The sequence below is a fragment of the uncultured Tateyamaria sp. genome (assembly GCF_947497045.1).
Classification (GTDB): Bacteria; Pseudomonadota; Alphaproteobacteria; order Rhodobacterales; family Rhodobacteraceae; genus Tateyamaria.
The window spans coordinates 449,600-507,270 of record NZ_CANMEU010000003.1 but is presented as its reverse complement, the minus strand read 5'-3'; the positions used below and the strand labels follow the sequence as shown (position 1 = coordinate 507,270).

Annotated in this window: 52 protein-coding genes and 1 tRNA gene (2 of these 53 running past the window's edge); 26 read left to right on the top strand and 27 right to left on the bottom strand. The window is 61.3% G+C overall.

Annotated elements, in window-relative coordinates; genetic code table 11:
• The 3 genes in view from Q0859_RS09275 to Q0859_RS09265 are tightly spaced (at most 32 nt apart) and all read left to right on the top strand, a layout consistent with a single transcriptional unit that may run on beyond the window.
• Positions 1 to 367, top strand: the 3' portion of a protein-coding gene (locus Q0859_RS09275; RefSeq protein ID WP_299150101.1) for a GrpB family protein. The gene continues 143 nt to the left of window position 1, outside the view; the window shows 367 of its 510 coding nt (coding positions 144-510); the start codon falls outside the window, past its left edge; the stop codon is at positions 365 to 367.
• Positions 364 to 813 (top strand): GNAT family N-acetyltransferase, encoded by a 450-nt coding sequence (locus Q0859_RS09270; RefSeq protein WP_299150099.1) that lies wholly within the window; start codon positions 364 to 366, stop codon positions 811 to 813. The genes Q0859_RS09275 and Q0859_RS09270 overlap by 4 nt, the downstream gene beginning before the upstream one ends.
• Before the next feature lie 32 nt (positions 814 to 845).
• A complete protein-coding gene (locus Q0859_RS09265) occupies positions 846 to 2,249 on the top strand; it encodes a protein adenylyltransferase SelO (protein WP_299150096.1) in 1,404 nt (467 codons plus the stop codon).
• Here the strand turns inward: Q0859_RS09265 and Q0859_RS09260 are convergent.
• A complete protein-coding gene (locus Q0859_RS09260) occupies positions 2,246 to 3,121 on the bottom strand; it encodes a DMT family transporter (protein ID WP_299150093.1) in 876 nt (291 codons plus the stop codon). The two genes, Q0859_RS09265 and Q0859_RS09260, sit on opposite strands and share 4 nt — an antisense overlap.
• 141 nt (positions 3,122 to 3,262) lie before the next feature.
• On the opposite strand from Q0859_RS09260, the gene Q0859_RS09255 reads away from it, so the two are divergent.
• On the top strand, positions 3,263 to 4,072 hold the full coding sequence (locus Q0859_RS09255; RefSeq protein WP_299150091.1) for a tellurite resistance TerB family protein: 810 nt from the start codon (positions 3,263 to 3,265) through the stop codon (positions 4,070 to 4,072).
• 21 nt (positions 4,073 to 4,093) lie between these two features.
• Here Q0859_RS09255 and Q0859_RS09250 read toward each other — a convergent pair whose 3' ends face one another.
• The gene (locus Q0859_RS09250) at positions 4,094 to 5,383 is read right to left on the bottom strand and encodes a DEAD/DEAH box helicase (RefSeq protein ID WP_299150089.1); all 1,290 of its coding nucleotides are present in this window, start codon (positions 5,381 to 5,383) and stop codon (positions 4,094 to 4,096) included.
• A gap of 76 nt (positions 5,384 to 5,459) precedes the next feature.
• Between Q0859_RS09250 and Q0859_RS09245 the strand changes: the two genes are divergently transcribed.
• The 5 genes from Q0859_RS09245 (at position 5,460) to Q0859_RS09225 (ending at position 9,125) form a co-directional block, all read left to right on the top strand.
• Positions 5,460 to 5,879 (top strand): Fur family transcriptional regulator, encoded by a 420-nt coding sequence (locus tag Q0859_RS09245; RefSeq protein ID WP_299150086.1) that lies wholly within the window; start codon positions 5,460 to 5,462, stop codon positions 5,877 to 5,879.
• Between the two features lie 198 nt (positions 5,880 to 6,077).
• Positions 6,078 to 6,965, top strand: a complete 888-nt coding sequence (locus tag Q0859_RS09240; RefSeq protein ID WP_299150058.1) for a DMT family transporter — start codon at positions 6,078 to 6,080, stop codon at positions 6,963 to 6,965.
• Positions 6,966 to 7,033: 68 nt separating this feature from the next.
• The gene (gene eno / locus Q0859_RS09235) at positions 7,034 to 8,308 is read left to right on the top strand and encodes a phosphopyruvate hydratase (protein ID WP_299150056.1); all 1,275 of its coding nucleotides are present in this window, start codon (positions 7,034 to 7,036) and stop codon (positions 8,306 to 8,308) included.
• Positions 8,305 to 8,619 (top strand): hypothetical protein, encoded by a 315-nt coding sequence (locus Q0859_RS09230; RefSeq protein ID WP_299150053.1) that lies wholly within the window; start codon positions 8,305 to 8,307, stop codon positions 8,617 to 8,619. Before eno ends, Q0859_RS09230 begins: the two co-directional genes overlap by 4 nt.
• On the top strand, positions 8,616 to 9,125 hold the full coding sequence (locus tag Q0859_RS09225) for a GNAT family N-acetyltransferase (protein WP_299150052.1): 510 nt from the start codon (positions 8,616 to 8,618) through the stop codon (positions 9,123 to 9,125). Before Q0859_RS09230 ends, Q0859_RS09225 begins: the two co-directional genes overlap by 4 nt.
• Here Q0859_RS09225 and Q0859_RS09220 read toward each other — a convergent pair.
• Entirely contained in the window at positions 9,113 to 10,159 is a 1,047-nt protein-coding gene (locus Q0859_RS09220) for an FAD-dependent oxidoreductase (protein ID WP_299150049.1), read from the bottom strand. The genes Q0859_RS09225 and Q0859_RS09220 overlap by 13 nt on opposite strands.
• Positions 10,160 to 10,199: 40 nt before the next feature.
• Between Q0859_RS09220 and Q0859_RS09215 the strand changes: the two genes are divergently transcribed.
• Complete coding sequence (locus tag Q0859_RS09215; RefSeq protein ID WP_299150046.1) at positions 10,200 to 10,616, top strand: cupin domain-containing protein; 417 nt, start codon at positions 10,200 to 10,202, stop codon at positions 10,614 to 10,616.
• On the opposite strand, the gene Q0859_RS09210 is transcribed toward Q0859_RS09215, so the two are convergent.
• Positions 10,613 to 11,728, bottom strand: coding sequence for an anhydro-N-acetylmuramic acid kinase (locus tag Q0859_RS09210; protein WP_299150044.1), 1,116 nt, complete (start codon positions 11,726 to 11,728; stop codon positions 10,613 to 10,615). The two genes, Q0859_RS09215 and Q0859_RS09210, sit on opposite strands and share 4 nt — an antisense overlap.
• A 64-nt stretch (positions 11,729 to 11,792) precedes the next feature.
• Here Q0859_RS09210 and tyrS point away from each other — a divergent pair, with 64 nt between their 5' ends.
• Positions 11,793 to 13,034 carry a tyrosine--tRNA ligase gene (tyrS, locus tag Q0859_RS09205; protein ID WP_299150041.1) on the top strand — a complete coding sequence of 414 codons (1,242 nt, stop codon included), beginning with the start codon at positions 11,793 to 11,795 and terminating at the stop codon, positions 13,032 to 13,034.
• Here tyrS and lpxB read toward each other — a convergent pair.
• The 13 genes from lpxB to pyrH form a co-directional block, all read right to left on the bottom strand.
• Positions 13,031 to 14,185, bottom strand: a complete 1,155-nt coding sequence (gene lpxB, locus Q0859_RS09200; protein ID WP_299150217.1) for a lipid-A-disaccharide synthase — start codon at positions 14,183 to 14,185, stop codon at positions 13,031 to 13,033. The genes tyrS and lpxB overlap by 4 nt on opposite strands.
• A complete protein-coding gene (lpxI, locus tag Q0859_RS09195; RefSeq protein ID WP_299150039.1) occupies positions 14,182 to 15,063 on the bottom strand; it encodes a UDP-2,3-diacylglucosamine diphosphatase LpxI in 882 nt (293 codons plus the stop codon). The genes lpxB and lpxI overlap by 4 nt, the downstream gene beginning before the upstream one ends.
• On the bottom strand, positions 15,063 to 15,851 hold the full coding sequence (gene lpxA, locus Q0859_RS09190) for an acyl-ACP--UDP-N-acetylglucosamine O-acyltransferase (RefSeq protein ID WP_299150037.1): 789 nt from the start codon (positions 15,849 to 15,851) through the stop codon (positions 15,063 to 15,065). The genes lpxI and lpxA overlap by 1 nt, the downstream gene beginning before the upstream one ends.
• Entirely contained in the window at positions 15,848 to 16,312 is a 465-nt protein-coding gene (gene fabZ / locus Q0859_RS09185) for a 3-hydroxyacyl-ACP dehydratase FabZ (RefSeq protein ID WP_299150035.1), read from the bottom strand. The genes lpxA and fabZ overlap by 4 nt, the downstream gene beginning before the upstream one ends.
• 74 nt (positions 16,313 to 16,386) lie before the next feature.
• Entirely contained in the window at positions 16,387 to 16,926 is a 540-nt protein-coding gene (locus Q0859_RS09180) for an OmpH family outer membrane protein (protein WP_299150033.1), read from the bottom strand.
• 4 nt (positions 16,927 to 16,930) lie between these two features.
• Positions 16,931 to 19,252 (bottom strand): outer membrane protein assembly factor BamA, encoded by a 2,322-nt coding sequence (gene bamA, locus Q0859_RS09175; protein ID WP_299150031.1) that lies wholly within the window; start codon positions 19,250 to 19,252, stop codon positions 16,931 to 16,933.
• A 161-nt stretch (positions 19,253 to 19,413) separates the two neighbouring features.
• Complete coding sequence (locus tag Q0859_RS09170; protein ID WP_299150029.1) at positions 19,414 to 19,539, bottom strand: hypothetical protein; 126 nt, start codon at positions 19,537 to 19,539, stop codon at positions 19,414 to 19,416.
• 97 nt (positions 19,540 to 19,636) lie between these two features.
• Positions 19,637 to 20,986: an RIP metalloprotease RseP gene (rseP, locus tag Q0859_RS09165; RefSeq protein ID WP_299150028.1), complete on the bottom strand. Its 1,350-nt coding sequence runs from the start codon at positions 20,984 to 20,986 to the stop codon at positions 19,637 to 19,639.
• Between the two features lie 4 nt (positions 20,987 to 20,990).
• Complete coding sequence (gene dxr / locus Q0859_RS09160) at positions 20,991 to 22,160, bottom strand: 1-deoxy-D-xylulose-5-phosphate reductoisomerase (RefSeq protein ID WP_299150027.1); 1,170 nt, start codon at positions 22,158 to 22,160, stop codon at positions 20,991 to 20,993.
• Entirely contained in the window at positions 22,157 to 22,942 is a 786-nt protein-coding gene (locus Q0859_RS09155; protein ID WP_299150025.1) for a phosphatidate cytidylyltransferase, read from the bottom strand. Before Q0859_RS09155 ends, dxr begins: the two co-directional genes overlap by 4 nt.
• The gene (uppS, locus tag Q0859_RS09150; RefSeq protein ID WP_299150216.1) at positions 22,939 to 23,658 is read right to left on the bottom strand and encodes a polyprenyl diphosphate synthase; all 720 of its coding nucleotides are present in this window, start codon (positions 23,656 to 23,658) and stop codon (positions 22,939 to 22,941) included. The genes Q0859_RS09155 and uppS overlap by 4 nt, the downstream gene beginning before the upstream one ends.
• Before the next feature lie 126 nt (positions 23,659 to 23,784).
• A complete protein-coding gene (gene frr, locus Q0859_RS09145) occupies positions 23,785 to 24,348 on the bottom strand; it encodes a ribosome recycling factor (protein WP_299150022.1) in 564 nt (187 codons plus the stop codon).
• Between the two features lie 89 nt (positions 24,349 to 24,437).
• Positions 24,438 to 25,169, bottom strand: coding sequence for a UMP kinase (gene pyrH / locus Q0859_RS09140; RefSeq protein WP_299150020.1), 732 nt, complete (start codon positions 25,167 to 25,169; stop codon positions 24,438 to 24,440).
• Positions 25,170 to 25,241: 72 nt separating this feature from the next.
• On the opposite strand from pyrH, the gene miaA reads away from it, so the two are divergent.
• The 5 genes from miaA (at position 25,242) to Q0859_RS09115 (ending at position 32,071) form a co-directional block, all read left to right on the top strand.
• Entirely contained in the window at positions 25,242 to 26,123 is an 882-nt protein-coding gene (miaA, locus tag Q0859_RS09135; RefSeq protein ID WP_299150018.1) for a tRNA (adenosine(37)-N6)-dimethylallyltransferase MiaA, read from the top strand.
• Between the two features lie 78 nt (positions 26,124 to 26,201).
• Positions 26,202 to 26,993, top strand: a complete 792-nt coding sequence (locus Q0859_RS09130; RefSeq protein ID WP_299150016.1) for an AraC family transcriptional regulator — start codon at positions 26,202 to 26,204, stop codon at positions 26,991 to 26,993.
• A 353-nt stretch (positions 26,994 to 27,346) separates the two neighbouring features.
• Positions 27,347 to 28,393 (top strand): ABC transporter permease, encoded by a 1,047-nt coding sequence (locus Q0859_RS09125; RefSeq protein ID WP_299150014.1) that lies wholly within the window; start codon positions 27,347 to 27,349, stop codon positions 28,391 to 28,393.
• 15 nt (positions 28,394 to 28,408) lie between these two features.
• Positions 28,409 to 29,881: an ABC transporter permease gene (locus Q0859_RS09120; RefSeq protein WP_299150012.1), complete on the top strand. Its 1,473-nt coding sequence runs from the start codon at positions 28,409 to 28,411 to the stop codon at positions 29,879 to 29,881.
• 102 nt (positions 29,882 to 29,983) lie between these two features.
• On the top strand, positions 29,984 to 32,071 hold the full coding sequence (locus tag Q0859_RS09115) for an ABC transporter ATP-binding protein (RefSeq protein ID WP_299150010.1): 2,088 nt from the start codon (positions 29,984 to 29,986) through the stop codon (positions 32,069 to 32,071).
• Between the two features lie 33 nt (positions 32,072 to 32,104).
• Here the strand turns inward: Q0859_RS09115 and Q0859_RS09110 are convergent, their stop codons facing one another.
• Positions 32,105 to 32,539 (bottom strand): hypothetical protein, encoded by a 435-nt coding sequence (locus Q0859_RS09110; protein ID WP_299150008.1) that lies wholly within the window; start codon positions 32,537 to 32,539, stop codon positions 32,105 to 32,107.
• Positions 32,540 to 32,880: 341 nt separating this feature from the next.
• On the bottom strand, positions 32,881 to 33,480 hold the full coding sequence (locus Q0859_RS09105) for a lytic transglycosylase domain-containing protein (protein ID WP_299150213.1): 600 nt from the start codon (positions 33,478 to 33,480) through the stop codon (positions 32,881 to 32,883).
• Positions 33,481 to 33,663: 183 nt separating this feature from the next.
• On the opposite strand from Q0859_RS09105, the gene ssb reads away from it, so the two are divergent.
• Positions 33,664 to 34,167, top strand: a complete 504-nt coding sequence (ssb, locus tag Q0859_RS09100; RefSeq protein WP_299150006.1) for a single-stranded DNA-binding protein — start codon at positions 33,664 to 33,666, stop codon at positions 34,165 to 34,167.
• Between the two features lie 9 nt (positions 34,168 to 34,176).
• Positions 34,177 to 34,488 (top strand): hypothetical protein, encoded by a 312-nt coding sequence (locus Q0859_RS09095; protein ID WP_299150005.1) that lies wholly within the window; start codon positions 34,177 to 34,179, stop codon positions 34,486 to 34,488.
• On the opposite strand, the gene aroB is transcribed toward Q0859_RS09095, so the two are convergent.
• Together aroB and Q0859_RS09085 are read right to left on the bottom strand one after the other, a co-directional pair.
• Positions 34,485 to 35,591, bottom strand: coding sequence for a 3-dehydroquinate synthase (gene aroB / locus Q0859_RS09090; RefSeq protein WP_299150003.1), 1,107 nt, complete (start codon positions 35,589 to 35,591; stop codon positions 34,485 to 34,487). The genes Q0859_RS09095 and aroB overlap by 4 nt on opposite strands.
• Positions 35,584 to 36,171, bottom strand: coding sequence for a shikimate kinase (locus tag Q0859_RS09085; RefSeq protein WP_299150000.1), 588 nt, complete (start codon positions 36,169 to 36,171; stop codon positions 35,584 to 35,586). The genes aroB and Q0859_RS09085 overlap by 8 nt, the downstream gene beginning before the upstream one ends.
• Before the next feature lie 92 nt (positions 36,172 to 36,263).
• Between Q0859_RS09085 and Q0859_RS09080 the strand changes: the two genes are divergently transcribed.
• From Q0859_RS09080 to Q0859_RS09070, 3 genes are read left to right on the top strand one after another with little or no spacing between them, the layout of a single operon-like run.
• Positions 36,264 to 36,413 carry a hypothetical protein gene (locus Q0859_RS09080; RefSeq protein WP_299149998.1) on the top strand — a complete coding sequence of 50 codons (150 nt, stop codon included), beginning with the start codon at positions 36,264 to 36,266 and terminating at the stop codon, positions 36,411 to 36,413.
• Positions 36,403 to 37,941 (top strand): hypothetical protein, encoded by a 1,539-nt coding sequence (locus tag Q0859_RS09075; RefSeq protein WP_299149996.1) that lies wholly within the window; start codon positions 36,403 to 36,405, stop codon positions 37,939 to 37,941. Before Q0859_RS09080 ends, Q0859_RS09075 begins: the two co-directional genes overlap by 11 nt.
• Positions 37,938 to 38,900, top strand: coding sequence for a site-specific tyrosine recombinase XerD (locus Q0859_RS09070; RefSeq protein ID WP_299149994.1), 963 nt, complete (start codon positions 37,938 to 37,940; stop codon positions 38,898 to 38,900). The genes Q0859_RS09075 and Q0859_RS09070 overlap by 4 nt, the downstream gene beginning before the upstream one ends.
• Here Q0859_RS09070 and Q0859_RS09065 read toward each other — a convergent pair.
• On the bottom strand, positions 38,840 to 39,646 hold the full coding sequence (locus Q0859_RS09065; protein WP_299149991.1) for a metallophosphoesterase: 807 nt from the start codon (positions 39,644 to 39,646) through the stop codon (positions 38,840 to 38,842). The genes Q0859_RS09070 and Q0859_RS09065 overlap by 61 nt on opposite strands.
• Positions 39,647 to 39,716: 70 nt before the next feature.
• On the opposite strand from Q0859_RS09065, the gene Q0859_RS09060 reads away from it, so the two are divergent.
• Positions 39,717 to 41,027: an HlyC/CorC family transporter gene (locus Q0859_RS09060; protein ID WP_299149988.1), complete on the top strand. Its 1,311-nt coding sequence runs from the start codon at positions 39,717 to 39,719 to the stop codon at positions 41,025 to 41,027.
• Between the two features lie 3 nt (positions 41,028 to 41,030).
• Here the strand turns inward: Q0859_RS09060 and Q0859_RS09055 are convergent, their stop codons facing one another.
• Positions 41,031 to 41,861, bottom strand: coding sequence for a LytTR family DNA-binding domain-containing protein (locus tag Q0859_RS09055; protein ID WP_299149986.1), 831 nt, complete (start codon positions 41,859 to 41,861; stop codon positions 41,031 to 41,033).
• Between the two features lie 153 nt (positions 41,862 to 42,014).
• Positions 42,015 to 44,435 carry an FAD-dependent oxidoreductase gene (locus tag Q0859_RS09050; protein WP_299149984.1) on the bottom strand — a complete coding sequence of 807 codons (2,421 nt, stop codon included), beginning with the start codon at positions 44,433 to 44,435 and terminating at the stop codon, positions 42,015 to 42,017.
• A 355-nt stretch (positions 44,436 to 44,790) separates the two neighbouring features.
• Between Q0859_RS09050 and Q0859_RS09045 the strand changes: the two genes are divergently transcribed.
• The gene (locus tag Q0859_RS09045; RefSeq protein ID WP_299149983.1) at positions 44,791 to 47,199 is read left to right on the top strand and encodes an FAD-dependent oxidoreductase; all 2,409 of its coding nucleotides are present in this window, start codon (positions 44,791 to 44,793) and stop codon (positions 47,197 to 47,199) included.
• A gap of 13 nt (positions 47,200 to 47,212) precedes the next feature.
• On the top strand, positions 47,213 to 47,827 hold the full coding sequence (locus Q0859_RS09040) for an NTP transferase domain-containing protein (protein ID WP_299149980.1): 615 nt from the start codon (positions 47,213 to 47,215) through the stop codon (positions 47,825 to 47,827).
• On the opposite strand, the gene Q0859_RS09035 is transcribed toward Q0859_RS09040, so the two are convergent.
• Both Q0859_RS09035 and Q0859_RS09030 read right to left on the bottom strand, forming a co-directional pair.
• A complete protein-coding gene (locus tag Q0859_RS09035; protein ID WP_299149977.1) occupies positions 47,805 to 49,676 on the bottom strand; it encodes a Hint domain-containing protein in 1,872 nt (623 codons plus the stop codon). The genes Q0859_RS09040 and Q0859_RS09035 overlap by 23 nt on opposite strands.
• Before the next feature lie 319 nt (positions 49,677 to 49,995).
• A complete protein-coding gene (locus Q0859_RS09030; RefSeq protein ID WP_299149975.1) occupies positions 49,996 to 56,295 on the bottom strand; it encodes a tandem-95 repeat protein in 6,300 nt (2,099 codons plus the stop codon).
• Positions 56,296 to 56,541: 246 nt separating this feature from the next.
• On the opposite strand from Q0859_RS09030, the gene Q0859_RS09025 reads away from it, so the two are divergent.
• Positions 56,542 to 56,799 carry a hypothetical protein gene (locus tag Q0859_RS09025; RefSeq protein WP_299149974.1) on the top strand — a complete coding sequence of 86 codons (258 nt, stop codon included), beginning with the start codon at positions 56,542 to 56,544 and terminating at the stop codon, positions 56,797 to 56,799.
• Between the two features lie 425 nt (positions 56,800 to 57,224).
• Here Q0859_RS09025 and Q0859_RS09020 read toward each other — a convergent pair.
• Positions 57,225 to 57,310, bottom strand: a tRNA-Leu gene (locus Q0859_RS09020).
• An 88-nt stretch (positions 57,311 to 57,398) separates the two neighbouring features.
• On the opposite strand from Q0859_RS09020, the gene Q0859_RS09015 reads away from it, so the two are divergent.
• Positions 57,399 to 57,671 carry the 5' end (the start) of a YqaA family protein gene (locus tag Q0859_RS09015; protein ID WP_299149972.1) on the top strand. The gene runs 306 nt beyond the window's last position, so 273 of the gene's 579 nt are visible here — the first part of the coding sequence; its start codon is at positions 57,399 to 57,401; its stop codon lies beyond the right edge, outside the window.

The following is a 57,671-nucleotide window of genomic DNA, read 5'->3' as shown; positions in this document are numbered from 1 at the left end:
CATCGACCTGCTGCCTGTCTTTGCCGACGCGGATGCAGCGGACGCGGCACGCCCCGCCCTTGAGGCATTGGGGTACGAGTGGATGGGCACCTATGGCCTGCCCGGACGCCGCTATGTTCGGCTGTTTGATGCCGATACGGGCGCACGCCGCGTTCATGCGCATGCCTATGTGCAAGGTCACGCGGACATCCGCCGCCATTTGGCCTTTCGCGATGCGTTGCGCGCCAACGCCGCCTTGCGCGCCGCTTATACTTCGGTCAAAGCATCATGTGCAGCCCGCCACCCCGATGGCGGTGCGGCATATGGGGCCTGCAAATCCGACTGGATCGCCAAGGCCGAAGCCAAAGCGATGGAGACCTACAAATGAGTGCGGCCCTGACCCTTGCCACTCTCGACCATCTGGATCGGCTGCTGCCGCTGGTGGCGGCTTTTCACGCCGAACAGGGGATTGAGGTCAGCGATAAGATGCGCCTGACCGCAGTTGAGCCATTGCTGGCAGGCATCCCCCACGGGGCCGCCTATCTGATCGGCCCACCCCGCGCGCCCATTGGCTATATCGTTGTCACCTTTGGCTGGTCCATCGAATTTGGCGGCATGGACGGGTTCGTCGACGAATTGTTCATCCGCCCGGGCGTCCGCAAACGCGGCATCGCCTCCGAAGTGCTGCTGGCTCTGCCCCGTGCATTGTCCGGTGCGGGCCTCAAGGCACTGCATCTGGAAGTCGGCCCTGACAACGAGGTCGCACAGCGGCTTTACGCCCGCAGCGGTTTCAGACTGCGCGATGGCTATCACCTGATGACGCGCCACCTCTAGCCAGCGCGCCCCCTGCACCTTATGTCTTGTCCATGACTGTGCACATCCCCTTCGACAATTCCTATGCCGCCCTGCCCGAGGCGTTTTTCACGCGATTGCCACCCACCCCGGTCTCGGCACCGGCGACGCTGGCGTGGAACGCCGATCTGGCGGCAGAGCTTGGGATCAGCGGCACCGACCCGGACGTCTTTGCGGGCAATCGCGTGCCAGACGGTGCGGCCCCGCTGGCCCAACTTTATGCGGGTCATCAGTTTGGTAACTACAACCCGCAATTGGGCGACGGGCGTGCGATCCTGCTTGGAGAAGTCATCGATACCAACGGGATACGCCGCGACATTCAATTGAAAGGCTCCGGGCCGACCCCCTATTCCCGCATGGGCGACGGGCGCGCGTGGCTGGGTCCGGTCCTGCGCGAATATGTGGTCAGCGAGGCGATGCACGCCCTTGGCATCCCCACCACCCGGGCACTGGCCGCCGTTGCCACGGGCGATCCGGTCTACCGCGAACAGGGTGGCTTGCCCGGTGCGGTGCTGACCCGTGTGGCCACCAGCCATCTGCGGGTCGGCACTTTCCAGATCTTTGCCCATCGGGGTCATATTGATGAATTGCGCACCCTGACCGACTACGCCATCGCGCGCCACCACCCGGATGCGGACGGGCCCATGGGCTTGCTGGCCGCTGTCTGTGCGGCACAGGCCGAATTGGTGGCCGCATGGATGTCAGTCGGCTTTATCCACGGAGTGATGAACACCGACAATTGCACCATCTCGGGTGAGACCATCGATTATGGCCCCTGCGCCTTCATGGATGCGTATGACGAGGCGCGGGTGTTTTCCTCGATCGATCAGATGGGCCGCTATGCCTTTGGCAACCAGCCCCGGATCGCGGTGTGGAACATGGCGCAACTGGCCACCGCGTTGATCCAGTTGTTCGATGACAAGGACGCGGCGGTGGAACAGGCGACGGCCATCGTGCATGCCATGCCCGGCCAGCTACAGGCCGCGTGGTTGCGCCGGTTCGGGGCCAAGATCGGGGTGGCGGATGCGCAGGCCGACGATCAAGCCTTGATCGAGGGCTTGCTGGCACTGATGCAGAAGGATGGCGCGGATTTCACCAATGCCTTTGCGGCCCTTGGCCAGGCGGGCGCACGCGATCAATTCACCGACCGCACCGCATTCGATGACTGGGATGCGCGCTGGCAGGCCCGCGTGGGGCCGGACGCAGCCCAGATCATGGCCCGTGCCAACCCGCAGATCATCCCGCGCAATCACCGGATCGAAGCGATGATCGAGGCCGCTGTCGCAGGCGATATGACACTCTTCATTCGATTCATGAAAGTCACATCGCAACCTTATGATTTAAAATTAAAAGATAATGATTTATGCGATCCACCCACTGCACAGGAAATCGTCCCTGCCACCTTCTGCGGCACCTAGCGACGGTTGATCAGCACCAGCCCCACGGCCACAAGCCCAAGCGCGATCCAGATGCTCAACGCAATTTGTTCGTTCAGCAGCAGCCAGCCAAGCAGCACAGAAAACACCGGCGACAGAAAGCTGAAAGAGGCAACGCCCGAGGCGGGATAGATTTTCATCAGCCAGAACCAGGCGAGGAATCCGAAGCTGGCAATGGCGAGGATCTGATAGGTCAGCCCGGTAATGTGGATCGGGCGTAAATCGCGGATCAGATCGCCGAAGAACAGCGATGCAGTCAGCAGGATCGGGATCGAGATCACGAGTTGCCACAGCAATTGCTGTTCGGCCGGGATCTCGCTGAGCGGGGTGACACGCACACAGAGCGCGATCCCCGCCCAACACATCGCCGCCATCACCGACAGCAAATCCCCCATCAGACTGCCCTGCCCCGTGCCACGATCCGCCACCGCAATGACCACCCCCGCCATCGCGAGGCCCAGCCCGATCAGGCGCGTGCGCGACAGACGTTCGCCCGGGATCAGCATGTGGGCGGCAAGCGCCAGCCACACGGGCATCGAATAAAACAGGATGGACGACCGCGCGACGGTGGTCAGATCAAGCGCATTGAACAACAGGATGAATTCAGCGGCGAACAGCACGCCCGCTGCAACCCCACCCACCATGCTGGCCTGCCGCAGATGCAACGAAATCCCCCGCGCCCGCATCCAGATCAGCAGGATCACGCAGGCCCCGACTGAACGCAACGCGGCCATGAACACCGGCTGGAACCCGCCATTGGACACTTTAACCACCACCTGATTGAGCCCGAAGTTCAGCGCAAAGGCCGTGAGCGCCATCGCGCCGAACAGATCAATGTGGGATTTGCGAACCATCCCGCGCACTTGAGCGTTGCCCGACCACACATGTCAATTGCCAGCAAACATTCCCCGCCGATGCGGCCGCGAATTGTGCCAAGCTGGCAGGGATGATTCATACATCTACGAGGATTCATACATCTACGAGGGAGTGAACCAATGAGCTTGATGAGAACACTGGCCAAAGTGGCCATCGGGGTGGCTGTGGCCAAAGGTGCCAAGGCGGTGATGAGCAATCGGGGCCGCAGCGCAAGCGGTGGTCAGGCGGGCCTTGGCGGCTTGCTTGGCGGGCTGGCGGGCGGCGCGCAAGGCGGCGGCGGCGGCTTGCAGGACATGCTCGGGGGGCTGATGGGGGGCAGCCGGGGCGGCGGCGGTCCTACCGCCGGCCTTGGGGGGCTTTTGGAAAATCTGGGTGGTGCGGGCGGCGCGCAGGGTGGCGGTCTGCAAGGCATGCTTGGCGGGTTGGCAGGTGGCGCGGGGGCTGGCGGCTTGCTCGGCGCGCTTGGGGGTATGACGGCGCAACGACCCGCAGATAACGGAGCAAGCTTTGGGCAGGTCCTGAACTCGAACTTCGACCAGACCCCGCAAGACCCAATCGAGCCAACCGCCGATCAAGAGGCCGCCGCAGCCCTCATGCTGCGCGCGATGATCCAGGCCGCAAAGTCGGATGGGCAATTGGATGACGCAGAACAGGAAAAGCTGATGGGCCAGTTGGGCGGCGATATCGACGCGCAAGAAGCGGCGTTCCTGCGCACCGAGATGGCCGCGCCCGTCGATGTGGACACCCTGGTGTCAGAGGTGCCGCATGGGCTGGGTCCGCAGGTCTATGCCATGTCGTTGCTGGCCATCGACCTCGACAGTCAGGCCGAGGCACAATACCTGCACAAACTGGCACAAGGGCTGAACATGGACGCCCATGCCGTCAATGATGTGCATGCCCAACTTGGCGTGCCGTCACTTTACACCTGAATACGCGAAACGGGGCCGCGATCAGCTTTGCGGCCCCTTTGGCGCAGGCTTGCGCCGCCGCCGGTTACCGGGCTTGGCCCCGCCGGGCGCACCCCCGCCCCCACCACCACCGGGCCGACCGCCGCCGGGGCGTCCGCGGCCGCGACCGCGCCCTTGGGGCGGTTTCTTGGGCGTGGTGTCATCGCTCGGTTCCCACGCGCGCCCCGAGGCCACGGGGATGCGGATTTTCATCACCTTCTGGATATCCTTCAGCAGGTCCATCTCGTCAGGTGCACAAAAGGCGATGGCCGCCCCATCCTTGCCCGCACGCGCGGTACGCCCGATACGGTGAACATAGGCCTCGGGCACATTGGGCAGGTCAAAGTTGTAGACGTGTTTCACATCCGGGATATCAAGTCCCCGCGCGGCCACGTCTGTCGCCACCAGCACTTTGATCTCACTGGCCTTGAAGGCCGCCAATGCGCGGTCCCGCTGGCCTTGCCGCTTGTTGCCATGGATTGCGACAGCGGCATATTTCGCCTTCTCCAGCGCCTTGGTCAACCGATCCGCGCCGTGTTTGGTACGGGTAAAGACCAGCGCCCGTTCCTCGCGGTGTTTGTCCATCAACTCGATCAGCAGGGCCGTCTTTTCGGCTTTGGCGATGAAGTGGACCTCCTGGGTTACCTTGTCCGCAGCCTTGCCGGGGGGCGAAACCTCAATACGGATGGGGTTGTCGAGGTAGGATCCCGCAATCTCGGCCATCTGCTTGGGCATGGTGGCCGAAAACAGCATCGTCTGGCGGTCGTCACCCATCATCGCCGCGATCTTGCGCAGGTCGTGCACAAAGCCGAGGTCGAGCATCTGGTCCGCCTCATCCAGCACCAGAAACCCGGTCTGGTCCAGCCTGACCGCACGCCGATCCACAAGATCAAGCAGACGGCCCGGCGTAGCGACAAGAATGTCGACCCCCTTGGACAGGCGCTGGATTTGCGGGTTGATGGACACACCACCCACGACGATCTGCACTTTCATATCCGTCAGCGCACGTAAAACCTGCGCGATCTGGCCCGCCAATTCGCGGGTGGGCGCAAGCACAAGGCCGCGTGCAGTTTTGGGGGCGGCGCGCCCGCCCTCTTCGATCAGCCGCGAGATCAGCGGTATGCCAAAGGCAGCCGTCTTGCCGGTGCCGGTCTGGGCCAGCCCCATCACATCACGCCCGTTCATCGCGTGCGGAATCGCCTGCGCCTGAATGGGGGTCGGTTGGGTCAGTCCCATCTCTGCCACGCGCGCGGATACGCTGTCGGGCAGGTTCATCATGTCAAAATCACTCATGGCCCCGCAGTGGACCCATCCCCATCCGGCGTCAACCGCAATTGCCCCCTTCGGAAACCTTCGCTACACCGGACCCATGAGATCAAAGCGCCAGACCATCACCGACCGCAGCGAGGCCAAGGGGCTGCGCATGACCCAACCCCGGCGGGTGATTGCGCAGGTGCTTGAGGAGTCCGACGACCATCCGGACGTCGAAGAGTTGTACAATCGCGCCAGTGCGGTGGACGCCGGCATTTCGATCGCGACCGTTTATCGCACCGTCAAACTGTTTGAAGAGGCCGGACTGCTCGACAAGCTGGAATTTGGCGACGGGCGCGCGCGCTATGAAGATGCCGAACGCGAACATCACGACCACCTGATCGACATGAACTCGGGCGAAGTCATCGAATTCGTCGATGCCGAGATCGAGGCCTTGCAGGAAAAGATCGCCCAGAAGCTGGGCTATGAACTGCGCGGGCACCGCCTTGAGCTATACGGCGTGCCGCGCAAGAAATGATCAACCCCCGTCAGCCGTTACGCTGAAACAACGCTGACCCGATGTCGGGATGGGCGTTGAGGTTCGACCAAGGCACGCATCCATATAAACCGCCTTGGGTGCAGGCCATTCCACCACGGCAGCGCGAAACGAGCGGCTGTTGCTCTTCGCGGCGCCGTGCTATCGCCCCGAAAACACCTGACCCAAAGCGGAATACCCTTGCCCCCCTTTTCCCATAATCTGCGCGGCGCGATTGTCATGGTGCTGGCGATGCTGGGCTTTGCAGTCGAGGATGCGATGATCAAACTGCTGGCAGGCGCGTTGCCTGTGGGTCAGATCGTCGGACTGTTGGGGGTTGGCGGCGCGGTTGTGTTCGCGATCCTGTGCCACAGCCGAGACCAGCATCTGTGGGATCGCGGGTTTCTGGAACCTGCAATCCTGTTGCGCAATGGCTCGGAATTGATCGGCACGCTTGGGTTTGTGACGGCCATTGCGCTCATTCCGCTCTCCACCGCGTCAGCCATCTTGCAGGCAGCACCCCTGCTCGTGACCCTTGGGGCGGCAGTCTTTCTGGGAGAGCCGGTGGGCTGGCGGCGGTGGGCGGCCATTCTGGTTGGCTTTAGCGGGGTGATGTTGATCATCCGGCCTGGCACGAACGGGTTTGACTGGCTGTCGCTGTTTGCAGTCCAGGGGGTCGTGGGCCTCGCCATTCGGGACCTTGCCACGCGGCGCGTTGCGGCGACAGTCAGTTCGCTGCAACTGAGTTTCATGGCGTTTTTGATGCTGATCCCGGCCTCGGCCATTTTTCTGACTGTCGAAGGTGTGGCCCCCGTGGCGATGACCATCACCCAAACCGGGCTGATCGGGGCCGCCGTTCTGATTGGTGCCCTCGCTTACTATGGCATCACTTATGCGATGCGCGTGGGTGAAATCAGCTTTGTGACCCCATTTCGCTACGCACGGATGATCTTTGCGCTGCTCATCGGAATGGCGCTGTTTGGTGAGGCCCCGGACCGCCTGACACTCATAGGTGCAGCCATCATCATTGCCTCGGGGCTTTACACGCTGTGGCGCGAACAGATCGTAAAATCCACCCCGCCCGCGTAAACACCCTTTTGTTAGCGCTGCCGTAACGGTACATGCAGGAGCAAGTTTCACGTCAAAGGAGTCCCCCCATGAGCACGATCATCGACATCCACGCCCGCGAAATCCTCGACAGCCGGGGCAATCCCACCGTCGAGGTCGACGTGACCCTCGAAGACGGCACCATGGGGCGCGCTGCCGTGCCATCGGGGGCCTCGACAGGCGCGCATGAGGCGGTCGAAAAACGGGATGGGGACAAGGCCCGCTACAAAGGCAAGGGCGTTCTTGAGGCGGTCACAGCCGTGAACGGCGAAATCGCCGAAGCCCTTGTGGGCATCGACGCCACCGAACAGGTCGAGCTGGACGCCGCGATGATCGAACTGGACGGCACGCCAAACAAGGCGCGCCTTGGGGCCAACGCCATCCTTGGCGTGTCGCTGGCGGCGGCCAAGGCCGCGGCGGACTGGACCCAACAGCCCCTTTATCGCTATGTCGGCGGCACCTCGGCACGTCTGCTGCCCGTCCCGATGATGAACATCATCAACGGCGGCGAACATGCTGATAATCCCATTGATATTCAGGAATTTATGATCATGCCGGTCGCTGCGGACAATATCCGCGAGGCGGTGCGCATGGGCTCTGAGGTGTTTCATACGCTCAAGAAAGAGTTGACCGACGCAGGCCTGTCCACCGGCATCGGGGATGAAGGCGGCTTTGCCCCCAATATCAACTCCACCCGTGACGCGCTCGACTTTATTCTGAAATCCATTGAAAAGGCGGGCTATACACCGGGCGAAGATATCCATCTGGCGCTCGATTGCGCCGCCACTGAGTACTTCAAGGACGGTAAGTATGTGCTTGCAGGTGAAGGGAAAACACTGTCATCAGAGGAAAACGCAGCCTATCTGGCGGCCCTCGTCAACGACTACCCGATCATTTCGATCGAGGATGGTATGGACGAGGATGATTGGGACGGCTGGAAGGCCCTGACAGATATGATCGGCGACAGGGTACAGCTTGTGGGTGACGATCTGTTTGTGACCAACCCGGAACGGCTGGCCATGGGAATTGAACGTGGCTGCGCGAACTCAATGCTGGTAAAAGTGAACCAGATCGGGACGTTGACAGAAACTCTTAAAGCAGTCGACATGGCCCATCGCGCGCGGTTCACCAATGTGATGTCCCACCGATCAGGCGAGACTGAGGATGCCACCATCGCCGACCTCGCCGTGGCCACCAACTGCGGTCAGATCAAGACCGGGTCGCTGGCACGGTCGGACCGGCTGGCAAAGTACAATCAACTCATCCGCATCGAAGAGATGCTGGGTGAAAGTGCGGAATATGCGGGCCGCTCGATCCTGAAATGAGGGTCGGATCGCTGGCCATGACCTGTGCGGGACTGGTCGCTTTGACCGGACCCGCGCTCGCGCAGGATGCAGCCACGACCTGCGCCAAGATGCAGGCCGAGGACCGGATTGGCGCGGTTTCGGTCGCGCAGTGCCAGTGCTGGTATTCTGTCGCCGAGCAGGTGGTGGACGATGACATTCGCACGCTGATCTTTGATGCATGGTACACGGGTCGCGACAATATGGCATTGATGGAGCAGCTCAGACCCCGGGCACGTGTGCGCCGTCAGTTGAACGCCATGGCGCAAGCACTTGATAAATATTGCCAATGACTATTTCCATACGCTCCGCTGATCCCAATGATGCGCCCACAATTGCGCGGCTGTGCTGGGCCTATCGAGACCTTTTGGTCGACCGTGCCCGCGACATCCCCGGCATCGTCGATACTTATTATGGCGCGGACAATTACGCCGCTTTAATCGACGATTTACTGCGTATCCACGCACGCCCAACCGGGGACATTCTGCTGGCAGAGGCAAGTGGCATCATTGTGGGCTGTGCGATGTATTATCCACTTACGGCCCAAGGCGTGACCGAAATCAAACGCGTCTTTGTGGATCCCGCCGCGCGCGGGACCGGCGCTGGCCGCATTCTGCTGCAAGCCACCTTGGATGGCGCGCGCCGCGATGGATACACCCGCGCCGTGCTCGACACGATTGCGCCCCTGACCGAGGCCATTGCGCTATATGATCGGATGGGGTTTGCGCCCTGCCCGCCGTTTTATGACCCCGACCCTGACTTTGCCCCGCATTTGCGGTTTTTTGATCATCCGCTTTGAAAGCGGCCTGGATCGAAGGGTGCGGCCAACGCAGTTTGGACGTTGCTCAACCCTTGGTCCAGAACCTGCGCCCCCAGAAGTTCGGCGGTGATCGCCGCCAGTGTCACCCCTGAATGCATGACCGCCGCGAACAGACCGTCGGGGCCGCAAGGGCCAAAGACTGGCAAACCGTCCTGTGGCACCGGGCGCTCAGCCAGCATCACATGATCCCACCGCAGGTCCACATCGCCAAGCACCGCGCGCACCCGCCCAAGCGTGGCATCCGCCAGCGCGTCGACCTGCGCCGGCGGGGCCTCGGCATCGTCACTCTGATGCTGTGCCACGCCCGGGGCCCAGATATGACCCGCCGCGTCCTGTCGCAACTCCTGACCGGGTGCCACGAGGATATGGCGGAACAGGGGCGCAACCGCTGTGGTGCGCACCATCACACCGGGGCGCTTGAGCATTGGCATCGCCACACCAACAGAGGCCAGCAGCCCCGGGCTGCCGATGCCTGCCGCCACCACAACCCGGTCAGCGGCGATCACGCCCTGAGCCGTGTCCACCCCTGTGACCCGCCCAGCCTCATGCGCAATGCCAAGCACGCGCACACCGGTGATCCGGCGCACATCGCGCAACAGGTGTCGGGTGGTTTCAACGGGGGTCGCGATCCCCTCGGTCGCGTAGCGCAACGCGCGTTCGGGGGCTGCTATGTGAGGCTCCAACTGCGCGAACTGCGTCGCATCCACCTCCGAAACGTCATACCCGAGGTCTTCAAGCATTTGTTTTTGCGCGTCAAAATCTGCACCCTCGTCCTCCCACGCCAGACACCCGGTCCACGTTACGCAGCCGCCCAACCGTTTCCACGCCGCAATCCCTTCGGCGCGCAGCGCAAAGTGATCGGGGTTCAGAAAATAGCTCGCGTTGACCCATCCAAAGGAGGCCGGGGTCGCCCCGCCACCACCCTCAAGCACGGTCACATCCGCGCCGCCCTCGACCAGATGCCGGGCCAGCGCCGCGCCTATGATTCCACCCCCGATGATGATCACCCGCATCGCGCTTGTCCTCCCGCTTGCGCCACTCTAGCTTCGCCCAATGACCGCGCAAGAGATCATTGACCGCCTGAACCTGTCCCCCCATCCCGAAGGCGGTCATTACCGCCAGACATGGGCCGCCACAAACGAGGGCCGCCCGACCGGGACCTGTATCTACTTCCTGCTTGGAGAGGGTGAGGCGAGCCATTGGCACAGGGTCGACGCCACAGAAATCTGGCTGTTTCACGCAGGCGCTCCGCTGATCCTGTCACTGAGTGCGACCGATGCAGGCCCGGCAACGGATCACGTGTTGAGCCCTGATCTGGACACCGGCGCACCGCAGATCATCGTGCCCGAAAGCCATTGGCAAGCCGCGCGCAGCACAGGTGAGTGGACCTTGGTCAGTTGCACCGTATCGCCGGGATTCCAGTTCGGGGGGTTTAGCTTGGCCCCAGAAGGTTTTGATATTCCACGCTAAGGCAGGCTAAACGTGCCGCCACCAACCGCAGCCCGCACGCCCGTTGTTCCGGGGCACGAGGTCGGCAACCCCCGCGCGACCCGCACCGCAAGATAGGCAAAGGCCTGCGCCTCAAGCATGTCGCCGTCAAGCCCAACCGCCTCGACCGGAGCGACCCGGCAGTCAAGTGACACATCCAGCATCCGCATCAGCACCGGGTTGTGCCGCCCGCCACCTGTCACCAACACGCGCGTTGGCGCGCGCGGACAGTGCTGCATCGCCTCGGCCACTCCGGCGGCGCACATCGCTGTCAGGGTGGCGGCGGCATCTGCATCGCTCAGCTCGTTTACAAGCCCGATCATTTCCGAAAAGTCATTCCGGTCCAAGGATTTGGGCGGCATTCTTGCGAAATAAGCCTCGGCCAGAAACAGCTCGAGCGCGCCGGTTTCGACAGTCCCTTTGGCCGCGATCCGGCCATCCTGATCGTAAGGCAGCCCCAGACGTTTGTGGACCAGATCATTGACAGGCGCATTGGCCGGGCCGGTATCAAAGGCCAGCAAGGCCCCTTCCTGTTCCGGCGTGGCGCATGTTGGATCGACCCACGTGATGTTGCCGACCCCGCCAAGGTTAAGGAAAGCGACCGGCCCTGTCGCCCCCATCCATTTGGCACAGGCAAAGTGGAAGAACGGGGCCAGCGGCGCGCCCTCGCCCCCCAATTGCACATCGGCGCTGCGAAAATCCCAGACCACAGGCACACCAAGACTGTGCGCCAGCGCAGCCCCATCGCCCAGTTGCAACGTGCCTTGCTGGCGTGGTGCGTGGGCGACTGTTTGGCCGTGAAAGCCGATCAGATCGACGCCGTCAAATGCGCTCAACACCTGGGCATGCGCGCGCATAACCACATCCGTTGCAGGTTCAAGCGTCGCCCCGTGCCATTGCCCAAGGGCTGCGTGCAGGGTGGTCTGTTCGGCCCGTGTATAGGGGCGAAAATCGCTTGGGCCGAACCCGTGGATTGTGACCCCGTCCGTGTCCAGAACGGCTGCATCCACCCCATCAAGCGACGTGCCCGACATCGCGCCTAACGCGCGGATCACGCGGCCTTTGTCCCGCACCTTTTCGGCGACCTTATCCATGGTCTTTTCCTTTGCCCCTGCCTTGCTTATAGACTGCGGCAGGCCCGACCCGAGGACAAGCCAAATGACCTATTCCCCCCGATCCGATTTCCTGCATGTGATGAAATCGCGCGGCTTTCTGGCCGACTGCACGGATATGCAGGGCCTTGACGAGGCGCTGCTGAAACCGGGGCAAAAGGCCTATATCGGGTTTGACGCGACGGCCAGGTCGCTGCATGTCGGCTCGCTGATCCAGATTATGATGCTGCGCTGGTTCCAGCAGACCGGGCACGACCCGATCACGCTGATGGGGGGCGGTACGACCAAGGTGGGTGATCCATCCTTTCGCGCAGACGAGCGGCCCCTGCTGGATGAAGTGGCAATTGACGCCAACATCGCAGGTATCAAGCAGGTGTTTGCGGCCTATATCAACTACGACGCGGGCGCGCAGATGCTCAACAATGCCGAATGGCTGGATGGGCTGAACTACCTTGATTTCCTGCGCGACATCGGGCGGCATTTTTCGATCAATCGGATGCTGAGCTTTGAGTCGGTCAAGTCTCGCCTGGATCGCGAACAGTCCCTGTCCTTTCTCGAATTCAATTACATGATCCTGCAAGCCTATGATTTCATGGAGCTTCACCGCCGCTATGGCTGCATCCTGCAAATGGGTGGTTCGGATCAGTGGGGCAATATCGTGAACGGTATCGACCTGACCCGCAGGGTGATCGAGGGCGAGGTCTATGGGCTGACCTCCCCGCTGCTGACCACCTCGGACGGTAAGAAAATGGGCAAGTCCCAATCCGGCGCTGTGTGGCTGAACCCCGAGATGCTGAGCCCTTACGAGTTCTGGCAATTCTGGCGCAACACCACGGATGCGGATGTGGGCCGGTTCCTGAAACTCTATACCGAAATGCCGCTGGACGAATGCGAGCGGCTCGGTGCCCTGGAAGGATCCGAGATCAACGAGGCCAAGGCCCGCCTTGCCACCGAAGTCACAACACTGCTGCACGGGGCCGAGGCCGCCAAGGCTGCCGCTGAAACCGCGCGCGACGTCTTTGAAAAGGGGGGCGTCGGGGGTGATCTGCCCACGCTCACCTTATCGGTCGATGATCTGGGCGACGGGATTTCCATCGTGCAGCTAATCGTGAAATCGGGTCTTGCCGGGTCAGGCAAAGAGGCCAAGCGCCTGATCGCCGAAGGCGGCGCACGCATGAACGATGCGGCCCTTACCGATGCCGGGTTGATGGTGGATAGCGCGGCGCTCGCCGCCCCGATCAAGCTGTCAGCGGGCAAGAAACGGCACGCGCTGGTGCAATTGGGCTAAAGCCGGGCCAACACCGCACGTGCGGCGCGCAGGCCGGGGTCTTCTCCGCCACGGCCCAACCGCTCCATCGTCAGCTCCAGCGCGGCAGCCTGTTTCGAGGGGTCGGCCAGCAGGGTTTCCATCGCGGAAATCACATTCTCCAGCGTGAAATCGTACCCGATTGCCTCGGGCACGATGCGCGAGTCGGTGATGTGATTGATCAGGCTGTAGGTGTCGGTGATCATCATCCGGCTGATGATCGCGCGGCTCAACCAATGAACGTCATTGGCACTGACCAGCGGCGTGCCGGATGCGGCCAGTTCCAGCTGCACGGTACCGGAATTGGCAAGTGCCACATCCGCCGCCCCAAACGCAGCCGTCTTTTCCGCCTGCGCGGTCTCAAGCGGCACGCCACGCGGGTCGAGCACGATGGGGGTCACCGGCCAGTCCGCGACCTCGGCCAGCACAACGTCCGTCACATTGGCCGCCGCGGGCAAAACAACACGCAAGTCAGGGCGGCTCTGCCCCAGATGCCCCAGAGCCTGCCCAAAGACAGGCGCCATCCGGGACACCTCGCCCCGGCGCGATCCAGGCAGCACGAGGATCAGCGGTGCGGCGTCGGCGAGCCCGTGTTTGGCGCGAAAGGCTGCGATCTGTTTGGCATCCGCCTGCGGCACGGTGGCTGCGGGATGGCCTACGAAATCGCAACTCATGCCTGCGGCTTCCATATAGGGCGGCTCGAACGGGAACAGGGCGAGGACGTGATCAATCACACGGGCCATCTTGTGCGCACGTTTCGGGCGCCATGCCCACACCGTCGGGGCCACGTAGTGCATCGTGCGAATGCTCGACACCGCCTTCACCTGCTTGGCCACACGCAAGCTGAAATCGGGACTGTCGATGGTGATCAGCACATCAGGGCGCGCGGCCACCGCCGCTTCTGCGGTTTCGCGAATGCGGCGCTTGAGGTCACGGTATTTGGGCAGAACCTCGGCAATGCCCATCAAGGACAGTTCGGACATGTCAAAGCGGCTGGTCAGGCCCTGTGCCTGCATCTGTTGCCCGCCGATGCCGTCAAATTCCACATCCGGGTAGAGCGTATTAAGCCCCGCCATCAGCGCACCGCCCAAAGCATCCCCCGATGGCTCGCCCGCGATGATGAAGACCTTCAGCGCACCCACAGAAACATCCCCCTCGCATCCAGATCCGCGATCACCTCGGCAAGGTCCAGCACCATGACGCCGCCCTCTTCGATAACGATCCCTTCGAGCCCGGCCTGCGCGGCACGCGCTACGGTGCCCGGACCGATGGTGGGCAAGTCAACGCGGCGGTCCTGACCGGGTTTGGGGGCCTTGAACAGAATACCGCGGCGCGGCGATGCGGGCGGCGCGTTCTCTGAGCCGGACAGCCAATCCGCAGCCGTGTCCAGCACATTGCCCACCACATCCATCGCTGCCCCAAAGGGGTCATCGGCCAGCGTTGTGGCCCCGAGGCCATCCAGCATCGCATCTGTCCCGGCAGTTTCTTCGCGCGCAATGACAATGCGGTCGCGGATGACGCAAGCCTGCCCCACATCCGCCCTGGCCTGATCACCCAACACGTTCAGCGCAACCGCAACGTCGCTTTCGGTCGCGGGTGGTGCGGGCATTCGGGTTGGACAACCCTGCGCAGGCAGCAGATCAGGCGTGAGTGTGGCGGCCCCGACAACGACCAGCCCCGCCTCTTCAAACAGCGTGACAATCGCGCGCAGGGCCTTGTCCTCACCCCCTGCGACGGCGGCGGCAAGCGTGGGCACCATGGGGGCGGTCTGTGCGTCAATCTGGGTGGGATCGACGGCGGGGCGGTCAATTCGACCACAAAAGCACACCTCCCGCACGCCACGCGTGGTCAAATCAGCCAGAAAACTACCCAGATGTTCGACGCGAAAGCGCAGATCGACGCTCAGGTCCGCAGGGTCGTTGCCGACCAGACTACAGATCAAGGGTGATGTCGGCTGCGCGCGGGCCACCACCCCCGGCAACGCACCCTGCCCTGCGATCACTGCCAGCATCAGCGCGGCGTCAGGAACGACCGGTCACTGTCGCCCATCACGAAGTCAACGATTTCACTCACATAGGCGCTTTCGGATTCACGCCCCAACCGTTCGGCGCGATCATGGAAAGTCCCGTCCCCCTGGGCGAGCATCTGGAACGCCGCACGCAAGGCGGTAATGTCAGCCCGGCTGACACCGCGCCGCTTGAGTCCGACAAGGTTCAGCCCGTCCAACTCGCCGCGCGGGGCCTGCACAAGCCCATAGGGAATGACGTCATTGGTGACCATGGTCACAGCACCAATGATGGCCCCACGTCCGATGCGCACAAACTGGTGGATACCGGACAGCCCGCCCACGATCACGTCGTCTTCGATGATGCAGTGGCCCGCAACCGCAGCGGAGTTCACCACGATCACCCGGTCGCCCAACAGGGCATCATGGGCAATGTGGCACCCGGCCATCAACAACCCATCATCGCCGATGCGGGTCACACCACCGCCACCCTCGGTGCCACAGTTCATCGTGACATGTTCGCGGATGCGGTTGCGCTTGCCGATGACAAGGCGGCTCGCCTCGCCCCTGAATTTCAAATCCTGCGGGACCTCGCCGATCACGGCAAAGGAGAAGATCACGGTACCTTCGCCAACTTCGGTATCGCCAGTTACGACCACATGGCTTTTGAGGACCACATCCGGGCCGATCACGACTTGCGGGCCGACCACGCAAAACGGCCCAATCTGCGCTGTCGGGTCAATCTGCGCACCGTCTTCGATCACGGCAGAGGGGTGGATCATCGGCTGCGTCATGCGGCGGGCAAGTCCATCATCGCGGTGAATTCGGCCTCGCAGGCCATCTCACCTTCGACCTGTGCGATGCCCTGGAATTTCCAGACCTTGCCACCGGGCTTACCCCGTGCGGTGGTTAGCTTCAGCTCAAGCACATCGCCGGGCACAACCATGCGGCGGAATTTGCATTTATCAATCGCCATGAAATAGACGAGCATGTTCTTGTCCGCCATGTCCAGCGCCGTACCCACCATCACAGCCGCTGTCTGGGCCATCGCCTCGATGATGGTAACACCCGGCATGATCGGTTTGCCCGGGAAATGGCCCTGAAAGTGGGGCTCGTTCATGGTGACGTTCTTGATGCCCGTGGCCGACTGATAACCGTCGATTTCAATCACCTTGTCCACCAGCAAAAACGGGTAGCGATGGGGCAGAATGCGTTGGATCAACCCAATATCAGCGGTCATTAGATCAGTGGTCATGCGATGCTCGGGCCTTTTGTTTTATGTGGTCTGTTGCCTTGCCTACCAAGACGTCGGTCATGTCGCAAGCGCACCTAGTCGGGCGTTTGAACCCCATCACCCAGGGTCTCGTTCATCCGCTCAACCGCAGTATCGGTGATGTCGATCGCATTGGCGCTGATGAAGACGCTGCGACGTTCCAGAACCACAGCCGCGCCCGCCTCGCGCATGATCGCCTCAAGCACAGGGGCTGCGGCATTCAAAAAGCGGTCACGGTTTTCTTCAAGCTGGTTGGCAATTGCGCGGTTTTCCGCCTCGCGCTGCTCGCGAATGGATTGAACGCGGGCATCAAACGCATCCGCAAGGGCGCGGAAATCCTCGGGTGGCAAATCGGCACGCTGTTCGGTGAGCGCCAGTTCTTCGGCCTCAAGCGTCTCTTCGATCAGGCGGTTGTCCTCGGCGAGGGCGTCGGTTTGCGCTGCGATCTCGCGCAAGACCCGCTTGCCAAAATCACTGGCGCGGTAAAAGCGGTCGCTGTCGATGGTCAGGATGGGACTGCGCAGGTCCTGCGCAAAGGAAACGCTGGCCCCGAACAGGGCCAGCGTCACGATGATCAGGCGAAGGGCTGATCCCATCGCCCTAGAACGTCGTCGAAATGGTCAGATCGAATGTCTGCTCTTCATCGAAGTCTTCTTTGCGCAGCGCGTTGGTAAAGTTCAGGCGCAGCGGCCCGACAGCCGTGTCCCAAAAGATCGAGAACCCGACCACGTGGCGGAACGACCCGCCCTCGCCCACAATATTGCCGCCTGTCAGATCCACATCGCTGAGGTCCCACAGGTTGCCAACATCATAGAACAAGCCCCCGCTGATACCCAGCTCGTCCGGCAGACCAAGAGGGAATTCCGCCTCAAAGCGCGCCGCGACAAACAGGTTACCCCCCAAGGGATCAGGATCGCCCGGCGCTGACAGGTCGCGCGGCCCGATGCCGCCCGGTTCAAACCCTCGCAGTACGCTTGGCCCGATCGAGAACCGGTCAACCGTCCGGTTCACCCCGCCTGACCATGCCAGATACCCCCCCTCAAGAGTGGCCCGCAGCGTCACCTCGTCGTTGAAGGCAAGTCTCTGGCCGACGATCTTGGCCCGGGTCCGGATGAATTCGGCGTCCCCACCCAACCCGGCAAAGTCCTGACCAAATTCGATCAGATAGCCCGCGTCCGGGTTCAGGCCGTTGGTGCGCGAGTCGTAGGTGTAGGTATAGCCAATCGACGATGCCGCCTGATTTCCCGCATCGATTTCAGTCTGCACCACCGCGCCGTTCTGAACCGGATCGCGGATCAGTTGTTCGTTGTCCAGGAACGTGTAGCGCAGGCTCAGTATGCCCTTGTCGTTGATCGGGAAGGTCAGGCTCGGCTGGAAGCGGAACGATTCCGTGTCGTAGTTGGCAAAGCTCGAGTCACTCTCGCTATATTGCAGCGTCAGACCCAAGGCGACGTTGCGCCCTAAAAACGCAGGCTCGACAAAGTTGATACCATAGCGTTCGGCCTCTTCCGCGGTCGAGATGCTGAACCCGAGGGTTTGACCGCGACCAAGGAAGTTGCGTTCGGTAAACCCAATGACCAGCCCAAAGCCATCATCGCGCGAAAACGCACCGCCAAAGTTGAGCGAGCCCGTGGGCTGCTCTTCGACATCCACATCGATCACGACGCGACCGGGGCTCGACCCTTCGCGCGCATCTACGTTGGATTCCGAGAAATAGTTCAGCGCACGGATCCGTTCAGCTGCATCGCGGATCTCGCGGGGGTTGAACGGGTCACCTTCCGCAATGCGGAACTGGCGGCGCACCACGCGGTCCAGCGTTGTGGTGTTGCCCTCGACATCGATCCGCTCGACAAAGACGCGCGGCCCGCGGGTCAGTACCAATTCAACGTCCAGAGTCAGGTCGCGGTCGTTGCGGGTCACGCGCGGCTCGACCCGCAAGAAATCCACGCCATCGCGTTGGCCCAACCGCTCAAGCCGCGAGATTTCGGCGTCCACCAGCGCAGGCGAATAGACCACACCGGGGCGCACCTTGATCAGCGACTGATAGGCATCGGGGTCAATCTGGGCGATATCGGTCGAAACCGTGACCTCTCCAAAGCGGAACTGCTGGCCTTCTTCGATTGTAAAGACAAGGAAGAACCCGTCCCGTTCCTCGGTCAGTTCTGCATTGGTGCTGAGCGTGCGGAAATCGACATAGCCGCGCGAGGTATAGAAGTCGGACAGGACCTGACGATCAAAGGCCACCCGATCCTCGACCAGCGTATCGGACTGGATCAAGGCGCGGAAAATGCCTGCCTGTTTGGTTTCCAGAACGCGACGCAAGCGGCGGTCGGAATAGACGCGGTTGCCGACAAAGCTGACTCGTTCGACCTCGACCACGTCGCCTTCGAAGACCTCAAAGACCAGATCGACGCGATTGTCCTGACGGCGGATCACCCGTGGGCTGACCCGTGCGGCAATACGACCCTGGCTGGAATAGGCTTCGGCGATGGCGCTCGCGTCCCGCTCGGCCTGCGCGGGGCTGAACACCCGACGCTCCTGACTCTGGACCACGGCGCTGAGCGCGTCATCATCTACCCGGCGGTTGCCTTCATAGGAAATACGGTTGATCGTGGGCAGCTCGACAACCGTGATCAGCAATGTGGACCCTTGGGGTTCAACAGACACGGTTTCGAACAATCCGCTGCTTTGAAGGTTCTGCACAGCGTCGTTTACCTGCCCCGCCGTGACCGTTTGGCCCGGAGCGATTCCCGCGCGCGACAGCACAGCCGCATCACCTACGCGTGTATTACCATCCACTACAATTCGGTTAAATTGGAAATTCTGCGCTAGGGATGGTGCCACCTGCCCCACCCAAGCCACTGAAAGCACCGCAATAATTGCAAATACTCTAACGAAATACTCTCGGCATGAAAGTGCCATATTCTGCTCGCCCCTCAACCCACGTCCCATGGTTGTACCCCACGTATTCAGACATACTATGCCGAAGTGAGTAACGGGAATGCGAAGGCTTGTCAAAACCAACAAAACCCGCGCCGCGGGCGCAGGTCGATGGTTTTTCCGGGCATGTGAAAATCAGTTGCTCAGAGCGTGCCAAGCCACGCACCAGCCACCAGCGCGACTGCAATGGTGCACCCATAGAGCGCGCGATCCCAGTTGAGCATCATCAAAAGGCTCAGGCCGCGATATCCGCTTTGAAGTGTTTGCATGACAGCATCCTTTCAGTTCCACATGATATGCGGGCCGAATACGGCCGGACTGCGGATCAAATGTGGCAAGAATTGGGCATCTGCGCCCTACCGCCAATTACGGGCAGAATAAATCATTGCCGAGCGCGAATACCATCAGCGACAGAACCAGCGTCAGCCCCACCCCCATCAGGATCTGCAAGGCCCGGTCACTGGGTGCTTTGCCCGTCACCGCCTCATAGGCGTAAAAGACCAGATGCCCCCCATCCAGCGCCGGGATCGGGAACAGGTTCAGCAGGCCCACGGCGGTGGACAGCACCGCAATGAACCAGATGAAACTCTGCGCGCCCTGACTGGCCATCGTGCCCGACACCTGCGCGATACCAATAGGCCCCGAGAGGTTACAGGTGCTGATCGCGCCCGTGATCATGTGGCCTAGCCCCGAGATTGAGCCGTTGATGATCGCCCAGGTCTGCGCCACCCCGCCGGTGATCGCCGCCCCGATACCGGGGGACTGCGTGGCAGGCTCAAACGCGCTACCGCTTGCGATCCCGATCCGCCATTGCGTGGCGAAACCACCATCGGGCTGCGGCTCGTCCACGCGTTTGGGGGTCAGCACCTTTTGCAGCTCGGCCCCGTTACGCCACACGGTCAGGTCAAGGCTGCGCCCATCGGACCCTTCGACCGCATTCTTGATTTCGGTGAAGGTAAAGATGGGAGTGCCATCCACGGCGGTGATGACATCGCCCCGCTCGATATCGGCGGCCACCGCAGCACTTTGCGGGCTGACGCCTTGCACAAAAGGCGGACGCAAATGGGGGCCATCCACAACCAGCCGCTCCCCGTCCCGCTCGACCGTGTAAGTCAGGTTCTCGGTCAGCGGCAATGTGTCGACGAACGTGCCGTAGGTGGGGTCGGTCAGGCTTGGCAGGGCCGCACCGTTCACTTCCAGCACCACGTCACCCGATTGCAAATCCTGCGTCTGCGTCGGCAGCGGACGCAGTTCACCCACCGTCAAAGGGTCGCGGACCACGCCGTTTGAATAGCCCACGATGGCAAACACCATGATCGAGAGGGCAAAGTTGAACACAGGACCCGCCGCAACCGTCGCGGCCCGCGCCCACAGGGGCGCCCCGTGCATGGTGCGGCGCAAGGCGACGGGATCAGACTGGACGTCGGCCATCGCCGCTTCGTCCTTGCCCGAGGCCGCGTTCGCATCCCCTGCAAACTTCACGTATCCGCCAAAGGGCAAGGCCGCGATCTGCCAGCGGGTGCCATGCTTGTCCATCCGGCTCCACAGCACGGGACCAAAGCCAATGGAAAACACATCCGCCTGAATGCCGGACCAGCGGCCCACAATGTAGTGCCCATATTCATGGATCGCCACAATCACGCTAAGAGCGACGACAAAAAAGAAAATAGTCCATGCGAAACCACCAAAGGCGGGGATCAGGGCCGAAATGTCCAAGGTGTTATCCTGTTTTTTGCTCGATCAGGCTGCGTGTGGCCTGTCTGGCGATGTGGTCAACATGCAGCACATTATCAAGGGTCATTGCGGCATCAATATGACTGGGATCAGTGGTTTCGAGCACCTCCTGGACAATCTCGGCCATCTTTGTGAAGCCCAGATGCCCGGCGATAAAGCCATCGAGCGCGGTTTCCTTGGCGGCATTGAACACAGCCCCCGACAGCCCCCGCCGATCCATCACTTCGCGCGCAAGGCGCAGGGCAGGCCAGCGCACCTCGTCCGGCGCGCGGAAGGTAAGTTGGCCAATGGCGGCCAGATCAAGCCGCTCGACCGGGAGAGCGCGGCGCACGGGCCAATGCAGGGCATAGCCGATGGCGTGGCGCATATCGGGCGGGCCGACATGGGCCATGAGTGCCCCGTCGCGAAACCCGACCATCGCGTGGATCATGGATTCTGGGTGCACCAGCACTTCGATCTGTTCAGGCGAGACACCAAAATATTCCCGCGTTTCAATGAGTTCCAGCGCCTTGTTGAACATGGATGCACTGTCAATGGTAATCCGCTGACCCATGTCCCAGTTGGGATGCGCCGAGGCTTCGGCAAGCGTCGCCGTGGCCAATTGTTCCAGCGGCCAGTCGCGGAAGGCCCCGCCCGAGGCGGTGATCACGATACGCTCCACCGCGCTCATCTCTTCGCCAACCAGCGCCTGAAACACTGCCGAATGCTCGCTGTCCACAGGCAGCAGGCGCGCATCGTGGCGCTTGGCCGTCTCAAGGATCAGCGACCCGGCACAGACCAGCGTTTCCTTGTTGGCGAGCGCCAGCGTCGCCCCCTGTTCGAGCGCGCGCATTCCCGGCGCGAGGCCCGCAGCCCCCACGATAGCCGACATCACCCAATCCGCAGGGCGGCTCGCCGCCTCGTTCAACGCGGCAGGTCCGGCGGCCGCCTCGATCCCCGAGCCATGCAAGGCGTCGCGCAAATCCTCAAGGCGCGTTTCATCCGCTGTCACAGCAATATCGGCTCGTAACCGTTTGGCATCACTTGCAAGTTGCGTGATATTTGACGCCCCGGTCAACGCGACGACGTTGTAGGCATCCGGATAGCGCGCGATCAGATCAATGGTGTTTTGCCCGATCGACCCGGTCGCGCCCAATATTGAAATGCGTCGGCTCACAGCACGCCGCCCGGAAATCCGGCGACCTGACCCAGCATCAGCAAAAACACCGATGCGCCCAGCATCCCGTCGAACCGATCAAGCACACCGCCGTGGCCCGGGATCAGGGCCGAGGAATCCTTGACCCCCATGCGCCGCTTGATCGCGCTTTCGGCGATATCGCCCATCTGGCTGGCCATCGACACGGCGATGGACACGCCGATCAATTGCAATGTGGCATCCGTATTGATCGCAAAGACAGCACCAACCACTCCTGCTCCGATCCAGCCTGCGACCGTCCCGGCCCATGTCTTCTTGGGGCTGACGCGCGGCCAGAATTTCGGTCCGCCGATCAAACGCCCTGCGAAATAGCCCACCACATCCGTGATCACGACCACCAGAACCAGCCACACCATCCAGCCAAAGCCCAGATCGTCGCGCACGTTCATCATCCCAAAGCCTGCCATCAGCACGAGCACGGTAAAGGTCATGTAGGTCACGCGGTTCTTGTCGAGTTGGCCAAAGCCCACCATCGCCGGGGCCAGCAACAAGGGCAGCGCAAAGCCGGTCGGCAGATAGACTGCCAGCAGAACCGCAATCGCCGCCACACCGCCCAACTGCACCGCGCTCCCTACGCTGGTCGGGGCGATCATGCGCACCAGCTCCCACACCATCAGACCGCAAATAGCGGCCACAAGCACGTGAAAGACGTCGCCGCCCACCCAGATGCCCCAAATGCCAATCAGCACCATGACAAGGCCGGACCCCATGCGCACCGCCAGATCAGACCACTTCTCGCTCATGCCTTGACCCCGCCAAAGCGGCGCTCGCGGCCACCGTAATTGGCGCATAAGGCGGTGAACTCGGCCCGCGCGAAATCCGGCCACAACGTGTCGATGAATTCATATTCCGCATAGGCCGACTGCCAGAGCAGAAAGTTCGAAATCCGCGCCTCTCCACTGGTGCGGATCACCAGATCGGGATCAGGCAAAACGTAGGTATCAAGGTACTTTGGCAGCGTTTCTTCATCTACGTTTTCGGGATGCAAACGCCCGGCGGCCACATCCGCGGCCAGTCTTTTGGTGGCGCGGGCCACCTCATCCCGCCCGCCGTAATTCAATGCAATGGTCAGGTGCACTTTGGTGTTTTGCGAGGTCAGCAATTCCAGCTCGTCCATCAGGTTGACCAGTTTGGGATCCAGACGCACCCGATCCCCGATAAACCGCACCCGCACGCCAAACGCGCTAAGCGCGCGGGCCTCTTTGGTGATGTAGCGGCGAAACAGGCTCATCAGCCCCGCAACCTCGACCTGGGTGCGTTTCCAGTTCTCGGTCGAGAAGGCAAAGATGGTCAGGTATTCGACGCCGATATCGGGGCAGGTTTCTACGATTTCGCGCACCCGGCGCGCACCCGCATGATGGCCGAACAGCCGGGGGCGTCCACGCTGTGTGGCCCAACGCCCATTGCCGTCCATGATAATCGCGACATGGCGTGGGCCGGTATGTGCGGGGTTTGAGATGTGACGGTTCCTGAGTTGATTTGCGAAAACGATAGGTCGCGGTTGTGCTGCGTGGCCGCCCTTTTGTCCGGGGCTCCGCCCTTTAGAAGGCCGAAAAGGTCCCCCGGCCCTTTTCAAATTGGCCTTTTAAACCTGCATGATCTCGGCTTGTTTTGTCTCAAGGGCCGCATCTATGGCCTTGATATACTTGTCGGTCATGTCCTGCATTTCGCCCTGCCACAGCTTTTCATCATCCTCGGACATGCCATCGGCCTTGGCCTTCTTGATCTGATCCATCCCGTCCCGTCGTAGATTGCGCACCGATACGCGGGCGTTTTCGGCATAGCTGCCCGCCACCTTGGTCAACTCGCGGCGGCGTTCTTCGTTAAGTTCGGGGATCGGCAACATTATGATGGTGCCATTGAGCTGCGGATTGATCCCCAGCCCACTTTCGCGGATCGCCTTTTCGACCTTGCCCACAAGGCCCTTGTCCCAGACGTTGATGGTGACCATCCGCGGTTCGGGCACGTTCACGGTGCCGACCTGATTGATCGGGGTCATCGACCCGTACGCATCCACCATCACGGGTTCAAGCATCGAGGCCGAGGCACGGCCTGTGCGCAATGATGCAAATTCGGTTTTCAGGTTCGCCATGGCACCGTCCATCCGGCGCTCAAGGTCGTCTGTGTCAAGCATGAAGTCTTCGGACATCGCGTTCCCCGTCGTTTCTTGGGCCCTGTTGGCCGCGTTGGATACCGATATAGGCCATGATTTGGGCATATGGCCAGCAGAAGTGCCGCCTAGCCCTGAACCTTGGTAAAGGTGCCGCGGCCTTCCAGGATTTCCTTGAACCCGCCGGGTGTGTCCAGCGGAAAGACATAGAGCGGAAGGTTGTTGTCGCGCGCCAGCGCAATCGCACTGGCGTCCATCACCCCGAGGCGCTTGGCCAGCACCTCGTCATAGGTGACCGTGTCATAGCGCACCGCATCATCATGTTTGGCCGGGTCCTTGTCATAGACCCCGTCGACGCCGTTCTTGCCCATGAAGATCGCAGCACATGACATCTCGTTGGCGCGCAGGGTCGCAGCCGTGTCGGTGGTAAAATACGGGTTGCCCGTCCCGGCGGCAAAGATGCAGACCCGCTTTTTCTCGAGGTGACGCACGGCGCGGCGGCGGATATAGGGTTCGGCCACTTCGTTCATGGTGATCGCGCTGATGACCCGCGTGAACACCCCAAGCCCTTCGAGCGCGGATTGCATCGCCAGCGCATTCATCACTGTCGCCAGCATCCCCATGTAATCGGCGGTGGTCCGCTCCATCCCCTGGGCCGACCCTTGCAGGCCGCGAAAGACGTTGCCGCCCCCAATCACCATGCAGATCTCGACCCCCATGTCGTGGACTGCCTTGACCTCTTTGGCGATCCGCTCGACCGTCGGGGGGTGCAACCCATAGCCCTGATCGCCCATCAGCGCCTCGCCCGAAATTTTCAACATGACCCGTTTGTAGGTCGTTCCAGAATCGGTCTCGGTCATGGCATGCCCCCGCTCTTTCAATTTGCGCGCAACCTGTCCTAAAAGCATCAGGCTTTCAATGGAAGACGCCGCGTGATCACCGACCTTATTGCCAGACTGGACCCCGTACTGCCCGTTCTGATTGCAGGGCCGACCGCATCGGGCAAATCGGCGCTTGCGCTGGCCATTGCCGAGGCGCAGGGCGGGGTCGTCGTGAACGCGGATGCCAGTCAGGTTTATGACTGCTGGCGCGTGATCACCGCACGCCCCTCGCCCGAGGAAGAGGGTCGCGCCCCGCATCGCCTTTATGGGCATGTCGCCTATGACACCCCCTACTCCACCGGGCATTGGCTGCGCGAGGTCGCGCCGTTGCTGGCCGGACCGCGCCCGATCATCGTCGGAGGGACGGGGCTGTATTTCGCCGCGCTCACCGAAGGGTTGGCTGAGATACCCGAAACCCCACCCGCTGTGCGCGCCAGTGGCGACGCGATGGAAGCGGGCGATATGCTGGCCGCACTCGATCCCGACACGGTCGCGCGCATCGACACCGCAAACCGCGCCCGTGTGCAGCGTGCCTGGGAGGTGCAGACCACCACAGGGCGTGGGCTTGCGGCGTGGCAGGATGACACCGCCCCACCGCTCTTGGCCAAAGGGGGCTATACAGGGATCGTTCTGGACAGCCCCAAGGCCTGGCTGACCCCACGGATCGAAACACGCTTTGATCAGATGTTGCGCGAGGGCGGGCTTGAGGAAGCCCGCACCATGCGTGCCCGGTATGATCCTACCCTGCCCGCCTGCCGCGCTATCGGGGTGCGCGAGGCGATGGGCGTGCTGGAGGGCACAATGACCCACGCCCAGGCCGTTGAAAGCGCCACAATCGCAACGCGCCGCTATGCCAAGCGCCAGCGCACATGGTTTCGCGCCCGCATGGCGGACTGGCAGTGGATTGATGCAGAGCAACTCGCGCGTTTTTGACCTTTTTCCCTTTTTTTGCCGGATTAATCATGTCATCCATGTTGGAAATTTACAGTTTCGAACAAACGTGCAGGTCAGATGTCCCTTGCCCCGATCAGGATCGCGACTCTTGGCCAGCTGACCGGTCCACAGGACTGGCGGCTGTCCCAGGTCCATGATCGCCCCGAGCATCTGATCATCTGGATCACGCGCGGTCAGGGGCGGATGCTGCTGAATGGCACACGACGCGGGGTGGGCACGCACAATGCCATGTCGATCCCGCCGCACACGCTGTTCTCGCTTGAACTGGGCCGCCAGGGGGCGGGTATGATTGCCCTGATCCCCGATGGCAGCGACGTGCGCCTGCCCGAAGGACCCCGGCAGTTGCGCATCCGCGATGTAGCCGCGATTTCGGACATGACCGCGTTGTTTGAGGCCGCACATCGCGAAGTCACCACACCGCGCCCGCTGACGCAGGATGCGCTTGATGGGCATGCAGCCCTGATTTCAGTCTGGTTGCGCCGCCAGATCGCGATACCCGATCACCTGCCCTTGCCGATGAACGCTGCTGCCCGATTGAGTGCGGCCTTTTGTGACCGCATTGCGCGCCACCATGCCTTGGGTCTGACCATGGCCGACCATGCGGAGGCGTTGAACGTGACCCCAACGCACCTGACCCGCGCCTGCAAGGCCGCCACAGGGCGCACGGCGGCGGATCTTTTGACCGAACGTGTACTTTATGCCGCACGGATCGGATTGATCGAAAGCGACGGTGCCATTCAGGATGTGGCGCGGCATCTGGGCTTTGGATCGGCAGCCTATTTCACCCGGTTCATGCAGCAACATACCGGAATGACCCCATCCGCGGTGCGCCAGAAAGGGCGGCTTTAGCTGTCACCAGGCGGTGCCGTTCGTCCAGACATGTCGCCTACGGACCATGTAAATGTCGCAAACGTGCAATAAAATTTGTAAGGACACCGTTGACCTGCGTCCGGTTCTGTTGCCTCATGCTGCGATAACCGACTGATGCTGCACGGGTGCGCACTGTTTCAAGCCAGACAGAGCCCCCACCGGGAACAAGTCAGGCAGTCGGAAACCGGGGAGCCAACGTGTCGTAGCCAATCAATCACCGACGAAATTCTTCTGACGCCTATGCGGCGTCGATGCGAGGCGCAGCCAATGTCGCCCGCACCACATCACCGGTAGCGCAAGACTGCCGCAAGCCACCACAACAGGGGCGATATATGGGACTTTTCATTCTCAGACGACTGGGTTTGATGTTGCTGACGGCATTGTGCCTGACCTTCATCGTGTTCTTTCTGACCAATCTTTACCCGAATCTCGAAAAACTGGCCAAGACCCAAGGCAACTTCCGCATGTCGGACGAAGCCGTGGCAAGCTGGCTCGGGGATCGCGGATATACCGACAATACCCTCATCAAATATGGGCGCTGGCTTGGGGTTGCCCCCGGTTGGACGACAGAGAAAGACGACGGCACGGTGACGGGCCAATGCTTTAACGAAGGCACCCCGGTCGAAAACCGGCCCACCTTCTGCGGGGTGTTGCAGGGCGACTGGGGCTATTCACTGGTCTTCAAGGACGAGGTCGGCAGTCTGGTGGCCACCCGATTGGCGGCCACGGGCAAGCTGATGGGCTTTGTGTTGCTGGTGATGGTGCCCATGGCGCTGATTGTGGGCGTGCTTGCCGGGATGCGCGAGGGCTCGGGGCTTGATCGATCGCTCTCGACCTTCTCGATTACGACCACCGCGACGCCCGAATACGTGTCGGGGGTCATATTTATCGCAGTCTTTGCCTCATCCGCCTTTGGGCTGAAATGGTTCAAGGGGTCCGCGACCCAGGCCATCGAGAACGCGACCTTCGAGAATTTCACCCTGCCGGTGGTCACCATTGCGCTTTACGGGATGGGATATATCGCGCGGATGACGCGGGCATCGATGACCGAGGTGATGACCGCGCAATATATCCGCACCGCCCGGCTCAAGGGGGTGAGTTTTGGCAACATCGTGATGAAACACGCGCTGCGCAACGCGCTGATCGCGCCCTTCACGGTGATCATGCTGCAAATCCCGTGGCTGCTGAACGGGGTCGTGATCGTCGAGACGCTCTTTAACTACAAGGGCTTTGGCTGGCTGCTGGTGCAGGCGGCGGGCAACAATGACATCGAACTTCTTCTGGCCGTTTCGGTCGTCTCTGTGGTCGTGGTGCTGATCACGCAGCTGATATCTGATGTCGGCTATGTGTTCCTGAACCCACGCATCCGCATTTCTTAAGGGAGGGCCAGAGATATGGAACCTTTGACATGGACCGGCACGCTTGGGCAATTTCTGGACCCGGTGCTGTATGTGCTGGTGGCGCTGTTCTTGGTCGCCGTGCTGGCGCAGATCGTGCTGAGCGTCGCCACGGGCGGCGCGCGCGTCGTCACCAACCCGGACGGGACGTTGAGTACCGCCGGCGGCCCCTATGATCTGGCCGCAACGGCGACACGCTGGACGGGGACAGCCCTGCTGGCCCTGTTGGTGATCTATCTGATTGGCGGTGTACTTGGCGGTCCAGGACTGGGCGGGATCATCGGCGGGATGAGCCAGCAGTTGATCCCCGTCTGGATCGCGCTGGTCGTGACCTTCGTGGTGTCGATCCAGTTCAAGCGCCGCCTCGGGCTATATGGCAAACTGTTTGACTCGACTGTCGGCATGATCGGCTTTGCGCTGGTGATGTTCTGGGTCTTTGCGGGTGTGATGGCGGGCGTGTTCGACTGGATTTCGCCCCATGACAGCCTGTCCCAGGTGTCGGGGATGAAGAACAAGGTGCCCGGCACGCCCCTGCGCGGTGCCGAAGAAGGCGAATATGGCTGGTATCTTCTGGGCGGTGACAACCTTGCGCGCGACGTCTTCAGCCGCTTGTTCAAGGGGGCTTGGGTTGTGGTGCAGATCGCACCGCTTGCGACGCTCTTCGCCTTCATGGTCGGCATCACCCTTGGCCTGCCTGCGGGCTATTACGGGGGCCGCCTGGACATCGTGCTGTCCTTCCTCGCCAACCTGATCCTCGCCTTTCCGGTGATCCTGCTGTTCTACCTGCTGGTCACACCCGAGATCGTCGCGACCGGCATTCCCAACTATATGGCCACGGTGCTGTTCATCTTTCCGCTGATCTTTGTCGCGGTACTGCTGAACTCGCGCTATTATACGCAGCCCTCGTTCCGCACCCCGTTGTTGATCGGGGTGCTGGGGGTTCTGGGCTGGATTTACCTCTCGTTGATCTCGACCAACGGGGCCATCGTGTCCACGGCAACCTACGCGATCCCCGGCCTGCCCAATGCGGTGGACCTGTTCAACATCGATGCCGGCATTCTGGTCGTGTTCGTGTCGGTGGTCTTTGTGAACGCGCCCACTGTGTTTCGGATCGTGCGGAGCCTCGCGCTCGACATCAAGACGCGCGACTATGTGGCCGCCGCCCAGACCCGCGGCGAGGGGCCGTGGTACATCATGCTGTGGGAGATCCTGCCCAATGCGCGCGGGCCGCTGATCGTCGATTTCTGCCTGCGCATCGGCTACACCACCATCCTGCTCGGCACCCTCGGTTTCTTTGGCCTTGGCCTCGAAAGCGAGAGCCCGGACTGGGGCACAACCATCAATGCCGGTCGCCGCCTGTTGTCGGTCTACCCGCATGCCGCGATTGCACCGGCCCTTGCGCTGCTGACGCTGGTGCTGGGGTTGAACCTGCTGGCGGATGGGTTGCGCGAAGAAAGTCTGAAAGACTGATTTCAAGTGTGGGACCGGGGGCCAGCCCCCGGACCCCCGGAGTTTATTTGGCAAGATGAAGATGGATCAAAACTTCTCTGGGCCAAACGGGAGACGAACAAGATGGCGAAACCTGACTATGACGGCCCGATCCTCGAGATCGACAAGCTGAGCATTTCATTCTTCACGCGGCTGCGCGAAATTCCGGCGGTGATGGATTTTTCGGTCACGGTGCAACCCGGCGAGGCCGTGGGTCTGGTTGGTGAATCCGGCTGCGGCAAGTCCACCGTGGCCCTCGGGGTCATGCAGGATCTGGGCAAGAATGGACGCATCGTGGGCGGCTCGATCAAGTTCAAGGGCCGCGATCTGCAGGAAATGAGCGCCGAAGAGTTGCGCGACATTCGCGGCTCCGAAATCGCGATGATCTATCAGGAGCCGATGGCTTCGCTGAACCCGGCCATGAAAATCGGCAAGCAGTTGATGGAAGTGCCGATGATCCATCAGGGCATGTCGGAAAAAGACGCCTATGAGCGCGCCTTGCAGGTGGTCACGGATGTGAAACTGCCCGATCCCAAGCGTATCCTGAATTCCTTTCCCCACCAGCTTTCGGGCGGCCAGCAGCAGCGTATCGTGATTGCGATGGCGCTGATGTCCGAGCCGTCGCTGTTGATCCTCGATGAGCCGACCACCGCGCTTGACGTCACCGTTGAGGCGGCTGTGGTCGAACTGGTCAAGGATCTGGGCAAGAAATACGGCACCTCCATGCTGTTCATCAGCCACAACCTTGGCCTTGTGCTTGAAACCTGTGACCGCATTTGTGTGATGTATTCCGGCGAAGCGGTTGAGCGCGGCAGCATCGAGCAGGTCTTTGACGAGATGCAGCACCCCTATACCCAGGCTCTCTTCCGCTCGATCCCGCTGCCCGGTGCTGACAAGAACGCCCGCCCCCTCGTGGCGATCCCCGGCAACTTCCCCCTGCCCCACGAACGCCCACCCGGATGCAATTTCGGCCCGCGTTGCGATTATTTCGAGGCCGGGCGCTGCGATGTCAACGAGGCCATCCCGATGCGTCCCGCCAACCCGGATGCAAGCCATGAAAGCCGCTGTGTGAAGTTTGAGGAGATCGACTGGAACGCGCCCATGGAGCTGGCCGAGGTCAAGCAGAAGGGCGAGATCGGCGATGTTGTCCTGAAAATGGACAACCTCAAGAAATATTACGAGGTTGCTGCCTCCGCCCTGTTCTCGTCCGGTGAAAAGAAGGTGGTCAAGGCCAACGAGACCCTGAGTTTCGAGGCCCGCGAGTCCGAGACCCTCGCCATCGTGGGCGAGTCCGGCTGCGGCAAATCCACCTTTGCAAAGGTGTTGATGGGGCTTGAGACCGCGACCGAGGGCACGATCACCCTCGGCAACAAGGCCATTCAGGATATTCCCATCGAAGAGCGCGACACCCAGACGGTTGCAGACGTGCAGATGGTGTTCCAGAACCCGTTCGACACCCTGAACCCGTCCATGACCGTGGGCCGCCAGATCATCCGCGCGCTTGAGATCTTCAAGGTCGGCAATAACGAGGCAGAACGGCATCAGCGCATGCTGGAACTGCTGGACCTTGTGAAGCTGCCCCGCGCTTTTGCGACCCGTATGCCGCGCCAATTGTCGGGCGGGCAGAAACAGCGTGTGGGGATTGCCCGCGCCTTTGCCGGAGATGCCCGGATCGTGGTTGCGGACGAACCCGTCTCGGCCCTTGATGTGTCAGTGCAGGCGGCCGTCACCGACCTGCTGATGGAAATCCAGCGCGAGCACAAGACGACCCTGCTGTTCATCAGCCACGATCTGTCGATTGTGCGCTATCTGAGCGACCGGGTGATGGTGATGTATCTGGGCCATGTGGTCGAACTGGGCAGCACCGATCAGGTGTTCTCGCCCCCCTATCACCCCTATACCGAGGCGCTTTTGTCCGCGGTTCCCATTGCCGATACCAAGGTCGAAAAACAGCACATCGTGCTTGAGGGGGACATCCCCTCGGCGATGAACCCACCTACGGGCTGCCCTTTCCAGACACGGTGCCGTTGGAAGTCGGAGGTACCCGGAGGCCTGTGTGACAAGGAAGTGCCGCCCGTGCGTCACCTGGCCGACGGGCATCAGGTGAAATGCCATCTGGCCGATGACATTCTGGCCCGGATGGAACCCGTGATCAAAATCGCTGCTGAATGAGATCGGGGCCGCAGTGATGCGGCCCTTTTTGCATCAGGCTGCGGTTATCAGGGTGGCGTAGTAGATTTGGATATCGCTCCAATTGGCGGCGACGACCCCGGCCCCGTAACCGACCCAGAAATACCGAAGCCGGGGCGTGTCATGGGCAAAGACCTGCCCAAGCAGGAATCCGATGGGTGCGGCCATGACCCCGACCAGCAGCGCCAGTTTGACGTAATCCGCCAGCAACATCTGATACAGCGTCACCATATCAAAGGACATCAACACCAGAAGGCCGAATTGATGGGCAAACAACACCCCCGCAATGCCGCCCAGAAAGCCACCCGCTGCCAGCATGTCCAAATGCAGGCGGCGCTGTTTCTTGTCATCCTGCATGAGGTCTGCGGCGGTGTAGGGCTCGGCCCCACCAAAGGTGGTCCCGGTTTCGATCCGCGCAAGGCGTTCTGTAAACGTACTTTGGACCTTCATGGCGCATACTCCCATGCCATCACCTGTGACGTCGCGGTCACGACGTGCACTATAAGTAGACTGCAATCAGGGCGGGAGTGTGACACAAGACGTGCAAAAACGCGCCATATCAGGGACATGACACGTTTGTCTCACGGTAATGACAGCAGGGTCGGTTCTGCGCCGTCGCGTTCATATCGTCTGATGGTGGGGCCACAGCCTGCTCGGCGGCAACGGCCATCAGGACCCGATGGAAACCGGGAGTGGTGGCGTCGACCGCCCTTTTATCCTGCCACCACGGCGACGCTCACCCCGGTCGCATTTACGCGCATCGGGTAGATTTTGGCAGGTTAACGCAGCACCTAGCTGCCCCAGATAATTTTCACGTAATTCCGGGTTTCTTTGAACGGAGGGACGCCGTTGTACTTCTTCACCGCCCCCGGACCGGCGTTGTAGGCAGCCAGCGCCAGCCGCCAGCTCCCAAACTCAGCATATTGTTGCTTGAGATAGCGTGCGCCCCCTTCGAGGTTTTCAGCCGGGACTTTTGGATCCACACCAAGGCCACGGGCTGTTGCGGGCATCAACTGCGCCAGACCATAGGCCCCTTTGTGCGAGCGTGCCTTGGCGTTCCAGCCCGATTCTTGCTGCACAAGGCGCAGGAACAGGTCTTCGGGCACGCCGTGGCGACGGGCGGCATCCTTGGCCAAAGCCAAAAACGGGCCGCGATATCTGCCTTTATATTCGGGGCTGGAGCCGGAGCCGATGGTGCCCCATTTGGTCGGCGTCACCACCTTGGGTGGCTGCAAGCGCACCGAGTTGGAATATTGTTTGGAGGCCCGCGTATCGAGCACTTTGGTCTGCGATTTAAACAGCTTAGAGCGGTTGCGGCTCGACAGTGTCTGCGCCAGCCCAGCTTCAGCCACCAGTGCCAAGATAATGGCTCCTGCCCACACGCCCCGCATCTTGCCCTGCACCCCAGTCCATGCCTCAAATTGTTCTTGGCGCACTATATACGGTTTTTTGGCAATTGTGCCAGTCACGATGACGAAATGCCGTTTAAGCTGCCGTTAACGACGTGTAGTCTAGCCACCAGCACGAACAGCGGCACCCGGAATCGGGGTGCGCGTCAAGGCAAGGGGAAGAATATGGCAGGGTCCGTTAACAAGGTCATTCTGATCGGCAATCTGGGGCGCGACCCCGAGGTGCGCACGTTCCAGAATGGCGGCAAAGTCTGCAATCTGCGGATTGCCACATCCGAGACGTGGAAGGATCGCAACTCGGGCGAGCGCCGCGAAAAGACCGAGTGGCATTCGGTGGCGATCTTTCAGGAGGGCCTCGTACGCATCGCAGAGCAATATCTGCGCAAAGGATCAAAGGTCTATATCGAAGGTCAGTTGCAGACCCGCAAATGGCAGGACCAGTCCGGTCAGGACAAGTACAGCACCGAAGTGGTGCTGCAAGGTTATGGCGGCACGCTCACGATGCTGGATGGTCGTGACGGCGGCGGTGGCGGTAGCGGTAACTATGGCGGCGGCGGTGGTGGCCAGATGGGTTATGATGATCGCGACAGCGGCTATGGCGGCGGCAGCGGTGGCGGTGGCAATGCTCCAAGCCCAAGCCGCGATCTCGACGACGAGATCCCGTTCTAAGCCCTTTACATGGGTCCCGAACTGCGGATCATCCTGTTTCTGATCGCGGCATTCGGCTTTGCCTATGTCGCGGTCTATCCCCGACTGAGCGTGCAACGGCTTGGTGCGTTACTGGCCTATGATGCGGTGATATCGGCAGTGGTCTTCGTGTGCATCGCCATGGCCTATGCAGGGCAGGGTCTGTCGTTTGTGATGCTGGGGCTGCCGCTGCCCTGGTGGGCATTTACCATCCTTGCCGGGGTCGTGATCGAAATTCCGTTCTATCTCTGGTTCTGTACCCGTCATGGCATCGACCCATGGGGCCGGGATATCGATGACTAGGCCAGCGCGTCGTTCAGCACCCCCAAGACGACCTCGCGCGGCACGTCAGAAGTAACAAAAGCCGACCCAATGCCGCGCGCCAGCACAAAGTTCAGCGTGCCCGCCACCACCTTCTTGTCCTGCCCCATCAAGTCCAGCAGCGCAGGTGCATCCGGCAATTCGCCCGGAATATCCGCCAGATCCGTCTTCATCCCCATCGCCTTGATATGGGCGCGCACCCGGCTTGGGTCTTCCTGACTGCACAGGCCAAGGCGGGCCGACAGCTCAAACGCCAGCACGCAACCCACAGCCACCCCTTCGCCGTGCAGCAGGCGATCAGAATAGCCCGTTGCCGCCTCAAGCGCGTGGCAAAACGTGTGGCCCAGGTTGAGCAAGGCGCGTTCTCCCTGCTCGGTCTCATCGCGGGTGACGATATCGGCCTTCATCTGGACCGAACGTCTGACCGCCTCGACCCGCAGCGCCATATCGCCTTGGGCCATGGCGGGCGCGTTGTCCTCAAGCCAGCCGAAAAACGCGGCATCGCCAAGCAGGCCGTATTTCACAACCTCCCCGTACCCGGCCAGAAAATCGCGTGCCGTCAACGTGTCAAGCACGTCCGTATCCGCCAGCACGAGGCTGGGTTGATGAAACGCCCCGGCCAGGTTCTTGCCCTGGGCGGTGTTGATCCCCGTCTTGCCCCCGACCGAACTGTCAACCTGGGCCAGCAGCGATGTGGGGACCTGAACGAACCGCACGCCGCGCCGCAGGATCGCGCAGGCAAACCCCACCAGATCGCCGATTACGCCCCCCCCGAGGGCGATCACGACATCCTGCCGCTCGACCTTTTGATCGAGCAGCCACTCGGTCACCTGCCCCAGATGCGCCCAGCTTTTGGTGGCCTCACCGGGGGGCAGTTCAAGGGACACAAAGTCAATGCCAGCCTGCACCAAACCGACGCGCAACCCCTCAAGATGCAGGGCCGCAACGCGCGTTTCGGTGACCACCGCCACGCGAGGCCGCTTGAGGAACGGCGCGACAAATGCGCCGGACTCTGCCAGCAAACCGGGGCCAATCAGCACGTCATAAGCACGCGTGCCCAAAGGCACATGGACGGTTTCACGCATGTTTCTGCTCCAACACATCCGGGCGTTCGGCCAGCAAGGCGGCAATGACACGGTCCACCATCTGCTCGATCGACAAGTCCGGCAAAGACTGCACCACCACATCCGCCTGCGCATAAAGGGGAACACGTGCATCATAGATTTCGGCCAGAGTCGCACGTGGATCGGGGGTGCGCAGCAAGGGGCGCGTGTCCTTGTGGCGCACGCGTTGCCACAAAAGGCCCAGGTCCGCATCCAGCCAGACCGAGACACCGCGCGCCGTGATATTGGCGCGGTTCACCTCGGCCAGAAACGCGCCCCCGCCGGTGGACAGCACGCCTCGCGCCTCATCCAGCAGCCGCGATATCACCTGGGTTTCCTTGGTGCGAAAGAACGGTTCGCCATCACGTTCAAAGATTTCGGGCACGGTCATGTTCGCGGCCGCCTCGATCTCGGCATCGCTGTCCAGAAACGGCACGCCAAGCCGCAGCGCAAGGGCGCGCCCCACAGCCGTTTTGCCCGCGCCCATCATGCCGACCATCACAATGGTCTTTTTCAGCCTGTAGCGTCCCGCGTATAGATGATTTTGCTGATTTTCGCTCATTATGCCGTATGTGACGTGATTTTAGGAAAAAGGCCATATATGCTTTGGGCAAAACCAAGAAACCATTGGCAAATTACCGGGGCAGTTACATTATGGGCCGACTTTTCAAGCTGCTGATCTTTTTGCTGATCATCGGGTTCGTCGGTCTTGTGGGTTATGCGTATGTCGGTGAGTATTTCGGTGCCAATTTTTCTCCCGAGCAGACCGAGACGCGGCTGCCTGTGACGCTTGATGCGGAGTAGGTTTACCCTTGCCTGTCTGGCCGCTTTGATGGGTCCGACAGCGCTGTCGGCCCAAGCGCCCGTCGAGGCCCCGCTGAGCGTGATTGACTGGCTCGACACCCAAACCAGCACGCCCGCAGCCCTGCCGCAACCAACCGAACCGGACGTGACCTCGACAGCGACCGTGCCCCAGGTATCTGTGGCCCCGCTGGATGGGGCGGCCCCCAGACGGGTCGGTCTGGCCCCTGCAAACGTGACCGGCCTGCCCGATACGCTGTGGTCCGGCAGTGACGGGGCCGAACTTGCCCGCACCATCGCGGCGATGCCGGATTTGCGTCAACCTGCGCTGCAATCCTTGTTTTATACCCTGCTTTTGGCCGAATCCCTGCCCCCGGCCCGAAATGCGACGGCCTTTGATCTGGCCCGCATCGACGCCCTTTATGCGCTTGGGGCGCTGGACCCGGCCTTGGCCCTGTTGCAGCAGGCGGGCCCGGATACCAGCGCGGCCCACACGGCGCGCTATATGGACATGGCGCTGTTGACCGGCTCCGAAGCGGCGGCCTGTGCGACCTTGCGCGCCAAACCCCACCTGTCCCCGGGCCCTGCGCATGAGGTGTTTTGCGCCGCCCGCGCCGGCGATTGGGACACGGCCGTGCTGATCCTCGGGACAGGCCGCGCCCTTGGGTTGATGGACGAAACGACCGTGGCCGCCCTCGAGAGGTTTCTTGATCCGGACCTGTTTGAGGACACACCCCCCCTGGCCGTTCCCACCACACCGGATGCGTTGATGTTCCGTGTGTTTCAGGCCATCGGCACGCCGATCCCGACGCGCGGCTGGCCAGTCGTCTATGCCAATGCCGATCTGGCTGACACCGTCGGCTGGAAGGCCCGGATTGAGGCGGGCGAGCGGCTGGCTCGCACGGGCGCTGTTGCAGACAACCGCCTGCTCGGGCTTTACACCCACCGCCAACCTGCCGCATCGGGGGGCGTATGGGATCGCGTATCAGCCCTGCAACGCTTTGAGACCGCCCTTGATCAGCGCAATGTGAACGCGGTCGCCAAGACGCTGCCGGGTGCGTGGCGCGCGCTGCGTTCGGCCCGGCTGACCGCCCCCTTTGCCAGCCTGTTTGCCAACGATCTTGCCGCCCTGACGTTGAGCGGGCCAAGTGCCGACATCGCGTTTGAGGTGCTGCTCTTGTCACCGCAATATGAAACCGCCGCGCAAGTCTTTCCGCAGCGCGCGCTGGACCGGCCCGTGCTGGCTGCCATCGCCTCGGGGACGGTACCACAGGACCTGACAGGTGACGGGGTTCCGGGGGCCATTCTGGCCGCCTTCCGCGATGCGGCCCCCGACAGCACCATCATCGCCGCCGCCCAGAGCGGTGATCTGGGCCATGCCATTTTGCGCACCCTCGCCCTGACCCACGCGGGGGGCGCGGGCGATGTCGCGCAACTGCGCACAGGTCTGACCACCCTGCGTGCCCTGGGGCTCGAAGACGTGGCCCGCCGCACCGCGTTGCAGGTTCTGCTGCTCGAGGACCCGGTGTGACGACGCATTGGATATCCACCTTCCTCGAGGCGCAGGCGGCCGAACTGGGGGCCGCGCGCAACACGTTGCTGGCCTATGGGCGCGATCTGAAGGATGTGGAGGCGTGGCTGACCCGCCAAGGCCGTGATTTCACAACCGCAACCCAAGCCGATTTCGAAGCGTACCTGATCCACTGCGACGCCCAGGGGCTTGCCAAGGCGACCCGCGCCCGCCGCCTCTCGGCCATCAAACAACTGTTTCGCTTTGCCTTTGATGAAGGTTGGCGCGCCGACAATCCGGTGATCCAGATCACCAGCCCCGGACAGGACAAGCGCCTGCCCAAGACGCTGGACGAGGCAGAGGTGGACAAGCTGCTTGAGGCGGCCCGCAGCTTTGGACGCAACCCGCATGACAGGCTGCGCGACACCTGCCTGATGGAGCTGCTCTACGCCACGGGCATGCGCGTCAGTGAGCTGGTAGGTCTGCCTGTTTCGGCGGCGCGGGGCGATCCGGAGATGTTGCTGATCTTGGGCAAGGGCGGCAAGGAACGGCTGGTGCCGCTGTCCCCGCCGTCACGTGCGGCGCTGAGCGCGTGGATCGCGGCACGCGACGAGACGCAGCAGGTGGCCCAAGGCAAAGGTGCTCAGCCATCGCGGTTCCTGTTTCCTTCCCGCGGTGTATCGGGGCATTTGACGCGCCACTGGTTTTACAGCCGGATCAAGGGGTTGGCCGCCTTTGGCATGGTCCCCTCCGACAAGGTCACGCCCCACACCCTGCGCCATGCCTTTGCCACGCATCTGTTGGCGGGCGGTGCGGACCTGCGCGCGATCCAGACAATGCTGGGCCATGCCGACGTGACCACGACCGAGATCTACACCCATGTGGTAGACGAACGCCTGACCCAACTTGTGTTGGATCATCACCCCTTGGCCACAGGGACGCGTAAATCGGGGGGCAGCACGTCTTCGGACGGCCAATAGCCGGTTTCGAGGGCGGTGTGATAGCCGTAGGTCAACCCTGCGGCACGCATGTCAGCTGCCGCCCCCGCAGCATCATAAGGCAATGCGTGAATGGTCGCCCGATCCTTATCCAGCAATGCGAATTGCGTCTCCGTGCCCCCATTGTGGGGCGGCATCCCGATCACACCCGCATTGATCCAGCGCCCGCGCCGCAGGGGGCGGTCAAACGCAATGCCACTGTGCCCGGCGAGGATGTGATTGACGGGGCCGATCTGCGCCTCCAGCGCATCCCACTCCTCCTCAAGGTCCGACGCCGGAGAACTCGACCACAAGAACCGCGCCACATCGCGTACCCCGCCATGGATAACAGCGTAACGTGCGCCTTGGTGACGGAACGTCACCACACCGGGCAACCGCGCCATCCAGTCCCGATCCGCCTCGCTCACTTGCGCGCGGGCAAAGCCGTACCAGCCGACAGACAGCACATCACATGTCGTGCCCGCCTCGAAGCCGCACCCGCAATCGGGCGCATCAGAGGCCAATTGCACCTCGCAATTGCCCGCTATCACGGCGCAACCCGACGCGCGGATCGCCGCAATCGTGTCGACCGGGCGGGCGCAATAGGCGACCACATCGCCCGTGCAGATCGGCGTGGCCCCGCGCGCGCTTACCTCAGTCAGCACCGCCTGCATGGCCTGAAGGTTGGAATAGGGGCCGCCAAAGATCAGCACAGGGCCATCCAAAACGCCCATATCTGCGTGCTGCATTGCCTCACCTCCCTTGATTGCGCGCGTTCTGCCCCCCATAACCCAAGTCGGATCAAAGGATAAATCACGAATGGAAGACCCCACCACCGCGCTTGACGCAGCCTTCTGGATCACCTGCGGGGTGATCGTGATGCTGCTTTTCATGTCGGGCTTTTTCTCGGGCTCTGAAACGGCGCTGACGGCGGCTTCGCGCGGGAAATTGCGTGTGCGGGCGGACAAGGGATCAAAGGGCGCGCAACGGGCGCTGGATGTCACCGAAGACAATGAACGGCTGATCGGGTCCGTCCTGCTTGGCAACAACCTTGTGAACATCCTGGCCACGGCCTTGGCCACCACCGTCTTCACCCGCGCCTTTGGCGAAAGCGGAGTGGCGCTGGCGACACTGGCGATGACGCTGCTGGTGCTGATCTTTGCCGAAGTGCTGCCCAAGACCTATGCGATCACCAACTCCGAAACCGCCGCCGCGCTGGTGTCGCGCCCTATTTCGATCGTGGTGCTGCTGTTTTCGCCCATCGTATCGGCGGTGCGCCTGCTGGTGCGGGGCATCCTGCGCCTGTTCGGGGTGCAGATCGATCCCGACAGCCACATCATGGCCGTGCGCGAGGAAATCGCGGGTGCGCTCAATCTGGGCCATTCCGAAGGGGTTGTCGAAAAGGAAGACCGTGACCGCATTCTGGGCGCGCTCGATCTGGGTGACCGGACCGTGGAAGAGATCATGCTCCACCGCTCCGGCATCGAGATGATCAATGCCGATGACGACCCGCAAGACATCCTCGAACAATGCCTGAAATCCAGTCACACCCGCCTGCCCCTGTTCCGCGGTGAACAGGAAAACATCACCGGTGTAATCCACGCCAAGGACCTGCTGCGCGCGATGTATCAAAAGATTGGCGGGCCGGATGGGGATGCGGGCGCGCTCAAGGCGTTTGACATCTCGCAAGTGGCGATGCCGCCCTATTTCGTGCCCGAAACCACGACGCTGGATCACCAGATGCGTCAGTTCCTGCGGATGCGCACCCATTTTGCGCTTGTGGTGGACGAGTACGGGTCCCTGCAAGGGCTGATCACGCTTGAGGATATTCTGGAAGAGATCGTGGGCGAGATCACCGATGAATTCGATCCCGATGGCGATCACGCGATCAACCGGGGTGAGGATGGGCATTACTTGGTCGACGGGGCCATGACGATCCGCGATCTGAACCGCGCGACCGATTGGAATCTGCCCGATGACGAGGCCAACACCGTGGCTGGGCTTGTGATCCACGAGGCCCAAACCATCCCGACCCTGGGGCAGGTGTTCAGCTTTCACGGTTTCCGGTTCGAGGTGAAGGCGCGCGATGGCAACCGCATCACGGCATTGCGGATCAAGGAGTTGGAGTGAGCCTTAGGCCACTTCTTTGGCACCGGTCTGGCCCGCAAGCCAAAGGCGCACGTCCTCAAGCCGCCCCCGTGCCACGGGTACCTTCTCCCCGTCGCGCAGCCGCAATTTGCTGCCTGTCAGATCAAGCGCACTGTCGCCCGCAACCCAATGTGAGCGATGGGTTTGAATGCCATCTTCGGGGCCGACCTGTTCCAGAAAAGTGACCATACGTTCGCGAATGACCTCTTTTCCATCTGCGCTGTACACTTCCAGATAATGCTCGGCCGCTTTGACACGTGTGATTTGCGCCAGCACAAACCGCCGCCCGGCCAGCGTCACGCTGCGCGCAGCACTTTGATCGACACGCCGCGCCCGCTGCGCAGGCAGCAACCACAACAGCGCTACCGTTTCAAACACATGCGCCACAAACAGATTCCGCAGGTTCATCTGCCACGTCATGCTGTTGAAGGGGGCCTGATCGGGCTCGAACATCGCGGTCAGGATCGCCGAAGTCAGATAGGTCGTGGCCAAGACCAGCGGTGCCGACAGCAGGATCAGCGGGATCGGGCCTCCAATCGCGCGGTTCCACACCCATTGCGCGCCCAGAGAATACCACGTCGACACCACCAGATAGAAGGCCAACGCGATGCACCAAAAGGCCAGCCGCAACCCAAAGCTGTCAAATTGCGGCAACGTCACCGGGTGGCCGGTGGTCATAATCATAAACCCGACGGAAATCAGAACCCATAGTTGCCATGACATGTAAAGGTCATGCATTTCACGTATCGTGAAATGCGCCACGCTGCCATTGGAGACATAAACGTGCACTTCGCGGCAATCATCCGTTCGCAACATGCATGGTCTCTAGCATGTGACGCTAAATAGAGTAAATGTGTCAATATGGCCTGACGGGGGTGCGGTGCAACGACCGACTTGGTATCAGTAAACAGGCCTGTTTCCAAAGTGACGTCCCGCCAAACCGCACCCCGTTCTTCAATGCTCCGGCCGTCAGGTGCGCAGCCGCGTGCCCGATGGATCAAAGGGCGGTGCGTCAAGTATTGTTGCCTTGTGCGGCTGTCCCAGCACCATGACCTCAACCCGGTCGCCCGGCTTGGGGCCCGACACAAATCCAAGAGCCAGGCTTTGGTTCACGCTGTAACCATAAGCCCCGGACGTCACCCGACCCACCCCTTTGCCCTCGAAAAAGATCGGCTCCCCCCCTGTGGCATCCGCACCAGACGCGTCCGTACCCGCATCATTCAGATGCAAAACCACCAGCGATTCGCGTGCAGGTTGCCGCATCACATCGCGTACGGCCTCTTTGTTCAGGAACTCTTTGTCCATCTTGATCAGCCGATCAAGGCCCACCTCTTGGGGCCAATATTCGGGGCTATATTCCCGGCTCCATGAGCCATAGCCCTTTTCGATGCGCAGGCTCATCAGCGCGCGGCTGCCCACGGGGCCGATGCCCATCTCGCGCCCGGCCTCGATCAACCCCTCGTAAAGCCGCTGTTGATCCGCCTGGGCGCAATGCAATTCCCATCCCAGATCGCCGGTGAACGACACCCGCAGCGCCAGCACCTTGACCCCTGCAAGCTCGATCATGGCCGAGCGCATGAACGGGAAATCCGTGGTGGCCAACGACGCGTTGGTCATGCGTTGCAGCAAGTCACGCGCCAGCGGCCCGGCCACATTAAATCCGCACATCGCGTCGGTGTGCGAGGTGAACGTCGTGCCTTTGGGCAACAGCACCTGTTTGAAGAACCGCTGGTGATAGCGTTCCGCCATGCCCGACCCGATGATCCAGAAGGTGTCGTCGGCGGTGCGGGTCACGGTGAAGTCCCCAGCGATGCCACCGCGTTTGCTGATCAGTGGGGTCAGGCACGACCGCCCCACAACCTTCGGCATCCGGTTGGCAAAGACGGCATTCAGCCAGTCCTCGGCCCCCGAACCAGTGCATTCGTATTTGGCAAAGTTCGAGATATCGATAATCCCACCCCGGTCGCGCAGCATCCGGCATTCCGCGCCCACCGGGCCCCACCAGTTCTGGCGGGTAAAGCCATCCGTGTCCTCAACCCCCGGCGCATCGGCAAACCACAACGGGTGTTCCCAGCCATAGTTCAACCCCATGACCGCGCCCATTTCGCGCTGCATGTCGTGGATAGGTCGGGTGCGCACGGGCCGACCCGCACTGCGTTCTTCATTCGGGAAATGGATCTTGAAGCGGTTGGCGTATTGATCGCCCACCCGCGCCTTGGTGAAGGCCTTGCCCGCCCATGACCCAAAGCGGGCCATGTCCCATGCAAACATATCGTATTTCGTCTCGCCCTCGATCATCCACTGCGCCGCCAGCAGGCCCATGCCTCCAGATTGGGAAAAGCCCGGAATGATCCCGTTGCAGCAGAAATACCCTGTAAGCTCGGGCACCGGGCCAAACAGCACGTTGGAATCGGGTGACCAGATCATCGGCCCGTTGATGACGCGCTTGATCCCGGCGGTGCCCACGACCGGCACACGGTCAATGGCGCGCATCATGTTGTCTTCGATCCGTTCCAGATCGTCGGCGAACAACTCGTGCCCAAAACCCTGCGGCGTGCCATTCTCAGCCCAAAGGCGGTAGTCCTTCTCATAGGCCCCGACGAGAAGCCCCTGCCCTTCCTGACGCAGGTAATATTCCCCGTCCCGATCCGCCACGGATGGCAGACGACGGCCCATGCCCGCGATCTCAGGAATGGTTTCGGTCACGAAATACTGGTGCTCGGTCGGTTGCAACGGCAGCTCGATCCCGGCCAGCGCCGCCACTTCGCGCCCCCACAGGCCCGCCGCGTTCACCACCCAAGGGGTCGCGATATCGCCCTTTTCGGTGCGCACGATCCAGGTGCCATCAGCCTGTTGTTCGGTGCCCGTGACGGGGCAGAAGCGCACGATCTCGGCCCCGTTCTGACGCGCCCCGGTGGCATAGGCGTTGGTCACACCCGACGGGTCCACATTGCCCCCATCAGGTTCCCACATGATGCAGCGGATGCCGTCATAATCGACCAGCGGGTGCAGGCGCTCGGCCTCGGCCCGGTCGACCTCGTGAAAGTTCATGCCATAGAGTTTCGCCTTGGCCGCTTGCAGGCGCAGCTGATGTTCACGCGCTTCGGTCTGCGCGAGATAGAGCGAGCCGGGCTGGAACACGCCGCAGCCCTGCCCGGTTTCCTGCTCAAGTTCCTTATACAGCCCCATCGTGTAGTGCTGAATGCGGCTGATATTGGTGCTGTCATGCAGCCCATGGATGTTGGCGGCCGCATGCCAGGTGGAGCCGGACGTCAACTCGTCCCGTTCCAGCAGGATCACGTCCATCCAGCCCAATTTGGTCAGGTGATAGAGGATCGAACAGCCGATAACGCCGCCGCCGATGACGACAGCCTGTGCGTGGGTTTTCATGGGTCTCGTGCCTTTGGTCTCGTTTGCACCACCACATTGTGGTCTCGGGACGCGCACGGCTTGCCCGGGGGACGACAAAACTATCCTCTGAGCGACAAGTTGTGCCGCATACACCCCAATCCGCGTCTTGTACCGGATCATCAGTGTCTTCGCCGTCAGACGCATCCGACACCTTATGGGTGGCGAATTTGCGCAGATGCATCACACGCGCTGCGCACCATACTCAGAATTTCGGAATCAAAGGCCCCATCACATCCTCAAAAGGTTTGTTATCGACATCCAAGGTCGCTTTTTTGCGCTTCTGCCCGGGTGTCACACATAGTGTGCATGTATCAGCGTCAAGGAGCCACAGAAGATGAAGACCACAACCCGAGTTGTCGTGATCGGAGGCGGCGTTGTCGGCGCATCCGTGTTGTACCACCTGACAAAACTGGGCTGGGCGGATGTGATGCTGGTGGAACGCTCTGAGTTGACATCGGGGTCCACATGGCACGCCGCCGGGGGCTTTCACACGCTGAACGGCGACACCAACATGGCCGCGCTTCAGGGCTATACCATCCGTCTTTACAAGGAGTTGGAAGAGATCACCGGCCTGTCCTGCGGGTTGCACCACGTGGGCGGCGTGACGCTGGCCGACAATCAGGATCGCTTTGACATGCTGCTGGCCGAACGGGCCAAGCACCGCTTCATGGGGCTTGAGACCGAGATCGTGACCCCGGATGAAATCCGCGACATTGCTCCGATCACCAACACGGACGGTATCATCGGTGCGCTTTATGACCCCCTTGATGGCCACCTTGATCCCTCGGGCACGACCCATGCCTATGCCAAGGCGGCCCGGATGGGCGGTGCTGTGATCGAGACGCATACGAAAGTCATCGAGACCAACCAACGCGCAGATGGCACATGGGATGTGGTCACTGACAAGGGCGCGATCCATGCGGAACATATCGTCAATGCGGGCGGGCTTTGGGCACGTGAGGTAGCGGCTATGGCGGGTCTTTACCTGCCGCTGCACCCCATGGAGCATCAATATGTCGTCACCGACGAGATTGCCGACATTTACGATCGCACCGCCGAACATCCGCACGTGATGGACCCTGCGGGTGAAAGCTATCTCCGACAGGAAGGGCGTGGGCTGTGCATCGGGTTCTATGAGCAACCCTGCCGCCCGTGGGCTGTGGATGGAACACCTTGGGATTTCGGGCACGAGTTGCTGCCGGATGACTTTGACAAGATCGAGGAGTCGATTGCGTTCGCCTACAAGCGCTTTCCAGTGCTCGAAACGGCGGGCATCAAATCCGTCATTCACGGCCCCTTCACCTTTGCCCCCGATGGCAATCCGCTGGTCGGCCCCATTCCGGGTCTGCGTAATTACTGGTCGGCCTGCGGTGTCATGGCAGGCTTTTCCCAAGGCGGCGGGGTGGGCCTGATGCTGGCCCAATGGATGATCGAGGGTGAGGCAGAGCGCGATGTGACGGCCATGGATGTGGCCCGGTTCGGCCCGTGGATCAGCCCCGGCTACACCCGCCCCAAAGTGGTCGAGAACTACCAGAAACGGTTTTCCGTTGCCTATCCGAACGAGGAATTGCCTGCTGCCCGGCCCAATCGCACGACGCCAATGTATGACATCTTTTCGGGCATGGGTGCCGTCTGGGGGGCGCAATACGGGCTTGAGGTGCCGAACTACTTTGCACAAGGCGATGAGCCGACCTATGAAACCCCATCGTTCCGCCGCTCGGATGCGTTTGCGGCAACCGCGCGCGAGGTGCAGGCGGTGCGTCGCAGCGTCGGCATCAACGAGGTGCACAATTTCGGCAAGTATCGCGTCACGGGGCCACGTGCACGGGCATGGCTCGATCGGGTGATGGCGGGCCGGGTACCGCAGCGGGGGCGCATCTCACTGACGCCAATGCTGTCTCCCAACGGCAAGCTGATCGGGGATTTCACCATGTCCTGCCTGTCCGAGGAAAACTTCCAACTCACCGCCTCCTACAGCGCACAGGCTGTGCACATGCGCCATTTTCTGGCCGAGAGCGAAGACGGGATGCAGATCGAAAACATCTCGGACCAGCGCACCGGGTTTCAGATCGCAGGCCCGCGTGCGCGCGATGTGCTGCAAGCCTGCACCCGCACCGATATTTCAGAAATGCGGTTCCTTGATGTGTGGCAGATCACCGTGGGCATGACCGACTGTATCGTGCAGCGGGTCAGCTACACCGGCGATCTGGGGTTCGAGATCTATTGCGATCCGCTGTCCCAACGCCAGCTCTGGACCACACTTTGGGTGGCGGGCCAGCCCCACGGCATGACACCCTTCGGGATGCGCGCGATGATGTCGCTGCGGCTCGACAAGTTCTTTGGTGCCTGGCTGTCAGAGTTTTCACCGGACTATACAGCCGCCGAAACAGGGCTGGATCGCTTCATCTCGTGGAAGAAGAACACGGATTTCATTGGCCGCGCGGCCGCAGAGGCAGAGCGGGCCAGCGGACCGGCACGCAAGCTCTGCGCCTTTGTGGTCGAGGCGGATGATGCGGATGTGCACGGCTATGAGCCGATCTGGCTGGAGGGCGCGGTCGTGGGCTTCTGCACCTCAGGGGGCTATTCGCATCATGCGGGTGTGTCCGTGGCACAAGGTTTCCTGCCCGTCGATCAGATTGCCGACGGCCGCGCGGTCGAGATCGAAATCCTTGGCCAGATGCGCTCCGCGACCCTTGTGACCACGCCGCTGTTCGATGCAGATGGCGCACGGATGCGGGGGTGATATACCGGAGCGCATGATCCCGATCCTGATCCCGGCTGCGGGCGCGTCCTCGCGGATGCGCGGTGCGGACAAGCTGCTGCAAGAGGTGGATGGCGTCGCCTTGTTGCGCCGTCAGGCGATGATGGCGCGTACAGTCAGCGCAGATGTGCGGATCGGCCTGCCCCCGCGACCCCATTCTCGCTATGACGCGCTGGCCGGGCTGGAGGTTACACCGATCCCGGTGCCAGACGCGGGAGACGGGTTCGGGCACACCCTGCGCGCCCTCTTTGGCAGCCTTGAGGGGGGCGTAAACCACGCCATGCTGCTGCTGCCGGACCTACCCGACATTGCCGAAGGTGATCTGCGCGCCGTCTTTGGCGCACGCAGTGCAGTACCCGACGCGCTGATCTGGCGGGGCGCAACGCCGGACGGACAAGGCGGCCACCCGATACTGATCAACCGGGCCGTGTTCGCAGATTTTCAACAGATCAAAGGCGACGGTGGCGGGCGCGCCATCATCCGCACCTTGGGGGATCGCGTACATCATGTGGCTTTTGGGGATGACCGGGCGCGCCGTGACCTTGACACCCCCGAAGCATGGGCCGCATGGCGCGCGGCCCGGCCCTCTACTTCAGGCGATCCACGATGATCTCGGCCTCGTGCCGTTTCAGCGATAGACGGGCGGCCCCGTAGCTGTCCAAACCGGCCAGAGTTTCCAACTCCGGGAACAGCGACAACACCTCGTTGCGCTGCGTTTCGCCAATACCACGCAGCGAATGATCGCCGGGCTGGAAACTTTCAGACCATGCACCGTCCGCCAATACAACCTCGTGCTGATCAAACATCAGGTGCAGATAGCTGACGGTATCGGTACGCACCTGATCGATGCCATCAAGGCCCGTCAGATGCTTGGCCGCGATCAAAACCTCGCGCTCGTCAAACATGACGGCGGCCAGATCAGAGGTGACCAGCATCCGGTGTTGCGGGCTGACCAGCATATCACGTTCGGGCAAATCTTTGCCCAAGGCACCCTGGCGGATCAACACAGGTTGGAAGGCGGCATGGTCCCGCATGTCGGCGGCCCCGAGATCACGCCGCCCGACCCATCGCAAGGACTGCACCCCGTTGTCTCGGGTGAACACCTTGTCGCCGGGCCGCAGGTTTTCGACGGCCACTTCGCCCATTTGGGTGGCAATACGGGTGCCGGGGGTAAAGCAGATAATGACCTGTTCGATCTCGGAATAGGTCACGCGGCGGGCCACATTGCCGTTGTCGTCCAGCAGTTCGATGGTGCCCGATTCCGGGCCGCTCTGGATCACGTTGGCCTGCACGCCGGTCAGGTCGAGAATATCGATGTCCAGACCATCTGCATCCTCGCCGCCGATGATGGTGCTGTTGCCAAGACCGTCAAAGGTGAACCGATCCGACCCGAACCCACCTTCGGCGCGGTCATTGTCAGGACCGACTTGCAACACGTCCTGGCCGTCTCCGCCAAGCAAGGTGTCATCCCCCTGCCCGCCTGTGAGAAAATCATTGCCCGCGCCGCCATCCAGCCGGTCCTGACCCTGACCGCCCTCAAGCGTGTCATTGCCTTCACCGCCGTCAACCGTATCGTCGCCCCGTCCACCAAGCAGGCTGTCATCACCCCCCTGACCGAAAATCTGATCCTGCCCGCTGCCCCCGTCAATCGTGTCGTTGCCCGCCACAATGGGGGTCACAACCACGTCATCGATCAGATCTCCCGAGAACGAAAAACCCGAATTGGTTGAACGGGACTCAAGCGTAAATTCCAGAAACTCGCGATTTTCGAATTGGGCCGAGAACCACGCATCCTGATCGGCCGGGTTGGTTCGTTCAGTACCGGCCGCTGTGATGGTGCCCGTCCCGGTCGTCACGTTCAGGGAGGTATCGTCGCTCACTCCGAAGGCGGTGAAACTGCTGGTGTTGATCGTCACGGCCTCTTGGTCGCCCACGCTGTTGCGATCAAGGTCGTTGATGGTGGCCGTAGAATTCAGCGCGACCGGGGTGCCGGTTGTTGCATTCGGGCTGTCGGGAATGAAAAATTCCATCCGAAAATCGGCGGTGTCGCCCGGTCCATTGCCGTTCATCAGAATTTCTGCCCCGCCACGACCGGACAGATCCACCCTCAGAAAAGGGTCGGATTTGGACACCAGGACGATGCGGGCGGACACCTGCGTGCCGTCCTCAAGCTGCGCGACATTGCGGTAGACGGCCGACTGTCCGGCCGAGGCATTGTTGTCTGCATTGTCGGGGGTGACCAGATTGTTGATGTCGATGACAAGCGGGGTCGCATCGTTTCCCGGTGCCGTGCCCGCGCCCGCATCCCCGAACAAGGTGTCATTGCCACCGCCGCCCGAAATGCTGTCATCACCGCCCTCGCCCGAGGCCAGATCCTGCCCGCCAAACGCATTGATAGTGTCATTTTCAGCGCCACCCTGAAGGGTGTCGTTGTTGGATGTCCCATTAAACACTGGCATGGCAGCAAACTCCTAACCTCAATCACACGTGACAGTCGCAGTTGACTGTCCCCAACAGATCAACACGCTGACCCGTGATTTAATTCAAAATAAATCTGAATTCAGGGGGAAATTTGATGAAATGGTAAACCTTACCCCGAAAAAGGCACTTTGACGCCACATTGTGGCCGATCATACTTGGATTCGCGAAACAATAAGTCACTTTAGTGCTCATTGACGACAAGAGACGGGTGCAGCCCCCTGCCCCGTCTCTCACGTTTTCCGACAATCATACGGAAAATGCTGCACGAATTTTAGTTGTGGCGCAAAGCGCGCATCCTCATGTCAGGAGGCGTGCTTCGTGCTTTTTCAGGCTGCGGCGGGCAGCGCTGTAGGCGCGGATCCCGGTTTCTGTTTCCAGCTCCGGGAAAAGTTCCAGAATTTCGGCCCGTTGCGCATCACCCATCGAGGCAAGTGTCTGATCGCCAGGCTGGAAGCTTTCGGTCCATGCTCCATCCGACAAGATCACCTCGTGCTGGTCGAACATGACGTGGATATAGGTCGTTTCCGACACGTCCACCACGTCGATCCCTTCCATGGCCGTCAGGTGTTTGGCCGCCACGAGCACTTCGCTTTCGTCAAAGTACAGCGCCGTCTTGTCGCTGGCGATCAGCACACGGTGCTGGGGCGAGACAAGCATGTCACGTTCCGGCAAACCGTTGCCAAGGGCATCTTTCTGGATCAGGACGGGCCGCAGATGCGCCGCGTTGGCAAATTCCGCACCCGACATCGCACGCTGGCCGACCCAGCAGATTTCCTGGATGCCATTGTCGCGGGTGATCACCCGATCTCCGACGGCCAGGTCCTCGACACGGCGCTCGCCTGTTGGCGTTGCGATCAGTGTTCCGGGTGTGAAGCAGGGAATGACGTTCTCGATGTTGGTGAACACCAACTCACCCGCGTCCTCGCCAGCAGCATCGCGGTAGCGGACCACCCCGTTCTCGGGGTTCAGATCATCGAAGATCACCTCGAGCGAGCCGCCATCCGGCGCAGAACCGGTCAGATCCAGCGTGTCGAAATCAACACCGTCTGTGACCTCTTCGTTGCCGTCGACCACGTCGCCTGCGTTCACGTTCACGAACGTGTCCGCATCCGCGCCGCCAAGCAGGTCGTCATCACCGATGCCGCCGTCGATGATGTCATCGCCGTCACCACCAGCCACAGTATCGTTGCCCTGACCACCCAGAAGGCTGTCATCGCCCGCGCCACCGTCGATCAAGTCATCATCGATTTCGCCGTCAATGGTGTCGTCGCCCGCATCCCCGAACAGGACATCGCTGTCATCGGCCCCAAAGATCAGGTCGTCGCCATCACCACCGAATACCGTGTCCATCCCGTTGTCGGGGCGTGGATCTGCCGGGAACAGCGGGTTCGATCCATCGTCTTCGATGTTGAGCTGGTCAAGGCCCAGATCAGGGTCATTGCCGGCAAAGATCGTGTCGTCGCCGATGCCGCCTTCGATCAGGTCGTTGCCTTCACCGCCCACAATCCGGTCGTCGCCTTCATCGCCGGTGATCCGGTCATCGTCGATGCCACCGTCGATCACATCGTCGCCCGTGCCACCGGTGATGGTGTCGCGGTCATCCCCCGTCGAGATGGTGTCGTCACCCGCCCCGCCATCGACCGAGTCGCGGTCGTCTTCGGGATCCTCATCCGCCGCAAAGCCGAAGGGGAAGCCCGGTGCAGGTGTGCCATCGTCGTTGGGGAAGCCAAGGTCAGGTGCCAGATCGCCGTTGCCGGTTTCGATCAGGTCATCGCCTTCGCCGCCATCGACCGTGTCATTGCCATCGCCACCATCGATGATGTCGTCACCGGTCCCGCCGTCGACCTCATCATCGCCGTCACCGGCTCGGATCGTGTCGTCGCCACCACCCGCTTCGATGATGTCGTCATCTTCGTCTTCAGGATCGTTCGAGAAGATGTTGTCGCCGTTGTCGACCATGTCACCTTGCGGATCACCTTCAAAGTCTTCGTCGATCAACTCGCCTTCGTCGGTGCCCGACACGATCCCGTCGAGCGGTTCGTCGGCCACGTTGACCGTCCAGATGCCTTCATCGGTGCCGCCATTGCCGTCCGAGATCGTGTAGGTGATCTCGGCTGCGCCTTCAAAGCCCGGTGTGGGCGTGAAGGTCAGCGTGCCATCGCCATTGTCGACCACATCGCCATCGGGCGAGGTCGCGCCGGTGATGCTGAGCACGTCGTTGGTGTCCGGGTCCGTGTCGTTGGCCAGCACGTCAAAGGTGACGGGCGTGTCAAAGTCTGTATCGGACGCGTCGTCATTGGCCGTTGGGCCGTCATTGGCCCCTTCGACTGTGACGGTCACGGTCGCCGTATCGGTGCCACCATTGCCGTCTTCGACCACGTAGGTGAACGTATCGGTCGCGGTCTCGCCCACGCCAAGGCTCTCGAAGGCCCCGTTGGCGTCATAGGACACGGAGTCATTGTCAGGGTTGATGTTCACCTGTCCAAGTGTGCCGGTGGTGTCGATGCTCTGGATTTCCAGATCGTCGCCATCAAGATCGGTGTCATTGGCCGTCAGGTCGATATCGATGGCGGGGCCGTCTTCGTTGGCGGTGTCCGCATCATCGTTAGCCACGGGGCCATCATTGCCTGCGGTCACGTTCACATCGACAGTTGCCGTGTCTTCGCCGCCCTGATCGTCCGTCACCGTGTAGGTGATGGTGGTGGGGCCGTTGAAGTTCTCGTTTGGCTCGAAGGTGATGGTGCCGTCACCGTTGATGGTTACGTCCCCATCGGGCGAGGTCGCTTCGGTCACCCGCAGTGGATCGCCGTCCACATCCGTGTCGTTGGCGAGGACCGGGATATTGACAGAGCCGTCCTCCTCGACCGTTGCCGTGTCATCATTGGCAACCGGATCGTCGTTCACCGGGGTCACATCGACCACGACATCCGCCGTGTCGGTGCCACCATTCCCGTCCGCGATGGTGTAGGTGATGGTCGCCTCGCCATTGAAGTTTTCGGCAGGGGTGAACAGCAATTCGTTGTTCACAATCTCGACCGTGCCCTGATCAGCGGGCACAACAGCCGAGATCACCGTCAGGTCATCGCCATCCTCATCGGTGTCGTTGCCGACCACATCGATGGTGACAGGCGTATCCTCTTCGGTGGTTTCGGTGTCGTCATTGGCCACGGGGCCATCATTGACAGCACCGACCGAGACCACAGCCTGGCCTTCGTCTTCGCCACCCTGACCATCAACCACGGTATAGGTGATCGTCGCGGGTCCGTTGAAGTTGGGCGCAGGCGTGAAGGTCACGGTGCCGTCGCTATTGTCGACCACCTCGCCCTGCTCGGCAGGGACCGAGACGGAGCCGATAGTGAGCGGGTCGCCGTCCACATCCGTGTCGTTGCCAATCAGATCGACGACCACGGGCGTGTCTTCGTCCGTGGTTTCGATATCGTCCACGGCCACCGGATCATCGTTGACCGGGTTCACGGTGACGCCGACTTCGGCGGTGTCCGTGCCGCCGTTGCCATCGGTGATCGTGTAGGAGATCGTCGCATCGCCGTTGAAGTTTTCAGCCGGGGTGAACAGCAGTTTGTTGTCCACAACATCCACAGTGCCCTGATCGGCAGGCACCGAGGCCCCCGTGATCGTCAGCGGATCGCCGTCCGGGTCGGTGTCGTTGCCAACTGCATCAATGGTGACGGGTGTGTCTTCATCTGTCGTGGCAGTGTCGTCGACAGCTGTTGGGCCGTCATTGACCGCGCCCACATTGACTGTGGCCTCGCCCTCATCTTCGCCACCCTGACCATCAACCACGGTATAGGTGATCGTCGCGGGTCCGTTGAAGTTGGGCGCAGGCGTGAAGGTCACGGTGCCGTCGCTATTGTCGACCACCTCGCCCTGCTCGGCCGGGACCGAGACGGAGCCGATAGTGAGCGGGTCGCCGTCCACATCCGTGTCGTTGCCGATCAGATTGATGGTGACGGGTTCGTCTTCCATGGTCTCGGCGATATCGTCGACGGCCACCGGGTCATCGTTGACCGGTGCCACAGTCACGATGGCCTCTGCCGTGTCAGTACCCCCATTGCCGTCTTCGATTGAATAGGAGATCGTCGCATCGCCGTTGAAGTTTTCAGCCGGGGTGAACAGCAGTTTGTTGTCCACAACATCCACAGTGCCCTGATCGGCAGGCACCGAGGCCCCCGTGATCGTCAGCGGATCACCGTCCACATCCGTGTCATTGGCCAGCACATCGATGGTGACAGGCGTGTCCTCATCTGTGGTGGCTGCGTCATTGACCGCGTCGGGTGCATCATTAACCGGGGTCACCTCGACCGTTACGGTCGCCGTGTCTTCGCCGCCCTGATCATCGGTGATGGTGTAGGTGATGGTGGTGGGGCCGTTGAAATTCTCATTCGGCGAGAACGTAATTGTGCCATCAGGGTTGATGGTCACCTCGCCATCAGGCGAGCTTGCATCGGTGACGCGCAGATCATCACCGTCAGCATCCGTGTCATTGGCCAGTACCGAGATATCGACAGAGCCGTCTTCTTCGACAGTGGCAGTGTCATCAACGGCATCAGGGCCGCGGTTGACCTCTTCACCCAACACGGTCTCAATTTCGGTAAAGGACAGGGTCAGGCCATTCGGATTGCCGTCTGTGTCAACGAACACCACTGTGCCGTTGATCCCGTTGCCATTGGCATCACGGGTCACATCATCAAGGAAGAACGGGCCCTGACCCGTCAGGTCCAGCACGTCAAGGTCAGTGTTCTGGGCAGGGTTGGCGTTGAAGCCGCCCGCTCCGCCGTCGACCACATCACCCGCACCCCCAAAGATGGTGTCGGCATCGGCACCGCCGGACAATGTGTCATCACCCGCACCGCCCGTCAGGACATCATTGCCGTCCTCGCCAAAGACCATGTCATTTCCGGCATTACCGTTCAGGGTGTCGTTGCCCGACTGGCCGTGAATCCAGTCGTTGCCATTGCCGCCATCGGCAGAGTCGTTGCCCGACCCCATCCAGATTTCGTCATTGCCGCCACCGCCGAAGGCCGTATCATTGCCGCCGCCGCCCACAAGCGTGTCGCGGTCAGCACCGCCATCAAGGAAATCGTTGCCCGACCCGCCTTCGATCCGGTCAGACCCTGCGCCGCCGATCAGGCTGTCCTCGCCCGATCCGCCGCGCAGCAGGTCATTGCCCTCTTCGCCAAAGATCGTGTCGTCACCGGAGTCACCGATCAGCGTGTCGTTGCCGGGCGCGCCTTCATCGGCCAATGGTGCGTCAAAATATATATCCGTGACGTTGATGCCGGAGTTGTTGGCACCGTCCTGATCATGTTCGATCACGATTTTGGACACAGGACCTGCAATGCTGACCAACACGGAATATTCCGCACTTGTGTCCTGCAGATAGCCGCCATTGCTGTCGGCTGTGTCATTGCCCGCAACACCGTCCGTATCAAGCAGGGTCAGCCGCTCGCCGCCTTCCAGATTGACCACGATCTGCTTGCCATTTGCATCAAAGGCTTTGACGCGCACAACGCCGTCACCGTCGATATCGTTGATGCGGAACGAGACATCCTCGACACCCGCCGAGAATTCAAGCTGGTAGTCTGTCGAGTTGCCTTTGCCGTTCAGCACGTTGTCGAGCGAGCTGTTGGCGTCCACGCCCATCCCATCATCGTCGATATTGGCAACGTTTTGCTCGGAGCCCAGAAGCCGGCCAACAGCCGGTCCGGATTGCGACACGGTCGAAAAGGAGACGTCCACATTGCCGGTGTTTTGCGTGAAATCACCGATAGTCTGGCCATTGGCAAAGCCGGACTCGTTCCACTCAAAACTTTCGCGCACCATCGTCCCGGCATTTGGGCCGTCATAGTTGCTGTCGCCAAAGATCAGATCGTCGCCCGCACCACCTTGCACGCTGTCATCGCCGGACCCGGCATAGACTTCGTCATCGGCCCCACCAGACAGGACCGTGTCGTTGCCACCAAAGGCATCTACGATATCATCATTCGGGCCTTCGCCGGGCAGGATCTGGTCATTGGCATCAATGCGGTCGCCATCGGGGTCTTCGTCAAAGGCAGCGTCAATCAGGTTGCCGTCATTGTCGCCCTCAACCACACCGTCCAGATCGCTGTCATCAAAGACCAGATTGTCGATCGCGCCAGAGCCGTGCAGGGTCACGTCCATCCGGGCCACGCCCGCGACGTCGAAATCCTGAATGAGCTGGCCATTGTTCCCAGTTGCGTCAACCTGAACCGTTTTGATGACATGGCCATTGGGCCCAAAGAACGTCACGGTCGCGGCCTCCTCGATATCGAGGAATGTCAGCCGGTTCACATCCGCAGGCGTGTCGAACACGAATTTGAAGGTGCCGCCATCGGCATTGTCGTCGGGATCCCTGCGGTTTCCGTCTTCGGAAATGATAAGCGCGCCGTTCAGGTTGGTCGTCGCAAGATCCTCGTCATTCCCGGTGGGGTGGGCGGTGTCAAAGATCATCGCCTTGTTGGAGCCACCTACTGCGGAAACAGTCACGCCCTGGCTGGAAAATTCGTTGTCGACCACTGTGCCAGCGGCGAGATTGTTGAAATCAATAAACTTTGTCATGGCGCGGATCTCCTAGGCGTTGTTGCTTACGGCGCGCAACGCGGCCGGGTAAATTACAGAATGACAGGAGGAACAGGCGACCATGCCACAGGTCACGGGCTGAACGGCCCGACCGAAGGCTTGCATTTTTTGCTGCAATAAATGGTTCACAACTCTCTCCATCATCCACTCACTCGTTACCCTCGAAAAGCAATGTGACGGCATTCTGGGCGACCAGCACATACGTACGAACAAAGGAGAGGAAGAATGATGTTCATGCAAAACCATCCGGCGCCGAACTTGCGTCAGCGCACATATCGCGGTTTGCATTCACCAGCTACGCAGCGAACACACTCTTCGCACCTGTCGGTACGTTTTTGTGCGGTCGCCCCCGTGACCTCAGACATCGCCCCCCAGTTGGGCCATGTCGTCTTACGTTTACAGAAGCTTCAAAAAAAGGAAAAAATGTTTGAAAAATGGCGCTACTTTTTGCACGCCAAAGTGACCATGCGGCATCAGATGTGAACAATACGCAACCGTTGGTAGCGATTTCCCGCTTATGTTAAATTCATCCATCGGCGCAGAGCCGCACATTTCCTAATAACACAAAGGGGTAAGCGGTTATTTGCCCGATCTCCGACACATCACCCGGTTTCCGGAGCCGAAACAATCAAGCGGCACCGTATTGACCCGATTGCCGCCATAAATCCGTCAGATTGTGTTCACGATTTATGACCAATACCAAAAATTTACTCAAACTGATGCAGGTTTTGCCTCATCGCCGCCTCATTTCGCGAATCGGCCCATCCCAAAGTCAATGCCTCAATGCCATTACGGCGGGAAATCGCCCAACCTATGCGGGAACATCAAGCGGATCAACTAAACACGCAAAGCGTCCGTCATGCGGGGTTGCACGCGCATCAAAACGCCACAGAACTTTTTGGTGAGGCTGGTACCCAAGGCCGGACTCGAACCGGCACGCCCGCAAAGGCGGGGGATTTTGAATCCCCTGCGTCTACCATTCCGCCACTTGGGCCTCAGAGCGCCTGATTAGCGAGTTGCCACAACCGGGGCAAGCGCAAACCGTCTTGACCTGTGCCCATCTGCATGGTCTGCCCGCCTATATGATAAAGCGACTATATGACTGGACGATGGGATGGGCCGATCATCCCCGCGCGCTGTGGGTTCTGGCCTGTGTTGCCTTTATTGAAAGCTCGATGTTTCCGATTCCGCCGGATGTGTTGATGATTCCGATGATACTGGCGGCACCGCACCGGGCATGGCTGATCGCGGGGGTGGCTTTGTGCGCCTCTGTTTTGGGTGGGTTGCTGGGCTACGCGATCGGCGCATTGGCCTTCGAAACCCTCGGCCAGCCGATCCTTGCGGCCCTCGGCAAG

Coding starts and splice junctions, on each gene's coding strand:
- Q0859_RS09050 (WP_299149984.1), bottom strand. CDS start 44,435: ATGAAAACCCACGCACAGGCTGTCGTCATCGGCGGCGGCGTTATCGGC.
- Q0859_RS09060 (WP_299149988.1), top strand. CDS start 39,717: ATGGAAGACCCCACCACCGCGCTTGACGCAGCCTTCTGGATCACCTGC.
- Q0859_RS09045 (WP_299149983.1), top strand. CDS start 44,791: ATGAAGACCACAACCCGAGTTGTCGTGATCGGAGGCGGCGTTGTCGGC.
- Q0859_RS09055 (WP_299149986.1), bottom strand. CDS start 41,861: ATGTTGCGAACGGATGATTGCCGCGAAGTGCACGTTTATGTCTCCAAT.
- tyrS (WP_299150041.1), top strand. CDS start 11,793: ATGACCTATTCCCCCCGATCCGATTTCCTGCATGTGATGAAATCGCGC.
- Q0859_RS09095 (WP_299150005.1), top strand. CDS start 34,177: ATGGGTCCCGAACTGCGGATCATCCTGTTTCTGATCGCGGCATTCGGC.
- frr (WP_299150022.1), bottom strand. CDS start 24,348: ATGTCCGAAGACTTCATGCTTGACACAGACGACCTTGAGCGCCGGATG.
- Q0859_RS09155 (WP_299150025.1), bottom strand. CDS start 22,942: ATGAGCGAGAAGTGGTCTGATCTGGCGGTGCGCATGGGGTCCGGCCTT.
- Q0859_RS09270 (WP_299150099.1), top strand. CDS start 364: ATGAGTGCGGCCCTGACCCTTGCCACTCTCGACCATCTGGATCGGCTG.
- Q0859_RS09080 (WP_299149998.1), top strand. CDS start 36,264: ATGGGCCGACTTTTCAAGCTGCTGATCTTTTTGCTGATCATCGGGTTC.
- Q0859_RS09215 (WP_299150046.1), top strand. CDS start 10,200: ATGACCGCGCAAGAGATCATTGACCGCCTGAACCTGTCCCCCCATCCC.
- Q0859_RS09040 (WP_299149980.1), top strand. CDS start 47,213: ATGATCCCGATCCTGATCCCGGCTGCGGGCGCGTCCTCGCGGATGCGC.
- Q0859_RS09110 (WP_299150008.1), bottom strand. CDS start 32,539: ATGAAGGTCCAAAGTACGTTTACAGAACGCCTTGCGCGGATCGAAACC.
- Q0859_RS09065 (WP_299149991.1), bottom strand. CDS start 39,646: ATGCAGCACGCAGATATGGGCGTTTTGGATGGCCCTGTGCTGATCTTT.
- eno (WP_299150056.1), top strand. CDS start 7,034: ATGAGCACGATCATCGACATCCACGCCCGCGAAATCCTCGACAGCCGG.
- Q0859_RS09245 (WP_299150086.1), top strand. CDS start 5,460: ATGAGATCAAAGCGCCAGACCATCACCGACCGCAGCGAGGCCAAGGGG.
- Q0859_RS09125 (WP_299150014.1), top strand. CDS start 27,347: ATGGGACTTTTCATTCTCAGACGACTGGGTTTGATGTTGCTGACGGCA.
- Q0859_RS09085 (WP_299150000.1), bottom strand. CDS start 36,171: ATGAGCGAAAATCAGCAAAATCATCTATACGCGGGACGCTACAGGCTG.
- Q0859_RS09105 (WP_299150213.1), bottom strand. CDS start 33,480: ATGCGGGGCGTGTGGGCAGGAGCCATTATCTTGGCACTGGTGGCTGAA.
- Q0859_RS09030 (WP_299149975.1), bottom strand. CDS start 56,295: ATGACAAAGTTTATTGATTTCAACAATCTCGCCGCTGGCACAGTGGTC.
- bamA (WP_299150031.1), bottom strand. CDS start 19,252: ATGGCACTTTCATGCCGAGAGTATTTCGTTAGAGTATTTGCAATTATT.
- Q0859_RS09230 (WP_299150053.1), top strand. CDS start 8,305: ATGAGGGTCGGATCGCTGGCCATGACCTGTGCGGGACTGGTCGCTTTG.
- Q0859_RS09210 (WP_299150044.1), bottom strand. CDS start 11,728: ATGGATAAGGTCGCCGAAAAGGTGCGGGACAAAGGCCGCGTGATCCGC.
- Q0859_RS09255 (WP_299150091.1), top strand. CDS start 3,263: ATGAGCTTGATGAGAACACTGGCCAAAGTGGCCATCGGGGTGGCTGTG.
- Q0859_RS09260 (WP_299150093.1), bottom strand. CDS start 3,121: ATGGTTCGCAAATCCCACATTGATCTGTTCGGCGCGATGGCGCTCACG.
- Q0859_RS09180 (WP_299150033.1), bottom strand. CDS start 16,926: ATGGGATCAGCCCTTCGCCTGATCATCGTGACGCTGGCCCTGTTCGGG.
- Q0859_RS09250 (WP_299150089.1), bottom strand. CDS start 5,383: ATGAGTGATTTTGACATGATGAACCTGCCCGACAGCGTATCCGCGCGC.
- lpxA (WP_299150037.1), bottom strand. CDS start 15,851: ATGACGCAGCCGATGATCCACCCCTCTGCCGTGATCGAAGACGGTGCG.
- Q0859_RS09035 (WP_299149977.1), bottom strand. CDS start 49,676: ATGCCAGTGTTTAATGGGACATCCAACAACGACACCCTTCAGGGTGGC.
- Q0859_RS09025 (WP_299149974.1), top strand. CDS start 56,542: ATGATGTTCATGCAAAACCATCCGGCGCCGAACTTGCGTCAGCGCACA.
- Q0859_RS09265 (WP_299150096.1), top strand. CDS start 846: ATGACTGTGCACATCCCCTTCGACAATTCCTATGCCGCCCTGCCCGAG.
- Q0859_RS09130 (WP_299150016.1), top strand. CDS start 26,202: ATGTCCCTTGCCCCGATCAGGATCGCGACTCTTGGCCAGCTGACCGGT.
- ssb (WP_299150006.1), top strand. CDS start 33,664: ATGGCAGGGTCCGTTAACAAGGTCATTCTGATCGGCAATCTGGGGCGC.
- pyrH (WP_299150020.1), bottom strand. CDS start 25,169: ATGACCGAGACCGATTCTGGAACGACCTACAAACGGGTCATGTTGAAA.
- fabZ (WP_299150035.1), bottom strand. CDS start 16,312: ATGACCACTGATCTAATGACCGCTGATATTGGGTTGATCCAACGCATT.
- Q0859_RS09075 (WP_299149996.1), top strand. CDS start 36,403: ATGCGGAGTAGGTTTACCCTTGCCTGTCTGGCCGCTTTGATGGGTCCG.
- Q0859_RS09225 (WP_299150052.1), top strand. CDS start 8,616: ATGACTATTTCCATACGCTCCGCTGATCCCAATGATGCGCCCACAATT.
- Q0859_RS09115 (WP_299150010.1), top strand. CDS start 29,984: ATGGCGAAACCTGACTATGACGGCCCGATCCTCGAGATCGACAAGCTG.
- aroB (WP_299150003.1), bottom strand. CDS start 35,591: ATGCGTGAAACCGTCCATGTGCCTTTGGGCACGCGTGCTTATGACGTG.
- Q0859_RS09120 (WP_299150012.1), top strand. CDS start 28,409: ATGGAACCTTTGACATGGACCGGCACGCTTGGGCAATTTCTGGACCCG.
- lpxI (WP_299150039.1), bottom strand. CDS start 15,063: ATGCTGGCAGTGATCGCAGGGCAGGGTGCGTTGCCGGGGGTGGTGGCC.
- Q0859_RS09170 (WP_299150029.1), bottom strand. CDS start 19,539: ATGCAAACACTTCAAAGCGGATATCGCGGCCTGAGCCTTTTGATGATG.
- Q0859_RS09220 (WP_299150049.1), bottom strand. CDS start 10,159: ATGCGGGTGATCATCATCGGGGGTGGAATCATAGGCGCGGCGCTGGCC.